At 59.1% G+C, this 57671-nt stretch carries 51 protein-coding genes and 2 pseudogenes (1 of these 53 running past the window's edge); 24 read left to right on the plus strand and 29 right to left on the minus strand.

Translation table 11 applies throughout. From position 1 onward, the window contains the following. Positions 1-519: 519 nt before the first annotated feature. Both PMI01S_RS23605 and PMI01S_RS23610 read left to right on the plus strand, forming a co-directional pair. The gene (locus PMI01S_RS23605) at positions 520-1704 is read left to right on the plus strand and encodes an acetyl-CoA C-acyltransferase family protein (RefSeq protein ID WP_084322555.1); all 1185 of its coding nucleotides are present in this window, start codon (positions 520-522) and stop codon (positions 1702-1704) included. A 114-nt stretch (positions 1705-1818) separates the two neighbouring features. Continuing rightward, a complete protein-coding gene (locus PMI01S_RS23610) occupies positions 1819-4206 on the plus strand; it encodes a DUF3772 domain-containing protein (RefSeq protein ID WP_084322556.1) in 2388 nt (795 codons plus the stop codon). A 1-nt stretch (position 4207) separates the two neighbouring features. Here PMI01S_RS23610 and PMI01S_RS23615 read toward each other — a convergent pair whose 3' ends face one another. Beyond that, positions 4208-5698, minus strand: coding sequence for an aldehyde dehydrogenase family protein (locus PMI01S_RS23615; protein WP_084322557.1), 1491 nt, complete (start codon positions 5696-5698; stop codon positions 4208-4210). Between the two features lie 47 nt (positions 5699-5745). After that, on the minus strand, positions 5746-6135 hold the full coding sequence (locus PMI01S_RS23620) for a c-type cytochrome (RefSeq protein ID WP_084322558.1): 390 nt from the start codon (positions 6133-6135) through the stop codon (positions 5746-5748). 276 nt (positions 6136-6411) lie between these two features. Here PMI01S_RS23620 and PMI01S_RS23625 point away from each other — a divergent pair, with 276 nt between their 5' ends. The 3 genes and pseudogenes from PMI01S_RS23625 to PMI01S_RS32535 all read left to right on the plus strand — a co-directional run bounded on the left by PMI01S_RS23625 (position 6412) and on the right by PMI01S_RS32535 (position 9961). Next, entirely contained in the window at positions 6412-7734 is a 1323-nt protein-coding gene (locus PMI01S_RS23625; RefSeq protein WP_084322559.1) for an alginate export family protein, read from the plus strand. 319 nt (positions 7735-8053) lie between these two features. Further along, a pseudogene (locus tag PMI01S_RS32530) lies at positions 8054-8563 on the plus strand (cache domain-containing protein); the annotation flags it as partial. A gap of 144 nt (positions 8564-8707) precedes the next feature. Next, on the plus strand, positions 8708-9961 hold the full coding sequence (locus PMI01S_RS32535; protein ID WP_371850937.1) for a methyl-accepting chemotaxis protein: 1254 nt from the start codon (positions 8708-8710) through the stop codon (positions 9959-9961). 165 nt (positions 9962-10126) lie between these two features. On the opposite strand, the gene hpaC is transcribed toward PMI01S_RS32535, so the two are convergent. Next, on the minus strand, positions 10127-10639 hold the full coding sequence (gene hpaC / locus PMI01S_RS23635; RefSeq protein ID WP_084322561.1) for a 4-hydroxyphenylacetate 3-monooxygenase, reductase component: 513 nt from the start codon (positions 10637-10639) through the stop codon (positions 10127-10129). Between the two features lie 261 nt (positions 10640-10900). Between hpaC and PMI01S_RS23640 the strand changes: the two genes are divergently transcribed. Then, positions 10901-11530, plus strand: coding sequence for a response regulator transcription factor (locus PMI01S_RS23640; protein WP_084322562.1), 630 nt, complete (start codon positions 10901-10903; stop codon positions 11528-11530). Positions 11531-11645: 115 nt separating this feature from the next. On the opposite strand, the gene feaR is transcribed toward PMI01S_RS23640, so the two are convergent. Beyond that, positions 11646-12566, minus strand: a complete 921-nt coding sequence (gene feaR, locus PMI01S_RS23645) for a transcriptional regulator FeaR (RefSeq protein ID WP_084322563.1) — start codon at positions 12564-12566, stop codon at positions 11646-11648. A gap of 113 nt (positions 12567-12679) precedes the next feature. Continuing rightward, positions 12680-12945 (minus strand): annotated as a pseudogene (locus PMI01S_RS23650) (2Fe-2S iron-sulfur cluster binding domain-containing protein); the annotation flags it as partial. 187 nt (positions 12946-13132) lie between these two features. Between PMI01S_RS23650 and PMI01S_RS23655 the strand changes: the two are divergent. The 7 genes from PMI01S_RS23655 (at position 13133) to PMI01S_RS23690 (ending at position 20282) form a co-directional block, all read left to right on the plus strand. Then, entirely contained in the window at positions 13133-14614 is a 1482-nt protein-coding gene (locus PMI01S_RS23655) for a PAS domain-containing sensor histidine kinase (protein ID WP_084322564.1), read from the plus strand. A 260-nt stretch (positions 14615-14874) separates the two neighbouring features. After that, entirely contained in the window at positions 14875-16023 is a 1149-nt protein-coding gene (locus tag PMI01S_RS23660) for an amine dehydrogenase large subunit (protein WP_084322565.1), read from the plus strand. Between the two features lie 13 nt (positions 16024-16036). Beyond that, positions 16037-16576 carry a MauE/DoxX family redox-associated membrane protein gene (locus tag PMI01S_RS23665; RefSeq protein WP_084322566.1) on the plus strand — a complete coding sequence of 180 codons (540 nt, stop codon included), beginning with the start codon at positions 16037-16039 and terminating at the stop codon, positions 16574-16576. A gap of 3 nt (positions 16577-16579) precedes the next feature. After that, positions 16580-17200: a methylamine dehydrogenase accessory protein MauD gene (gene mauD, locus PMI01S_RS23670; RefSeq protein WP_084322567.1), complete on the plus strand. Its 621-nt coding sequence runs from the start codon at positions 16580-16582 to the stop codon at positions 17198-17200. Positions 17201-17219: 19 nt separating this feature from the next. Further along, positions 17220-17741 (plus strand): methylamine dehydrogenase light chain, encoded by a 522-nt coding sequence (locus tag PMI01S_RS23675; protein ID WP_084322568.1) that lies wholly within the window; start codon positions 17220-17222, stop codon positions 17739-17741. Between the two features lie 180 nt (positions 17742-17921). Beyond that, on the plus strand, positions 17922-18443 hold the full coding sequence (locus PMI01S_RS23685; RefSeq protein ID WP_084322570.1) for a cytochrome C: 522 nt from the start codon (positions 17922-17924) through the stop codon (positions 18441-18443). Between the two features lie 414 nt (positions 18444-18857). Then, positions 18858-20282, plus strand: coding sequence for an undecaprenyl-phosphate glucose phosphotransferase (locus PMI01S_RS23690; protein WP_084322571.1), 1425 nt, complete (start codon positions 18858-18860; stop codon positions 20280-20282). A gap of 138 nt (positions 20283-20420) precedes the next feature. Here the strand turns inward: PMI01S_RS23690 and PMI01S_RS23695 are convergent, their stop codons facing one another. From PMI01S_RS23695 to PMI01S_RS23755, 13 genes are all read right to left on the minus strand, one after another. Beyond that, positions 20421-21557, minus strand: coding sequence for a glycosyltransferase 61 family protein (locus PMI01S_RS23695; protein ID WP_084322572.1), 1137 nt, complete (start codon positions 21555-21557; stop codon positions 20421-20423). A 78-nt stretch (positions 21558-21635) separates the two neighbouring features. Further along, entirely contained in the window at positions 21636-22778 is a 1143-nt protein-coding gene (locus tag PMI01S_RS23700; protein WP_167362925.1) for a hypothetical protein, read from the minus strand. 375 nt (positions 22779-23153) lie between these two features. Beyond that, positions 23154-23888: a WecB/TagA/CpsF family glycosyltransferase gene (locus PMI01S_RS23705; RefSeq protein WP_084322573.1), complete on the minus strand. Its 735-nt coding sequence runs from the start codon at positions 23886-23888 to the stop codon at positions 23154-23156. Next, entirely contained in the window at positions 23888-25075 is a 1188-nt protein-coding gene (locus PMI01S_RS23710; RefSeq protein ID WP_084322574.1) for a glycosyltransferase family 2 protein, read from the minus strand. The genes PMI01S_RS23705 and PMI01S_RS23710 overlap by 1 nt, the downstream gene beginning before the upstream one ends. Further along, the gene (locus PMI01S_RS23715) at positions 25072-26274 is read right to left on the minus strand and encodes a glycosyltransferase (protein WP_084322575.1); all 1203 of its coding nucleotides are present in this window, start codon (positions 26272-26274) and stop codon (positions 25072-25074) included. The genes PMI01S_RS23710 and PMI01S_RS23715 overlap by 4 nt, the downstream gene beginning before the upstream one ends. A 12-nt stretch (positions 26275-26286) precedes the next feature. Continuing rightward, positions 26287-27276, minus strand: coding sequence for a DUF535 family protein (locus tag PMI01S_RS23720; protein ID WP_084322576.1), 990 nt, complete (start codon positions 27274-27276; stop codon positions 26287-26289). Between the two features lie 7 nt (positions 27277-27283). Further along, positions 27284-28261, minus strand: a complete 978-nt coding sequence (locus PMI01S_RS23725; protein WP_084322577.1) for a glycosyltransferase family 2 protein — start codon at positions 28259-28261, stop codon at positions 27284-27286. A gap of 5 nt (positions 28262-28266) precedes the next feature. Next, positions 28267-28818 carry a serine O-acetyltransferase gene (locus PMI01S_RS23730; RefSeq protein WP_084322578.1) on the minus strand — a complete coding sequence of 184 codons (552 nt, stop codon included), beginning with the start codon at positions 28816-28818 and terminating at the stop codon, positions 28267-28269. A gap of 7 nt (positions 28819-28825) precedes the next feature. Further along, entirely contained in the window at positions 28826-29782 is a 957-nt protein-coding gene (locus tag PMI01S_RS23735; protein ID WP_084322579.1) for a glycosyltransferase family 2 protein, read from the minus strand. Further along, positions 29779-30390, minus strand: a complete 612-nt coding sequence (locus tag PMI01S_RS23740; RefSeq protein WP_084322580.1) for an acyltransferase — start codon at positions 30388-30390, stop codon at positions 29779-29781. Before PMI01S_RS23740 ends, PMI01S_RS23735 begins: the two co-directional genes overlap by 4 nt. Positions 30391-30465: 75 nt before the next feature. Then, a complete protein-coding gene (locus PMI01S_RS23745; protein ID WP_084322581.1) occupies positions 30466-31929 on the minus strand; it encodes a GMC oxidoreductase in 1464 nt (487 codons plus the stop codon). After that, complete coding sequence (locus PMI01S_RS23750) at positions 31926-32120, minus strand: hypothetical protein (protein ID WP_084322582.1); 195 nt, start codon at positions 32118-32120, stop codon at positions 31926-31928. The genes PMI01S_RS23745 and PMI01S_RS23750 overlap by 4 nt, the downstream gene beginning before the upstream one ends. A 121-nt stretch (positions 32121-32241) precedes the next feature. After that, positions 32242-33618 carry an oligosaccharide flippase family protein gene (locus PMI01S_RS23755; RefSeq protein WP_084322583.1) on the minus strand — a complete coding sequence of 459 codons (1377 nt, stop codon included), beginning with the start codon at positions 33616-33618 and terminating at the stop codon, positions 32242-32244. Positions 33619-33713: 95 nt separating this feature from the next. Between PMI01S_RS23755 and PMI01S_RS23760 the strand changes: the two genes are divergently transcribed. From PMI01S_RS23760 to galE, 3 genes are read left to right on the plus strand one after another with little or no spacing between them, the layout of a single operon-like run. After that, a complete protein-coding gene (locus PMI01S_RS23760) occupies positions 33714-35240 on the plus strand; it encodes an O-antigen ligase family protein (RefSeq protein ID WP_084322584.1) in 1527 nt (508 codons plus the stop codon). Between the two features lie 5 nt (positions 35241-35245). Continuing rightward, positions 35246-37861, plus strand: coding sequence for a glycoside hydrolase family 5 protein (locus tag PMI01S_RS23765; protein ID WP_174602686.1), 2616 nt, complete (start codon positions 35246-35248; stop codon positions 37859-37861). 45 nt (positions 37862-37906) lie between these two features. Further along, positions 37907-38884: a UDP-glucose 4-epimerase GalE gene (gene galE / locus PMI01S_RS23770; RefSeq protein WP_084322586.1), complete on the plus strand. Its 978-nt coding sequence runs from the start codon at positions 37907-37909 to the stop codon at positions 38882-38884. A 43-nt stretch (positions 38885-38927) separates the two neighbouring features. Here the strand turns inward: galE and PMI01S_RS23775 are convergent, their stop codons facing one another. The 6 genes from PMI01S_RS23775 to PMI01S_RS23800 form a co-directional block, all read right to left on the minus strand. After that, positions 38928-39659 (minus strand): CpsD/CapB family tyrosine-protein kinase, encoded by a 732-nt coding sequence (locus tag PMI01S_RS23775; protein ID WP_235864468.1) that lies wholly within the window; start codon positions 39657-39659, stop codon positions 38928-38930. A gap of 68 nt (positions 39660-39727) precedes the next feature. Further along, the gene (locus tag PMI01S_RS23780; RefSeq protein WP_084322588.1) at positions 39728-41290 is read right to left on the minus strand and encodes a GumC family protein; all 1563 of its coding nucleotides are present in this window, start codon (positions 41288-41290) and stop codon (positions 39728-39730) included. A 21-nt stretch (positions 41291-41311) separates the two neighbouring features. Next, positions 41312-42427: a porin family protein gene (locus PMI01S_RS23785; RefSeq protein ID WP_084322589.1), complete on the minus strand. Its 1116-nt coding sequence runs from the start codon at positions 42425-42427 to the stop codon at positions 41312-41314. Between the two features lie 26 nt (positions 42428-42453). Then, complete coding sequence (locus PMI01S_RS23790) at positions 42454-43011, minus strand: polysaccharide biosynthesis/export family protein (RefSeq protein WP_084322590.1); 558 nt, start codon at positions 43009-43011, stop codon at positions 42454-42456. A 364-nt stretch (positions 43012-43375) separates the two neighbouring features. Beyond that, entirely contained in the window at positions 43376-43873 is a 498-nt protein-coding gene (locus PMI01S_RS23795) for a hypothetical protein (protein WP_084322620.1), read from the minus strand. 282 nt (positions 43874-44155) lie between these two features. Continuing rightward, a complete protein-coding gene (locus PMI01S_RS23800; protein WP_084322591.1) occupies positions 44156-44983 on the minus strand; it encodes an AraC family transcriptional regulator in 828 nt (275 codons plus the stop codon). Between the two features lie 134 nt (positions 44984-45117). Between PMI01S_RS23800 and PMI01S_RS23805 the strand changes: the two genes are divergently transcribed. From PMI01S_RS23805 to PMI01S_RS23820, 4 genes are all read left to right on the plus strand, one after another. Further along, the gene (locus PMI01S_RS23805; RefSeq protein ID WP_084322592.1) at positions 45118-45636 is read left to right on the plus strand and encodes a carboxymuconolactone decarboxylase family protein; all 519 of its coding nucleotides are present in this window, start codon (positions 45118-45120) and stop codon (positions 45634-45636) included. Between the two features lie 29 nt (positions 45637-45665). Beyond that, entirely contained in the window at positions 45666-45917 is a 252-nt protein-coding gene (gene grxC / locus PMI01S_RS23810) for a glutaredoxin 3 (RefSeq protein ID WP_084322593.1), read from the plus strand. A gap of 228 nt (positions 45918-46145) precedes the next feature. Next, a complete protein-coding gene (locus tag PMI01S_RS23815) occupies positions 46146-46547 on the plus strand; it encodes a hypothetical protein (protein ID WP_084322594.1) in 402 nt (133 codons plus the stop codon). A 203-nt stretch (positions 46548-46750) separates the two neighbouring features. Next, on the plus strand, positions 46751-47035 hold the full coding sequence (locus PMI01S_RS23820) for a DUF3303 domain-containing protein (RefSeq protein WP_084322595.1): 285 nt from the start codon (positions 46751-46753) through the stop codon (positions 47033-47035). Between the two features lie 41 nt (positions 47036-47076). On the opposite strand, the gene PMI01S_RS23825 is transcribed toward PMI01S_RS23820, so the two are convergent. From PMI01S_RS23825 to PMI01S_RS23840, 4 genes are all read right to left on the minus strand, one after another. Next, positions 47077-48138: a hypothetical protein gene (locus tag PMI01S_RS23825; protein WP_084322596.1), complete on the minus strand. Its 1062-nt coding sequence runs from the start codon at positions 48136-48138 to the stop codon at positions 47077-47079. A gap of 328 nt (positions 48139-48466) precedes the next feature. Beyond that, the gene (gene ligD / locus PMI01S_RS23830) at positions 48467-51052 is read right to left on the minus strand and encodes a DNA ligase D (protein ID WP_084322597.1); all 2586 of its coding nucleotides are present in this window, start codon (positions 51050-51052) and stop codon (positions 48467-48469) included. A 3-nt stretch (positions 51053-51055) separates the two neighbouring features. After that, on the minus strand, positions 51056-52048 hold the full coding sequence (locus PMI01S_RS23835; protein ID WP_084322598.1) for a methyltransferase: 993 nt from the start codon (positions 52046-52048) through the stop codon (positions 51056-51058). A 9-nt stretch (positions 52049-52057) separates the two neighbouring features. Further along, positions 52058-53440, minus strand: a complete 1383-nt coding sequence (locus tag PMI01S_RS23840; protein ID WP_084322599.1) for an iron-containing redox enzyme family protein — start codon at positions 53438-53440, stop codon at positions 52058-52060. A 195-nt stretch (positions 53441-53635) separates the two neighbouring features. On the opposite strand from PMI01S_RS23840, the gene PMI01S_RS23845 reads away from it, so the two are divergent. Continuing rightward, the gene (locus tag PMI01S_RS23845) at positions 53636-54088 is read left to right on the plus strand and encodes a cupin domain-containing protein (protein ID WP_084322600.1); all 453 of its coding nucleotides are present in this window, start codon (positions 53636-53638) and stop codon (positions 54086-54088) included. An 85-nt stretch (positions 54089-54173) separates the two neighbouring features. Here PMI01S_RS23845 and PMI01S_RS23850 read toward each other — a convergent pair whose 3' ends face one another. Next, on the minus strand, positions 54174-54899 hold the full coding sequence (locus tag PMI01S_RS23850) for a tellurite resistance TerB family protein (protein WP_084322601.1): 726 nt from the start codon (positions 54897-54899) through the stop codon (positions 54174-54176). A gap of 1228 nt (positions 54900-56127) precedes the next feature. Between PMI01S_RS23850 and pcsA the strand changes: the two genes are divergently transcribed. From pcsA to PMI01S_RS23865, 3 genes are all read left to right on the plus strand, one after another. Next, on the plus strand, positions 56128-56850 hold the full coding sequence (pcsA, locus tag PMI01S_RS23855) for a phosphatidylcholine synthase (protein ID WP_084322621.1): 723 nt from the start codon (positions 56128-56130) through the stop codon (positions 56848-56850). Positions 56851-56856: 6 nt separating this feature from the next. Then, the gene (locus PMI01S_RS23860; protein ID WP_084322602.1) at positions 56857-57243 is read left to right on the plus strand and encodes a DUF488 domain-containing protein; all 387 of its coding nucleotides are present in this window, start codon (positions 56857-56859) and stop codon (positions 57241-57243) included. Between the two features lie 307 nt (positions 57244-57550). Then, positions 57551-57671, plus strand: the start of a protein-coding gene (locus PMI01S_RS23865) for a universal stress protein (RefSeq protein ID WP_084322603.1). Its footprint extends 806 nt past the window's final position; 121 of the gene's 927 nt are visible here — the first part of the coding sequence; it begins with the start codon at positions 57551-57553; the stop codon falls past the right edge of the window.

Genomic DNA, 57671 nt, shown 5'->3' on the forward strand with positions numbered 1-57671 from the left:
ATCAAGCCGGCTCCTACAGGGGGATAGGTGTACATATCCGGAATGAGGGAACGCGCGCACCAAGAGCCAGGTCGGCTTTCAGGCCGCCTCGGCGGCTGTGGCGGTGGTCGCCCCCTCGAGAGGCCGAGCGCAGGTTCTGCGCAGTGGGCAACCCGGCATGGATGCCGGGTTAGCCGCCCCCGGCCATGGATGGCCGATGGCGGCGGGCCCACGGAGCAGGACCGGAGCGAGGGCATGGCGAGCATTAGCGAGCCACCGAACGAAAGGGGCAAAAGCGCTTGGTTACTTGGCGCTTCTCCAAGTGACTCGCCGTAAGGGCGAAACCAATAGCCGCCGCGACCGAAGAAACGGATATGCCCCACAACCACTCAGACCGATCTAAAATCCCCCCACCAGAACTGGCAAAAAACACCACCCCCCTTGAGCACTTTCGACATAGGCCAACCACACCACCGCCCCTAGACTCTTTCCCCCAATAAAAGCGCCAAACGCGCACAAGACCGAACCAGGGACCCCCTCATGAACCCATCCGACATTTTCGTTATCAGCGCCGTCCGTTCCGCCATCGGCAGCTTCGGCGGCTCGCTCAAGGATGTACCGCCGATTCAACTGGCCACCGACGTTTGCCGCGCCGCCATCGAGCGCTCCGGCCTGGCGCCTGAGCATATCGGCCATGCGGTGATGGGTCATGTGATCCCGACCGAAGCACGTGACGCTTACATCTCCCGGGCGGTGGCAATGAACGCCGGGTTGCCGAAAGAGACGCCAGCCTTCAACGTCAACCGCCTCTGCGGTTCCGGTCTACAGGCAATCGTCAGTGCCGCCCAAAGCCTGATGCTGGGTGATGCGGGCGCGGCGCTGGCCGGTGGCGTCGAGTCCATGAGCCGTGGCGCGTATCTGTTGCCACAAGCGCGCTGGGGTGCCCGCATGGGCGACATGCAGGCCATCGACTACATGCTGGGCGTGCTGCAAGACCCGTTTGCCGGTTTCCACATGGGCATCACCGCGGAAAACATCGCCGAGCGCTACGGCATCACCCGCCAGGCCCAGGATGAACTGGCCATGATCAGCCAGCAGCGCGCCGCGCGGGCAATCGCCGAGGGCCGCTTCGACGGTCAGATCGTGCCGATCGAAGTGGCGTCGCGCAAAGGTACCGTGACCTTCGCGACCGACGAACACGTACGCGCCGAGGTCAATGCCGAGCAATTGGCCAAGATGAAACCGGCCTTCAAAAAAGACGGCAGCGTCACCGCCGGCAATGCCTCCGGCCTGAATGACGGCGCGGGTGCGTTGATCATGGCCACCGGTGAAATGGTGCGCGCCCAAGGCCTCAAGCCGATGGCCCGACTGGTCGGCTACGCCCACGCCGGGGTTGAGCCTGAATTGATGGGACTCGGTCCGATTCCCGCCACCCGCCTGGTGCTCAAAAAGGCTGGCCTGACCGTGGCCGACCTGGACGTCATCGAATCGAACGAAGCCTTCGCCGCGCAAGCCTGTGCCGTGGCGCAGGAGCTGGGCTTCGACCCGGAGAAGGTCAACCCCAATGGTTCGGGCATCTCGCTGGGCCACCCGGTGGGCGCCACTGGCGCGATTATCGCGACCAAGGCCATTCACGAACTGCACCGTGTTCAGGGCCGTTATGCCTTGGCAACCATGTGCATTGGCGGCGGCCAGGGCATCGCCGTGTTGTTCGAACGCGTCTGACACGCCCACCCTGCCCCCGCTCAGTGGGGGCAGGCGACCAAACTATTCCTCGAAGGTTTACCTGATGACCTAACCTCATAGGCTGAATGACTAACAACAGAGTCGGACACTCCTATGCGTCATACACTGAAAGCCATGATTTTCGTCGCTTTCACGCTTTTCGGGGCGGGGCCCGGAATGCTGTCGGCGGCCGACGCTCCAGACATTGTCGCGCCCAAGGCGGGAACCGCGACCCTTGCCGTTTCCCAGAGCGATCTCCAGGCGCTGCAACTTCGGCTCGACAGCCTCAAACAGCAGATCTCGCTGGTCGACAACTTCAACCAGCTGGAGGGCCCGCAGGATCTGGTCCAGATGTTCATGCTGGATGTCGATCGCCTCACCGCCTCACTGCTTCCGCTACAAACCCAACTCCGCGCACAACTGGCCGTGTTGGGGCCTGCGCCCCTTGATGACGCTGCGGCCGAACAATCCGATATCGCCGCACAGCGAACAGCGCTCACCGAACAAAAAAACAAAGTCGACGCCACTCTGAAAACCCTGGACGTTCTGAAAACGAGCGCCACCGACCTCGTCACCCAGATCGCCGGTATCCGTCGCAACCTGCTGGAAAGCGAACTGACCCTGAGCACCCGAAGCATCCTGAACCCCGACTTCTGGTCACCGGTCCTGGCCCCTTCGATGGACAATCGGCTGCGCGTCAAAATGTTCTTCGATCAGGTCACGGAGGTCGTCAAAGTGGCCTGGCAACCCGGTCAACGCCTCTACACCTGCGTACTGTTGCTGCTGGCCCTGATCTTCTGGACGCTCGGCCGCCGGCTCGCCGAACGCGGGCTGACCTGGCTGTGCATTCACCGGATGCCGGAAGGACGCCTGCGCCGAAGCTCCCTCGCGCTGGCTTCTGTGCTGGCCACCGTATTGACCGTCGGCGTCGCCCTGCAACTGCTGTTTTATACCTTCACGCGCCAGACTCCGCTGACACCGATGCTGACCACCTTTTCCCAGGAGTTCGAAAAAGTCGCCTACACCTGCGTCCTGATCACCTCACTGAGTCGCGCCCTGTTATCCACGCAGCACCCATCGTGGCGGCTACCGCCGCTCGCCGACCTGGTGGCGTTGTCACTGAAACCTTATCCCCGAATTCTGGCGGCCGCGCTGTTGGTTCTGGTGACAATGAACCAGATCATCAACGTAACGGGGATGAGCGCAGGCCTGGTGATCGCCGGGCGAGGCATCGTCGCACTGGTGGTTTCGTTTGTCCTGCTGGACATGTTGGTACGCACCGGCAGAGTCCGAAGAGCCGTCGTCATTGCAGGTGAAGCCCCCGAAGCAGGCCGGACGTTCGCTGGCGTGCTCTACACAATCGCCAGTCTCGCGCTCGTGATATCACTGTTATCGCTGTTGACGGGGTACGTGTCCCTGGCCCGGTTCGTCACGTATGAACTGGTCTGGGGATTCCTCGTGCTCTGCGGTTTCTACCTGCTGATGCAATGCTTCAAGGATGCGTGCGAATACCTGTTCTCGGTCAAAAGTCCCAGCGGCAAGTCGCTGAAACAGTTGCTGGGCATTGAAGACCGGCGCCTGGAGCAGATCTCCACCATTCTCTCGGGGGTGGGCCGGGCGGGTCTGTTGCTGATGGCAATCATCACCCTGTTCGTCGGAGGTGTCGGTACAACCCTGGGGCAGTTGCTCTCCAACGTCTTTTCCATTCTCGGCGGCGCCGGGCTGCGCAAACTGAACATCATCCCCGGTCACTTGCTCAATGCCACACTGGCTCTGTTGATCGGCATTTACCTGATACGAACGCTGGGCCGCTGGCTGGACAAGGAGTTCCTGCCGAAGACCGAGATGGACCCGGGCATGCGTGCTTCGCTGACCACGCTGTTCGCCAATATCGGCTATGCCTTGGTCATCCTGATGACACTGTCATCGTTGGGCGTGCAGTGGACCAACCTGGCCTGGATCGTCAGCGCGTTGTCGGTGGGGATTGGTTTTGGCTTGCAGGAGATCGTCAAGAATTTCGTCTCCGGCCTGATCCTGCTGACCGAGCGCCCGGTGAAAGTCGGCGACCTGATCAGCATCAGCGGGGTCGAAGGCGACATCCGCCGGATCAACGTGCGGGCCACCGAAATCCAGCTCAGTGACCGCTCGATTGTCATCGTCCCGAACTCGCAGCTGATCTCGCAGAACCTGCGCAACGTGACCCTGGGCGGTAGCGCCCAAGGGGTGGCGACGCTCGAACTCACCTTCCCCCTGGACATCGACCCCGAACAGGTGAAAGACCTGCTCTACAACACCTACTGCGAGCACGAAACCATTCTCGAAAAACCGGCGCCGATGGTGCGCTTCAGCAAACTCACGCCTGAAGGCATCACCTTGACCGTCACCGGCTATGTCGGCAGCCCGCGAATTGTCGGCGTGACCAAGAGCGATATGCTGTTCGAGATTCTCAAGCGTCTGGGTGCCGCGGGTATCGAACTGGCGAAGCCGGCACCCGCCGTGTGAATCAGTGGGCGATGCACACTGATTTCAGCTCGGTGTACGCCTCGATCACCGCACGCCCGAACTCGCGGCCCATGCCCGATTGCTTGACGCCACCGAACGGCATCGCCGGGTCGAGCAACACGTGGGCGTTGACCCAGACGGTGCCGGCTTCGATGCGCGGCACCAGGTTCATGGCTTTGCCGAGGTCATTGGTCCACAGGCTGGCGGCCAGGCCGTAGCGATTATCGTTGGCCAGGGCGATCACGGTGTCTTCATCGTCAAACGGCATTACCCCCAGCACTGGGCCGAACACTTCTTCGCGGGCCACCGCCATGTTGTGATCGATGTCCGCCAGAATCGTCGGCTGCACATAAAAGCCCTCGCCTTCCAGCAACTCGCCACCGGACACCACGCGCGCACCTTCCCGGCGAGCCAGTTCGATGTGCTTGAGCACGCTTTGCTGCTGCTTGCGCGAGACCAGCGGGTTGATCGCAGCATCGCCATTCATGCCCGCGCCGATGGGCATCGCCGAGACCGCTGCCGCGAGGCCTTCGACAAATTTGTCATGGATCGAGCGATGCACATAAAAGCGCGAAGCCGCCGCACAGACCTGACCATTGTTCAGCAGGCCGCCGAGGATTGCGCCCTGGACGGCTTTGTCGATATCGGCATCGGCCAGCACAATCATCGGGTTTTTGCCGCCGAGCTCCAGCGAGAAACGCGTCATGTTTTCCATGCACGCCACGCCGACACTTTTGCCGACAGCGGTCGAGCCAGTGAACGACACCTTGCTCACCAGCGGATGCGCCGTCAGCACGCCGCCGACATTAGCGCCACCACCGGTCACAACGTTGAACACGCCCGCCGGAATGCCTGCTTCCAGCGCCAGTTCAGCCAGGCGCATGGCGGTCAGCGGGGTTTCCATCGCCGGTTTGATGATCACCGTGCAACCGGTAGCCAGCGCCGGCATCAGCTTCCAGGCAGCAATCAACAGCGGGAAGTTCCACGGCACAATCCCGACCACCACGCCTACCGGTTCACGCTTGGTGAACGCCGTGAATTTCGCACCCGGCGGCAGCGGAATCGATACGTCAAAGGTCTGCCCTTCGATCTTGGTTGCCCAGCCGGACATGTAGCGCATGAACTCCACGGTGGCGTTCAGATCCAGCGCGCGGGCCATGTTGATCGACTTGCCCTGACTCAGGGTTTCCAGCTGCGCCAACTCTTCGGCATGCGCCTCAACCAGCGCGGTGAAATTCAGCAGAATGCGTTCACGATCCGCCGGACGCAGCCCCGACCACACACCGGACTTGAAGGCTTTACGGGACGACTGCACGGCTTGCTCGACCACTTCCAGCGGCGCGTCCAGGGTTTCGCACAGGGTTTTGCCGGTGGCCGGGTTGACCACGGCAATGCTCGGTCCTTCGGCAAACACCCACTGGCCGTCAATGAAGCAGCCATGGCGGCGGTCAAGAAATGCAGCAACCTGCGGCAGGATTTCAACGTTGCTCATAAATCACCTTTGGTTCAGACGCATTGTTCAGCCGGAGAACGGGCTGATTACTGTTGTTCTTTGAGGAAACACACCACCGCCTGGCGATCGTCCTCCGACGCCAGGCCCATGTAAGGCATGTAGGTCCCCGGCACGAATGCCTGGGGTTGGGCAATGAGTTGCGCAATGTTCTCGGCCTGCCAGTCGATGTCCTTGTTGCGCATGGCCTGGGAATAGTTGAAGCCTTCCAGCGAGCCGGATTTGCGCCCGACCACACCCGCCAGGTTCGGCCCCATCATCCCTGTCATGCCCTTGGTCACCGAATGGCAGACCGCGCACTCATTGGCGAACACCTGGGCGCCACGCCCTCGATCGGGCGCGCATTCAGCGGCCAGCGCGGCTTGCGCCAGGGTGATCGAGAGCAAACCGGTAAGCAGCAAACGCAGCGAGGTGACCATAGAAAAACGACCTTGAAATCTGCGCTCGTCAGAAGAGCGCCAACACGGGAGCGCCGACGCAGCGCAGCATCGGCAGGGTTGAGACGGATTGTCGACGCTCAGTGACGCGCAGGTTTTGCCCTGCGTGCCAGTCGTATTGGCGGGGCTGCCAAACCGAGCATTTTGGCAAGCACAGCCAACTCTTTGGCAACCACACAAAAGGCCGGAAAAGTTCCGCGCCTTAGTATCGAAAAAGACCGCAAACCTGCGCTCAAGAACAAGAACGGATGCCACACCATGCTCAAGTCCCCCTTGCTTCGTCTCTCTACGCTCGCACTGATGATCAGTGCCGGTCATGCCAGCGCGTATGAACTCTACGCCGATGACGACAGTCACCTGAACGCCACGCTGGAAGCGGTCTTCGGCATTTTCCACAGTCAGGAAAACTATGCGCTGTCCGGCCGTCTCGACCAGGGTTCTTCATCGTGGCGCGAAGGCTACGTCAAATATGGCCTGAGCTTCGACAAGGGCCTGGCCGGCGTGGGCACCGCGTACGGCGCGGCGAATATGCTCAGTTCCGGCACCTGGGGCGACGGCGATGCCGCGGGTTTCACCGACGGCTCGGAACGCACCACCAAATTCGAAGACGCCTACCTCGGCTGGCGTTCGGGCAAGCTGTTCGACGTGCTCGGCGAGGATGGCGTCGACCTGTCCTTCGGACGCCAGAACATCGTGGTCGGTGATGGCTTCCTGATTAATGGTGATGCGCTCAACCTGGGCAAAGGCCTGGCCGACGGCGAATTCAACCGTGGAGGCGCCTACTGGCTGGCCGCGCGCAAGGCGTTCGACGAGACTGCCGTGTTGCGCATCGGTGGCAAGGAAGGTTGGCGTGGCGACCTGATGTGGTTGAAATCGGATAACCGCGCTCAGGCCAAAACCGAAATGTACGTCGGCACCCTCGAACACGTCGCCGAAGAAGGCACGGTCGGCCTGACCTACATCGACACCACCGATGTCGACGAAGATTTCGCCTCCCCTGCTCAACTCGAACGCGATGGCATGAAAACCTACAGCCTGCGTGCTACCGGCAACGCCGGGGTCAAGGACCTGTTCCTCTCCGGCGAATACGCCAAACAGGACAAACCTCACACCTCGACCGAAGACGCCTGGTATCTGGAAGCTGGCTGGACCTTCTCCGACGTGACCTGGTCGCCGTATGTCAGCTACCGCTACAGCCGTTTCTCGGAAGGCTATGACACGCTGTTCTACGGATTCAGTCGTGGCTTCGGCACCTGGTTCCAAGGCGAAGTGGCGGGCAACTACGCCGGTCCGTTCAACTCCAACTCGCGCATCCAGAACGTCAAGTTCACTGTCTCGCCACTGGAGAACCTGACCGTCGGCGCCATGTACTTCAACTTCGACACCATCGACCGCAACCTGGGCAATACCGATGGTCACGAGGTTGACCTGTACGCCGAATGGCACGTCAACGAACACCTGAGCGTAATGCCGCTGATCGGTCTGTTCCAGCCGGACAAGAGCGCCGATCAGGGCGGTACGCAGTTGGGCAACAACGACAAGAACCTCTACAGCCAGGTGATTTTCGCTACCACTTTCTAAATTAGAACCCCATACACGTCTCCCCGTAGGAGCAGCCTTCGGCAGCTCCTACGGGATCGCGTTTCGGCGGCATTGCTTTTCAAGGAAAAGGGCCTTTCCAATGCACAAGAAATTCCTGACGATTCAGAGCAAGATCGCCCTGCTCGCCGGCCTTTGCCTGCTGCTGGTGGTGGGTTTGCTGATGGGTTTGTCGCTGTACCAGACCCATCAAAGCAGCCAGCAAGTGGCCCGGGCCAGCAGCGAAATGCTCGCCAATGCCGCCAAGGAACATATGCAGGCGCTGGGCAAGGTGCAGGCGATGCAGGTGCAACGCACCTTCATGCAGACTCACGAATATGGCCAAGGGTTGTCGCGCTATCTGCTTTACCTCAGGCAGTTGCAACACCAGGGCAACCTGACCCGCCCACAACTGCGCCAGGCGCTGAGCACCCAGTTGCATCAGGCCCTGATCGACAAGCCCGACCTGCTCGGGCTTTATGTCATTTTCGAACCCGATGCCCTGGACGGCGCCGACGCCAGCTTCGTCGATCAGGCCGTCATGGGCAGCAACGAAACCGGGCGCTTTTCCCTGTACTGGGTGCAAAGCAAACCCGGCGAACTGCAAGCGGTGATCGGTGACGAAGCGTTGCTCGCCAACACCGCGCCCGGGCCCAGCGGCGCGCCGTACAACGCCTTCTACACCTGCGCCCGCGACAGCCGCAAAGCCTGCGTGCTGGAGCCGTATTTCGACGAGGCGTCCGGCAGCCGCAAACTGGTGACCAGCATTGCGTTTCCGCTGATCGACAATGGCAAAGTCATCGCCGTCGTCGGCCTGGACATCAACCTCGCTGCCCTGCAACAGAACAGCGAAGCCAGCGCGCTTCAGCTGTTCGACCGCAACGGGCAGATCAGCATCGTCAGCCCGCGTGGCGTCATTTCCGCCAACAGCCAGGATGTCAGCCGCCTCGGCCAACCGCTGGACAATGCCGAGGTGATGGACACCTTGCGTCAGGGCCAGCCGAAGGTGTTCGTCGACCGGCAACAGATCAAAGTCCTCGAGCCGCTGGCGCCGATTGCCGGTGCAGTGCCGTGGGGCGTGCTGGTCGGCGTGCCGCAGGACGTGCTGCTGGCGCCAGTGACCGCACTGCAAAGCCAACTCGATGCGCAAGGTGTGCAAAGCACGGCGCTGGAGTTGTTGCTGGGCGGCGGTTCGGCGCTGCTCGGGCTGGTGTTGATCTGGTACGCGGCGTACCGCATCACCCGGCCTTTGCAATTGCTGACGCGGGTCATGGAGGATATCTCCCTGGGCGAAGGCGACCTGACCCGACGCCTGGCCGTGCAATCACGGGATGAAATCGGTCAACTGGCAACCGCGTTCAACCGGTTTGTCGAGCGCATTCATCACTCGATCCGCGAGGTGTCTTCGGCGGCGCTCGGTGTCAATGAAGGTGCCAAACGCGTATTGCTGGCAACCAACTCGTCGATGAACAACTTCGATGAGCAATCGACCCGCACCAACAGCGTGGCGGCGGCCATCAACGAACTGGGCGCCGCCGCCCAGGAAATCGCGACCAACGCCTCCGATGCCTCACAGCAGGCCTCCGCCGCGCGCCAACAAGCCGAAGACGGGCGTCAGGTGGTCGAGCGCACGATTCAGGTGATGAACGAACTGTCCGGCAAAATCAGCGCCTCGTGCGCCAACATCGAAGTGCTGAACAGCAAGACCGTGAACATCGGGCAGATCCTCGAAGTGATCAAGGGCATCTCCCAGCAGACCAACCTGCTGGCGCTCAACGCAGCGATCGAAGCCGCACGGGCCGGTGAAGCGGGCCGTGGCTTTGCGGTGGTTGCCGATGAAGTGCGCAGCCTGGCCGGGCGCACGCAGACGTCGGCCGCAGAAATCCAGCAGATGATTGAAGAACTGCAAGTCGGTGCCCGTGAATCGGTCACCACCATGACCGAGAGCCAGCAGCACAGCGAGGAAAGCGTCAGCATCGCCAACCTCGCCGGCAAACGGCTGGGCAGCGTAACCCAGCGTATTGGTGAGATCGACAATGTAAACCAGTCAGTGGCTGCGGCAACCGAGGAGCAGACGTCGGTGGTCGAGGCATTGAACGTGGACATCACCGAGATCAACACACTGAACCAGCAAGGGGTGGAGAACCTGCAATCGACGTTGCGGGCGTGTACCGAGCTGGAGCGGGAGGCTGGGCGGCTGAATCAGTTGGTGGGGAGTTTTCGGATCTGAGAGTGATGTAGCCTGTTACTCCGCCATCGCGTGCAAAGCCTGCTCCCACAATGACCGCGTCCGTCCAGGCAACTCGGACAAATGTGGGAGCCGGCTTGCTCGCGAAGAGGCCATCACAGGCAACATCGACCTCGCCTGACACTCCACCCTCGATAACGCGATCTTTCAGCACGCCACCACAGCATGCTCAACCCGATGAAATACCCGGTTGAAATACACTAGGCTATCCCCCTCCCCACGCACGCCAACCTTCGACAATTCGACAAACATCACCGAATGCGACCCCACTTCCTTGCACTCGCTGATCCGCCCTTCCAGCTGCACCAGCGCATCACGCAGCACCGGCACGCCGGTGTCGCCACCGTCCCACAGATCCCAGGCGAAACGCTCTTCCATCGACACATTTGTCATGCCGGCGAAGTGCCGGGCCAGCTCTTCCTGCTCGCCGCTCAGCACGTTGACGCACAGCAGGCCGTTGGTACGAAACACATCATGGGTCGCGCTGTTGCGGTTGACGCACACCAGCACGGTCGGCGGCGAGTCCGTCACCGAGCACACGGCGCTGGCGGTGATGCCGCAGCATCCACCGGGGCCATTGGTGGTGATGATATTCACCGCCGCCGGCAACTGCGCCATGGCGTTGCGAAAGTCGATTTGCTGCTGGCTCAGGTCGGCCATGTCGGTGCCCCTTCCTTCAGGAGGGCCGCCCGTTGGCGGCCCGCAGGTGATGGAACAAGACTAAGGCCCGGCGCGGCGCACAACCATTCTGACGATCCCCATGCCGAGGTCGGCTTTCCGCTAGTCGACTAGGTGGTTTCTTTATCGTCAGGGCCCGCCGCAGTGGGTATTCTGCTGATTGGCGTCAACACCGGCGCCGATGTCCGCCGCAGCGTGCACGCGTGCGAAAACAATAATTAGAAATTTTCGTGGCAGTCCCTGATGGAAACCCGCAAACCGATTGTTTATATCGTTGATGACGACAAGGATTTGCGCACTTCGCTGGCCTGGTTGCTGGAGTCGGTCAGTGTGCAGGCGCAATGCTTTGCCGGCGCTGAAGAGTTCCTGAGCCAGTACGACCCCAGGCAACCGGCGTGCCTGGTGCTGGACGTGCGCATGCCGGAGACCAGCGGCTTTCAACTGCAGGAAATCCTCAACCAGCGCGGCAGTACCCTGCCGACCATCTTCGTCTCCGCGCATGGCGACATTCCGATGTCAGTGACGGCGATGAAGAACGGTGCGCTGGATTTCGTCGAGAAGCCGTATAACCCGCAACAAATGATCGACCGCATTCAGGCGGCGCTGAAGACGGCCGTGCATGCCCAGGCCGATCAGGAGCAACGCCAGAACCTGCAAAGCAAACTGGCTTTGTTGACCAGTCGTGAGCGGGAAGTGTTGATGCTGGTGATCGATGGCAAGGCGAGCAAGGTCATCGCCCGGGAGCTGAACATCAGCGTGAAAACCGTTGATGTGCACCGGACCAGGATCAAGGAAAAGATGGGCGTGACCAGCATTGCGATGCTGGTGCGCGAGGTGTTGCACCTGCCGGCGGAAGAGCCGGCGCGGCATTAAGGCTCATGCGCACGCCCCTGTAGGAAACGGCTTGCTGGCGAAGGCATCCTTGCGGGCGATGCAAGACTCAAAGGTGCCATCGCCAGCAAGCCGGCCCCTACAAGGTTGCGTCGGGTCAGTTCTGGCTATAGCGCTTGCGATACGCCCCCGGCGACACACCGAAGCGCGACTTGAACGCCGATGAGAAGTAGCTGGAATCGGAAAAGCCCCAGGCGTAACACAGCGCCGAAAGCTTCTGCTCGACGTGGGAGCGGCGCAGGTTTTCTGCGCAGAAATCCAGGCGCCGATGCTTGATGTATTGCGCCACCACCAGGCCGCGCTTGGAGAACATCCGGTACAACCCCCGCACAGAAACCCCCACCTCCCGGGCGATCAGCTCAGGGCATAGCTCTTCGGCGCTGATGTGTTCGTCGATGTAGGCGATGACCTTGCGAAACTGCCGCTCGTGGGCATCGCCGCCGTTGTCGCGGGCGCTGATCGCCGGCGACAGCAGGCTGACGAGGGCATCGAGCACCGCTTCGCTCTCCTGCATGTCCAGGCCTTCCTGCTGCCGGGTGTCCATGACCAGCTTGTTGGCCATCGCCGCCAGTGGTGTGTTGGCCGCGATTCGGGTGGCGCAGTTGACCCCGTTGAAGTGCGAACCGCGCTCAACCACCTGACGCGGCAGAATCAGCGACAGCTGCCGGGAATCCTCGTTGTACGTCATGTCACTTGGGCGGCAGGCATCGATCAGGGCGATGTCGCCCGCCCCCAGTCGAGCGCGATTTTCACCCTGTTCCAGCTGTGAACTGCCGCGCATCTGGAACACCGCGTAATAGTGGCCGTCGCGGCTGACGCTGACGTCTTTGCTGGTGCGATACAGGTGCACGTGCGCCATGTCGACGACACTGAGGTTGATGGCGCCGCTGCGGTATTCCGCCAGCTCACCGTAAAAATCCGTATCCAGGGCCCTGGCATCGAAACGCCCACAGGCCTGGTTGACCTGGCTCAACCAGCTTTCGAACGCCTCATTGCGAACCGCCGAAGAAGTCATCATCACTGCAAAGCCTCACGCCTGTTTTATTGTTATTTTTCGACCGCTTCGTCGAGCGGTTCGGCAAATATTACGTACCTGGCTGTCTCCTCCCTTGACGGCAGCCGAAGCGCTATTCAACAGGCTCCCGCGCTGGCTTGCCAGCCTTCCTTGCGTTGGATGTCCAATACCGGACAAGCGGAAACAGCGCGAAAAACGCAGGCGCGCATCGCCTTGCCGGACGCCTTTTCCTTGTTCGACGAACCGTTGTCGCGATGCTCAGGCACGCCGTCCCCCGCACCTCGACGATGCGCGGGCCGCAGATGCCTTCGCGGCATTCGGTGTCGATGTCACCGCCGCGGGCCTGCAATACATCAACCAGCCTGGTATTAGCCGGAGCCTGCCCGGCGGAGTGGCGACCGCTGATGGGGTCAGTGTAAATACCGCAGCGGGTCGCCACCATTGGTGCGCGCAGCCACTTGGCTAAAGAAATCCCCTAGACCGCCCCCGGTTACTTCTGAGCGCATCCCCACGCGCAAGACGGTATAAAACGCCATACTTCCCTTTCACCGGTTCCTCTGGGCTGCGCGATGTACCTGCCAAAACCGCACGACTTTTTCACCCTCGTCGAAGCCATGCCGTTGTGCATCATTCTTCACGATGCTCAGAGCAAGGAGATTCTCTGGGCCAACACCGCCGCCCTGGACGCGCTCGGTTTCACCCTGGAAGAACTGACGCCGCTCAAAGCCCCCGACATGACCCGCGATGCCCCCAAATACCGGCGTTCGGTGGGTTTGCGCTGGCTGGAAGGCGCCGCACGCACGGGCCAGCGCGCCATCGAATGGTGTTATCGCTCCAAGCAGGGGGTGGAAATTCTGTCCGAGGCGGTCGCGACCCTGGTGCATCTGGAAGGCCGCGATGTGTTGATGGTGCAGTTCCGCGACATCTCCAGGGAAGACAAGGTCAAGCGCGACCTCAAGCGTTTCGAGAGTCGGCTCAAGGCGTTCATGCAGGACCTGGCCGAGGGGGTCGCGGTGCTCGGCCCTGAGGGTGATATCCGCTTTATCAGCGACTCCGGCGCGCATTTGCTCAACAGCGAAGAACACGCGCTGATCGGCGAAAATTTCCTGTCATGGTGCGACGACGATTCACGCCAGCGTTTGTTGCAACAGCTGGCCAGCGAGACACCGGAGCATGCACCGTTCAGCGTGCACTACCACGTGCAGCGCCGCGACGGTGAGTGGCGTTGGCATGAGGCGACGTGTCGTTTTATCGAAATTGAAGACGATCTGGTGGGCCATCTGCTGCTGTTTCGCGACGTCACCGAGCAAGTGCGCGCCGAAGAAGCGCGGCGTGTCAGCGAGCAAAAACTCGAGTACCTGGCCCGCTACAACGCCATGGGCGAAATGGCCGTGGCAATTGCCCACGAGCTGAGTCAACCGCTGGCCGCCACCCGCAACTTCATCGAAGGTGCGGTGATTCGCCTGAACAAAGCGCAGGCCACTGATCAGGGGGTCGCCTGGGGTTTGCAAAATGCCGTGCGGCAAATCGAGCATGCGTCGCTGATCATCAAGAGCGTGCGCGATTACGTGGTCAAGCTGGAGCAAAGTGAAGAGCGGATCGACCTCAATGAGTTGCTGCGCGAAATCCGCTATTTCATCAGCCTGCGCGCCGACCCGAGTCAGGTCCGCGTCGACATTGTCGCCAGCCCGACGCCGCTGCTGGTGAGCTGCGAAAAAGTGCTGATCGGTCAGGTTATCCTCAACCTGGCGTTCAACGCGATTGAAGAAATGAGCGACCTGCCGGTCGAACGGCGCGTGCTGCGGATTCAGGCCAGCGCCGAAAACCAGGTGGCGCTGGTGCGCATCGAGGACTGCGGTCGCGGCATTCAGGCCCAGGCGCAAGAGAAGCTCTTCGACGGTTTCTTTTCCTCCAAGGTCAGCGGCAACGGCATTGGGCTGGCGCTGTGCAAAAACATCATCGGCCGTCACCGTGGCGATATCTGGGCGCAAAACCTTGAGCCCTGCGGCGCTGTTTTCACCTTCTCCCTTCCCCTCGCAAAGCCTTCCTGACACAAACCGTTTTTCGTAGGAGCAAGCTTGCTGGCGATGGCGTCTTCGACATCGCCAACACCAGCATGCCGGCTCCTACAGGGACGGTTTTCGCCTGAAATTGCGGTGTTTGCAGCCCGGTTTTAAAGACTGGCACAGACACACAAACACTTGGCAGCCACAGCAATTCACCCCCTCGGCCGGCGAGGCAGAATCGAACTGCAAAAATCTGCCAATGCACCCGCGATTTGCGTGAACAATAATTCAGGGAGTTCCCCCTAATGCGAGCCACCAGGATCACCGTACAGTCAGCGCTGAGTCTCAGCCTGCTAGTACTGGGTTTGAACAATGCCAGCGCGGATCTGCCCGCTGACACGATCGGCCAGACCGTTCTGGCATTTCCACCGGAAGTCCATCGCGCGTTCATCGTCGACGTCGAATTCGAAAGCTTCGTGGCGGGCCGCGTCACCGTGGTCGACCCCGACAAAAAACGCATCCTCGGCATGGTACCCACCGGTTTTGCGGCGCCTTCGACACTCAGTCACGATCAGAAAACCCTCTACAGCGCCGACATCTTTTACTCACGCGGCACCCGTGGCACGCGCACGGATGTGTTGACCGCGTGGGACAGTTCGACCCTGTCGCCGGCCTGGGAGCTGTTGATTCCGACCAAGCGCGCCGAATCGTTGACCCAGCGCTACGGTTTGAAGACCAGCGGCGATGACCGCTTCGTCTACGTCTACAACTTCACGCCGTCGACTTCAGTGACCGTGGTCGACACCCAGGCCAAGTCCGTCGCCGCCGAACTGGCGATTCCCGGTTGCGTTCTCAACTACCCGATCGGCAATCGCCGCTTCGCCTCGTTGTGCGGCGATGGCAGCCTGCAGGTGATCACGCTCAACGATCAGGGCCAGGAAACCGCGCGCAGCCGCACGCCGTTCTTCGACCCCAATGCTGAAAAGCTCAATGAGCGCGCGGTGAACATCGGCGACACCTACTACTTCACCACCACGACGGGCACCGTGCGCCCGGTGGACTTCTCTGCCGATGCACCGAAAATCCTGCCGTCGTGGTCGCTGACCAGCGACGAGGAAAAGAAAGCCGGCTGGGCACCCGGTGGCTGGCAACTGATGGCCGTGGCGCCGAAGCTGAACCGCTTGTACGTGCTGATGCACGACGCGCACGAACCGATGAAGTGGGAAGACCCGAGCCCTTTGATCTGGGCATTCGATCTGAAAACCCACAAGAAAGTAGCGACCCTGGAAGCACCGGTGCCGGTGTGGAGCATGCAGGCCACCGGTGACGATAAGCCGTTGTTGCTGGGTACCGACATCGAGGGCGGGTTGCAGATTTTCGATCTGAAGACCAACAAGCTCACTGGCAGCATGCCGAAAGTCGCCAAAACCGCGACTCAGGTCATGAGCTACTAAACGAGGTTCGGCCATGCACATCGATCCGATCTTCATCATTGCCAGCGCGCTCGCCATTGCAGTGTTGCTGGCCAGTGCCGCGACGCACAAGTTGCGCGCTCCGGCACGTTTTGCCAGGCAACTGGCCGACTACCAACTCCTGCCCGACGCGCTCGTGCGCCCTGGCGCCCGAGTCATTCCGGCGATTGAACTGGCGATCGCCTTTGCACTGCTGGTGCCGGCCTGCCGTTCGTGGGCGGCGCTCAGTGCCGCCAGCCTGATCGCGCTGTACGCCGCCGCCATCGCCATCAACCTGTGGCGCGGGCGCCGCGACATCGACTGCGGTTGTGCCGGCCCGGACCAGGCGCAGCCATTGCGTCCGGTGCTGCTGCTGCGCAACAGCGCGCTGGTGGGTCTGGCGCTGCTGGCCAGCGTGTTGCCCGTCGCCCGCGACCTTGGTTTTTTCGACGGCTTCGTCACCGTTGCCGCCAGCGCTGTCGCGCTGCTGATTTACGCCGCAGCCGATGGCTTGCTGGCCAACTCCCCTCTTCTGTTCAAACTGATTGGTAGGTGATCAATGGAAGGCTTAATCGTTTCCAACGTTCTGCTCTGGGTACTGCTGGTGGCCGTGGCGTTTGTCGTCATGGGCCTGGTCCGGCAGATTGGTGTGCTGCACGGGCGCCTGGCGCCGGCCGGTGCGCTGATGGTCGACAAAGGCGTGGCGGTCAACGAAGCCGCGCCGCAAGTCACCGCTTCCGACCGTCACGGCCGCCCGGTCAACTTCGGCTATGCCGGTGAAAAATCCCAACTGCTGTTTTTCCTTTCGCCGACCTGTCCGATCTGCAAATCCCTGCTGCCGGCGATCAAGTCTATTGCCAGGGAACAGGCGAATCGCCTCGACGTGGTGTTCATCAGCGACGGCGACATGGACGCCCAGCAAGCGCTGATCCGCGAACACAAACTGGAGGACGCCACGTATGTCGTCGGGCCGGAAGTCGGCATGACCTATCAGATCGGCAAGCTGCCGTACGCCGCCCTGATCGATAAAACCGGCACCTTGCGCGCCAAAGGCCTGGTCAATTCCCGCGAGCACCTGGACAGCCTGTTCGAAGTCGAGCACCTGAAAAGCGCCACGCTGCAGGAATACCTGAACAGCCAGCCGCCCGCACACGACCACAGCCACGGCCATAGCCACTGATTAAGGCAGGGAGACTCTTATGAAACTGCTGGATCTGTTGTTCGAACGCTCGACCCGTCGAGTGGCCGACACCACCTCGCGTCGCAAACTGCTGGCGCGCATGGGTTCCCTGATGGTCGCGGGCGCCGCGCTCCCCCTGCTGTTGCCGCTGGACCGTACCAGCAAAGCCTTGGCCGCAGACAACCCGAAGGCCGGTGACCCGGGAGATCCGAACAGCTGCGATTACTGGCGCTACTGTTCGATCGACGGCTTTCTGTGCAGCTGTTGTGGAGGGTCGGTGACGTCCTGCCCGCCGGGCACCGAAGCGTCGCAAGTCACCTGGATCGGCACCTGCCGCAACCCGGCCGACGGCAAGGACTACATCATTTCGTACAACGATTGCTGCGGTAAACAGAGCTGCGCCCAGTGCGCCTGCACCCGTAACGACAGTGAAGAACCGGCCTATCGCCCGTTCAACAACAACGATGTGAACTGGTGCCTGGCCGCCAAATCGCACATCTATCACTGCACCGTTTCGGTTATTCGTGGCGTCGCGGTTTAACGCGCAGTGGCCGTCGATTGTTCGCGCAATCGGCGGTTTTTTTTGGCGAACGCTGTTGCAGCGAGCCTGCTCGCGATGAATTCGAATTCAACGCATTTTTCCAGGCACCACGCGTCATCGTTCACGTCCATCGCGAGCAGGCTCGCTTCCACAGGTACAGCTATCTCAGAGGTGTTTGTCATGAGTAGGTTGCTCATCCTCGGTCTTGTCTGCGCCATGACCGCCCCGCTCGTTCATGCCAGAGCCATCCCCGACCCGGCGCAGCGTCATGCGCCAGGTAACGAAGAGTTGCAGAAACCGATAGCCCAGGCCGGCTACAGCGTTGGCGTGAACTACCAATTGCAATGCGCCGGTTGCCACCTGGGCAATGGCATGGGTTCCCCCGCCAATGACACACCGCGGATGGCGGGGTTTGTCGGCAACTTTCTGAAGGTGCCGGGCGGGCGCGAGTTTCTTGTGCGTGTTCCCGGCATGTCGCAGTCCGCGCTGGACAACGCGCAGTTGGCCGACCTGCTGAACTGGCTGATGCGTGCAGACGGCATGGCGGGCAAAAGCACGCCTGCGGACTATCAACCTTACAGTGCGGAAGAAGTGGCGGCCCTGCGCGCAACAACCATGCTGAACCTCCCCGGCACCCGTTCAGAACTGATCAAGCAGATGCGCGCGCAAGGCATCGCCATCGAAGACGGGATGAATAACTGACAACGGTCTGACCAGATCGACACTGTGAAAACGGGGACCCCGGTTCCCGCCCTGCCGCTTGACCCCTGCCCTGCGCGACGTCTGTCTCGCATGGGTTACCTTCCCCAAGACTCCTGATCAAACATGCTCGCACCAGCGCGCTGCGAATGAGTCCCCCCGTGTTTGATCGGCCTCTCCTGCCAGCTTCTTTTTTTGGCTTGAATGTTGTATGAAACCGTAGCGATTCAGTGAATATTTGCACAGTGCTGCTAAAGTGATAGCACCCGTCATCGTCTCACCAGTTTTACACATTGGAGGGTGGATACCTGTCACAAGTATGAGTAACTTGTCAGTGGCGCTTGGGCTCTCAAGCTAGGGCTGTTTGACCTGAATCCTGTCATATCGAGCGCAAGGGAAAGCAAATGAGGTCTGAAAATGATTTTTGAGCCCAACAGCACGCGTTCCGTTCTCCAGCGAAGAAGCAGCACCAGTATTGTCATTCAGGCCGGTCTCGATTGCGTTGCGGTAACCGGTGTCGCGTGGTTTTTGATCAATTATCATATCGGCTTCATTTCCCAGGATTACGTCATCCTGCTCCTGCTCCTGCTTGGGGCATTGGCCGTCGTGTACGACCATTACGCTATTTATCGCAGCAATGTCGGTTTTACCGTCAAAGCTTTCAAGCTTCTGAAGGCGTGGACCGCGACCTTCGGCTTTCTCGTGGCCATGGCTTTCCTGACCAAAACAAGCGAACGGTATTCGCGGCTGTTGGTTGGGGAGTTATTTGTTCTTGGCTACTTTGCCCAGTTGTTTTTGCACCTCGCCACACGTGAAATGCAGAAGAAGTTTCTGACTCACCCGACGCAACTGGAAAATTCGCTGATCATTGGCTCGGGCGAGCTGGCCAGCTACCTCCACAAGAAAATCAGCAACAACCCCTGGCTCGGCGAACGCATCGTCGGCTGTGTATTGATTGGCGCGGACGATGACCGGGGAAAGGAAGGCCTGGAAGGTGCACCACGCCTGGCGATACTGGGCAATGTTTCTGATCTGGATGAATTGGTCGTCAAACACGCCATTCGTACGGTCTATTTTGTGACCCCTGTCGGTGGCTCCGAAGTTATCCAGAAGGTCTATTTAAGTCTGTTCGACAAACACGTCAGGGTTAACTGGGTGCCTGACATTTTCGCCTTGAAGTTGATCAACCACAGCGTTCGCGAGATTGCCGGCATTCCCGTGCTGACCTTGTCCGAAACGCCGCTGATGGGAATGCGACTGTTCCTGAAGAATCTCGAAGACAAGGTCGGGGCTTTTCTCATCCTGCTGTTTGCCGCGCCAGTGCTGGTGCTTGTCGCCCTTGCGATCAAGATCGATAGCCCCGGCCCTGTGTTCTTTCGCCAACAACGCATGGGGTGGAGTGGCGAAGTTTTCCGGATCTGGAAGTTCAGAAGCATGGTGGTCCATCAATCGCCAGACGGCACCGTCAAGCAGGCCCAAAAGAATGATCCACGGGTGACCAGGGTGGGCGCCTTTATTCGCAAAACCAGCCTGGATGAGCTGCCGCAGTTGTTCAACGTGTTGATGGGAGAAATGTCGCTGGTAGGCCCTCGTCCGCACGCGATTCAACACGACGTGCAGTACTCACCCGATGTCTCGGGCTACTTTGCACGTCACAACATTAAACCGGGCATCACCGGCCTGGCTCAGGTACGTGGCCTTCGCGGTGAAACGAAAGATATAGAGCAAATGATTCGGCGGGTTGACTCAGACATCGAGTACATCAACAACTGGTCGCTCTGGCTCGACTTCATCATTCTTTTACGAACGGTATCTGCCTTCTCCGGCAAACAAGCCTACTAGTGCGTCGTGAATGTCTGTCAGGTAATGAAACTGTAGGAGCAAGCTTGCTCACGATGGACGACCGACCACCGCGTTTACCCAGCTTACACGCGATAGCGTTAACGGCCTCACGAGCAATCGAACGTCGACCGACTGCGCCTACACCTCGCCGCACGATGACGGAAAGAGATCCAGCGTGCGCTCGACTTCATCGGGGTCGATGGTGAAACCACTTCCCGACGGCGTACCGACCACAAAACCAAAGTTCTGCCGATCACGATCGGTCAGGTACTTGAAGAAACAGACAAAACGATCAGGCGGCTGCAAAACGAGCAGCGAACCACCCGGGGGAAGTACGTTAACCCCATGGATAAGTTGGCTCCCCTCGATCCCTATCACGGTTTTCGCCCCGGCACAGGCCGCGACGATGGCCGGAACATCGGATGTCGCCGGGTCGAGAATGCGAAAGCCCCTACGGTCACGCAAATGTTCTGCAAGCGCCCTTTCATTGTGCAGCAATCGCAGCTCGCCCTTGCCACCGCGCAGGATGAACACGCCCGGATGAGCGCTGAAGTTAACGTGTGACAGCAGTTTTTCACCCATCGCCCGGAAACGCAGGTGCTTGTGTCGATTCTGGCTCAGATCGTCAAAGATCACGAGTTCACGGAAAAATGCATTGCGCAAACGAACGGGCCTCATGTCCAGCCAGCTTTCGTAACCGGGGGCGTGAAGTATGCCGTTCCTGGCGATGGAGGCATTCGCGGCAAAGGGTGCCGTGGTCACCGGGACACCTTCGTCGCTGGCCAATCGATAGGTCAAACAATCATCCATCAGCCAGGTGCCAAACCATTTGTTGCCGCCCGCCGTGCAATACAACGCGCCGCGATCGATTTCGTTTTCTACGCGAATCCCCGGTAACCGGCCAGAACCAGGGGTCAACCACGATTTGGCATTGCCTTTGTAGAGCGTGCCATCGATCAACCAGACATCCTTCAGCAAGTAACCTCGGGTCGGCATGTGCTCCACACGACCGATACCTTCCATTGTGCGTCGAGGATGCTCGTGAGGATAAAACAGCGCCTCGGCCCACCCTGTCACACGCTCGAGCTGGTCGGGCAGGTAGAAAGCGGGCGGAGCCATCGCAATCTCGCCCGGGGCAATTTCCCAGGTTTTCACCGCCTGGCTCTGCAGGGGCAGCGACGGCGCCCGGGTGACGCGAGTATTGAAAAGGTGCTTATACGCAGCGAGGCTCCACTTCGATTGGCCGTCACTCGTCAATGCATTGAATTGAGACATAGGCACCCCATTCAGATATGGATAAACGGCAACAAGCGGTATTCGTTGTAACTGATTTGTTTAAATGCAACGACGCGTTCAAGTGGAAACGATACTCTCGAGGAAAGGGGGCGACTTCAAATGAGCGTAACGACTGCGCAAAGTATCGAGAAGTTCCTCTCCCGGCACCCTGGCACAATGGATATATACTTTGTAAAGACCACCAAAACCCATTTCGCGATATCGACTGGCAACTTCCTCATCACCTTGACCGTCCGGCAACCCGAGATGTAGTGTCAGGTTTTTCCCCTCTACAGCAAATAGTGGCGCCTCCCAGAGAAACTGCGCTGCGCCCGCCCTGGGCAGTTTAATAAACAAATAGCCGTGATTACCCAGCGTATCAACATCGCCACCGCGTCTTCTTTTCCATTCGAGAAGTCCGTCGTCCGGGCGTGCCAGGCAAGTTCCAATGTCGTAATAGTCAAAGCCGTTTTCAATCGCCCACTCCAGCGCCATGAACGTGGTGATGGAGTTAACTTCGCGCAACCTCTTTGTATCCGAAAACACTACATCCGGGTAACCGAAGCGCACGGTACTCCAATAACGCTTACCTGCCCGGGTGACTACGCAGCCAAGATGGCATGCGACAATCTCGTCTTCCAGCAGCACCAGATCGAGTCGCCCGGCGACTTTTGCCACCCGGTGAACTTCCTGCGCTTCAATTTGCGAGGCAGCCGAACCATGGCGGGCCGCGGCATAGGGCTGAAGCATTTCCCGGTCTGCCGTTTCAATCTCGTCATCGTTCAACGCTTGCTTCATGCGGTAGCGCAGACGATTCTTGCGCAGATTTCGCCGCAGCTCGGAATTGTATTTCGCGGTGATCTCGTCGATTGATCTGCTCAGTGGCACGACAGCACTCAGGTACTGAGGCACATACAATGCCCCCGGGATCGGCATTTCGCTGACCACCACTGTCCGGTCTGACTTGCCCAGCTTCAACCGCCCCTCAACCGTTTGAGATTGAACGCCCAGTAAAACCTTCACAAACTCCCGTTGCGTTTTCCTGCCCACATAGAGAATGTCGTAGAGGCTGTCTTCCCGCAGTTTGAACCTGACAATTTCCCAGCGCCAAAAGCAGGCTCGCCCAAAAATATCCCGCAGCCAGGCGACAGCTTTCCTTAGCTCGAATCGCATCGAAGGAGTTAATAACTGACGCATCAATTCTGCTATGTATTCTTTCATTTTGTTATTAACACAATTCAAGGAAGGGCCATTTGAGTTTCAAATCAATACACCAAAGACTCGAAATAAAAGCACGACAGCTGAGCGCATGGTTCACTGCGTGCGGACATTACAACCTCGATACAATCCGCCGCCCACGTTGAGCCTGCCACCTTCCTTCTTGCGAAAAAAACGCAACTCCCTCCCTGGAATTCAAGATGGCCTGACAGCATTTTGTTGACGCCAATCTTAATGAAGCAAACAGCCCAAAGCACACCCGTCAAGTCGAAACTTCAACCTGAGTAAAGGTGCAACGCCGAAGTTTTGCAAGATATTTCAGTCGCTGTTTTTATGGCGCCGGAAAAGCTTGAGCAGGGTATCAAAAGAGCGCCTGCGTCAGGCTTGCCTGAAGATCAAAGTACGTAACAGAAACAGCGGATTACCCATCACATAACGACGAAAAAGTCGCTTTGGCTCAGCGATGAGTCTGAACACCCATTCACAGCCGAGACGACGCACCCATTGTGGAGCGCGAGTCACCTTGCCGCCGAGAAAGTCCAGAATCGCCCCGCCGCACACGACAAGACAGGGCACGCCGCTGTCGGCCAGCCTTGCAGCAACGGCTTCTTGCTTGGGCATGCCCATCCCCAGCACCACCAGTTCCGGCTGTAACTCCCGCGCGAGGTTGATGTAGGTATCCACCGGCGCGAAGCCGTGGTGAGCCGAGACGACATTGACCGCAAACTGCGCTTCGCTGCGCCGCACTGCCTGGGTGAGAAAAGGCTCTTCAGTGCCCCAGAAAGCCACGCGCCGGCCCTTGTACGCAGCCAGCAATTTGGGGATGAAATCGGTGCCATTCATATTCAGCCCCGGTTCCAGACCGAGACGGCGAAACAGGATGGCCAGGCCGGAGCCATCGCGCAGCAACACGTCCGCTGACAGCAGCGCGTGATGGTAATCGGTATTGGCTGCCACCAGGTTCATGGCATGGGCATTGGCGAATCCGAGCACTGTCGTCGTGTCAGGTCGGGACAACGCCTCAATCAATCGTTGTTCATCATCAAGGTCGCTGATCACCCTGAGCTTGCGGGTAATCGATTGCCAGCGCTGTTGCCAGGACAATGCGTGCATTAATTGTCATCTCTCTTCGAACGCACCCATTCGACTTGTCGCTTGAGCACAAAGCCGATGTACAGGGGGATTTTTTTCAATGCGTAGAACGGCGCATACAACAAGGTTGAAAAAGGGATGATCCCACGACCGAACCGGCTCCAGGCCAGCAGGACAGCCCCGCCCAACAGGACCATCCCGACCGAGGAGATCAACGCGGGCGCCAAGGCTGCGCCCAGCAAAAATGCCAGCCATGACAGGGTAAAAACTACGCTCAGAAGCAACGTCAGCAAGGCCAGCGGTGGCACCAACAAATCCAGCGTCATCGCCAACAGACCTCCGTTACCCCGGCTGATCGCCTCCACCATCAACTTTGGCGCATCACCCAGAATGACTCCCAGATGGCCGTGTTCCCAACGCTTGCGCTGAGTACTCAAGCCTTCATCACTGCGCGGAAAATAACTGCTCACCAGCGCATCGGGGCAAAACAAGGGCGGCTTGCCGCTTCGGCAGAAATCCAGGCCCATCTTCAGATCTTCAACGATATGGCCGCTGGCGAGATCGATCAAAGCCAGGTCCTTCCAGACGAAAGCCATCCCCGAGCCCATTAGTGAACAAGGCAGGCCAAGCCGGGCCCAACCCTGCGATCGCACCCGGTTTTTCACACACCAGGCAAATTCGGCAAGCTGCACTTTCAGCCCGGAACCCGCTGGAGCATGCATTAAATACAGTGCCTGTGCTGGCCGCCCCGAGTGGATGCAGCACATCGCCAAACGCTCTATCGAGCCGTCACTCGCCAGGCAATCTGCATCGACGATGATCATGACCTCCGGCGCATCGCTCGCCAGATGACGCACCCCAAAGTCCAGCGCATAGCCCTTGCCACGCTGCTGCTCATGGCTGCGTTCCACCACCTCGGCACCCGCCGCACGGGCCAGCGCCGCGGTGTCGTCAGAACAGTTGTCCGCCACCACCAACAGGCGATCACCTTCTACCAACTGCGGCAGAATGCTGTGGAGCGTCGCAACGATGAGCGAGGATTCATTGTGCGCCGGCACCAGCACCGCTAACCGGGGGCGCGGCCCTGGTGTCGACGAACGTGACCGCGCAGGTAGACACGCCAGCAGCACCTGGGCAAACAACACCAGCACCGGCAGGATGATGAGCACTAGCAGCGCGCTGAACAGCCAACCCAATAACGTGATCATGCTTGTGCCTTGAATAAATCAGCCAGCCGGGCTGCTTCGGTATCGATGTCGTGTCGTTCCACCACCCGCTGCCGGGCCGCTTCGCCCATCCGCTGCAACACCTCGACAGGTTGCGCGAGGCAGTCCGCCATCGCCGCTGCCAGCTCCTCCACTTCGCCCGCGGGAAACAGCCAGCCGTTCTCACCCTGGCGCACCAGCTCGGGAATGCCCGCCACGTAGGTCGTCAACACCGGTCGGCGCAACGCCATGGCTTCCATGATGACCACCGGCAAACCTTCGGCAAAACTGGGCAATACCAGGGCTCGTGCGGCAAGAATTTCCGTGCGCACCTGGTCGCTGCTGATCCAGCCGGTAATGCGAACCTTCGACTGCAAGCCATACTGTGTAGTCAAGGCTTCGATTTGCTCACGCATTTCCCCGTCGCCGGCCAGTACGATCTCGAACTCCACGTCTTGCGCGGCGAGGATGCGCGCGGCTTCCAGTAACAGCAACTGGCCCTTTTGCTCACACAAGCGACCGACGCAAACCAGACGCGGCACGGAAGGCACGGCCACGGGCGTCACGTCGTGAAAGCTGCGCTCCAGGCCGCAATGCACCACGTTTACTTTTGCCCAGTGCGAATGATCCACCCAGCGAAACAACTGGCTGCGGCCATAAGAACTGATGGCCACGACAAACGCCGCTCGCCGTACTTTCTCGCCCAGATGAATGAACTGCGGTTTGTCGAACTCTTCGGGGCCGTGCACGGTAAAACTGTACGCTGGCCCGCCGAGTGCGTTGGCCAGCATCACCACCTCGGTGGAGTTAGTGCCGAAATGCGCATGCACATGCCTGGCGCCGAACGCCTGCAACCAGGTCAGCAAGCGACAGGCTTCGAGTAAATAAACCACGTGATACGGCCAGGCGCGATCAGCACGCAAACCCATGCGTAGCGCCAGCCACAGTGTCGAAAAGAAGCGTCGTGGCTGGGCGCGCAGTACCTGTAGCGCGGGCCCCAACAGCCCTTTTATTCCATCCTGCAGGACAAACCGGGTTTTATCGCGTTCGGACACGTCCTCGGCATCCACCAACTCGGCATCCCAGCCACGCAGCGCGATACGCTGGACCTCAAAACCCTGACGTTCCACCGCCAGAATCTCGCGACGAATGAAGCTATGGCTGACTTTGGGGTACTGATTGATGAAATAAGCAATGCGCATAGGAACCCAGGCTTAGTGGTCGTTGCGGAGGGTTATTGCTGCCGGTGATTCCACAGTCGCACGGTGATCAGAGGCGTCACGCTGTTTGCTGTAACTGGCTGACAACACGCTGTCTATCCTTCTGAACGTGTCATCCAGAAGCTCGTAGCGCCGGCGGTACATGGCACGTTTTTTTGAAGCGATACTGTCGAGCGGCTTTCTGGACGGCTCCATCGGAATCTCAAAAAAATCTTCGCGCTCCGAAGGCGTCGCGCCGTGCTCCAACCAGATCACGTCGTAATTTGCCGCCAGCTCCTGAGCCTTTTCAGTACCGAAATACGGATGACGATGGTGGCGATAGCCATCCCCCACTGCATAGATTTTTTCAACGCCGAGGTTAATGGCCAGGTATTTGATCACTTCGATCAGAAAGCTTCTTGGCCGCAACCCTTCAAAGTCTTTTGTCAGGTCCCTGTAGATGCTCAACGACAGATCACTCTCCACGCCTTTGTGTATCCCTTGAACGGCGCCGATGAAAATACATAACTCAGTGTCCGTGCGGCACAAGGTGAACGCGATGGATGCGATGCGCAGATCCCCCTGAAACAGATTCAGTACCAGCTCCCCTTCCCGCATGAACCACGTCGGGCGATCCAGCACAAGGAAACAACCCGCGGAGAATGCCGACAAGTCACTCAACACCAGACTTTCACTTCGCCCGAACAGCAATAATTGCGGGCAGCTTTTGGTGATGACCTCGTAATGCGAAGCCAACACACCCAGTCTGTCCTGAGCGTTCCAGTTTTTACTGATGTAGGGCCAATGAACGACACCGACACAATCGCCCCCCAACTTCTCGACACCGGACTTGCCCAGGGCGTTCGACATGCGCCCCAGAAACACATTGAGCCCCGACCAGTTCTGTCCAATCAAAACCAATAACTCAAGCTTGTTTTTCAGGGCTCTTAACGAATAGCCCGCGTGCAGGGAAAACACGTTTTTCAATAGCAGCCAATTATTCATGGACGTCTCACTTGTATTCGATCAACGCGGTTTTGCCGGTGCCGAATCTGTTCAGAAGAAACTTGGCTTGTCCGAGCATTTCGGGAAATTTTCCCAGCACGAGGAATAGAGCCAGCAACCAGTTTTCGCGCGGTGATCTACCGCCCCGGCGAGCCAGGCGCACGACTTGCAAAGGGTAGACCAGCAGCAGAAGCAGCCCTGACCAGCCCAGCATCAACATGGCGATCACCGTCGCCAGCGGCACACCCAAGCCCCAGAACCAGGCACGACGCGACTCCCGTAGCCAATGTTTCTCCGGTGCAGCCCCATGCAAAAAAGCACCTTCGGCGAAGGCATGGCCACCGCGTAATGTACGCCGCCACCACTGGCCGAAGCGGGTCATGGCCGCATCGTGCAAAGTCATTTCCTCAGCCAGACGCCAGACCTTCCATCCATTCGCCCGCAGGCGCACACACAATTCGGGTTCTTCCCCGGCGATCAGGTCCGCTCGAAACCCCGACGCTGCGGCGAAGGCATCCGCCCGCATCAACGCATCGCCACCACAGGCCTTGGCCTCGCCTATCGGCGTGTCCCATTCCAGGTCGCACAACAAGTTGTAAATCGAGCGCTGCGGAAACCGTTCGCGGCGCCGTCCACAGACCACCGCCACCTCAGACCGGGTATCGAGAAAGGCCTGTGCCCGGGACAACCAGCCTTCGACAACCTCGCAATCACCGTCGACAAACTGTACGTAACGCATCGCCGGCAGCAGACGTTGCAGGCGGGCAAACCCTTCATTGCGCGCGCGGGCCGCCGTAAACGGGATCGACATATCCAGCTCGACCACCTCGACCCCGAGCGCCTTGGCCATCTGCACCGAATCGTCCGTCGATCCAGAATCGACATAGACCACCTGCTCCGCCGCGCCGACCAGCGAAGCCAGGCAACGCTCAAGCCGCAGGCCTTCGTTGCGACCGATAACAACGACACCCATGCCGATCGCCATGGGGTTCACTTGGCGTCGCAGTCGGATGTGTCCATGGAGCTTGCTGTTGCTTCTGCCGGCTGCCTTCTCTTGATAATCGCGGGTACACCCACTGCCACCGAGTCATCCGGTACATCGGTCAGCACCACGGCATTGGCACCAATCACGACATTGTTACCAATGCGGATATTGCCCAGCACCTTGGCCCCGGTGCCGATATCAACGTTATTGCCGATCACCGGGGCGATCGGTTCATTCACATTCTTCAGGCCCACGACCACGCCATTGCGGATCCGGCAATCATCGCCGAACTGTGCATACCCACTGATGATGATGCCGCCGAAGTGATCGATGACAAAGTTGCGTCCGACCACGACTTCACAGGGCAGCTCGATACCCGTAAGGATCTGCACCAGTTTGTAGAGCACTTTGTAAATAAGGGAGAGCAGCTTGCGCAACAATGCCGGCCGCACGCCGTAGCGCCAGCGGCCGAAGCGATAAACCAGCATCACCCAGAAACCCTGAGCCCCCCAATCACCCGCGTATGCACGCAAGTCCGCACGTATGTTTTCGAACATGAGGGTTCTACCGTGTTGGTTGGGTAGCGAATTTGGTCTCGCGCAGCAGCGCCCAGGTGGCACGCGCATGTTGCCAGCATGCGCCGACGGCGGCTCGGCCACGACCTTTCAATATTGCCTTGAGCGCCAGAATCAGATCACCCAGGCACACCAGAAACATATGCAACACCAGGCCAGACAGACCGTGGTGCTTGCGGAAATACAACAGCTCGCTTTCGATCTGCATTTTGGGTATCTGTCGACTCACCGCATTGAGCTCGACGACCGTCTTGGCACTTTCTCCGCCGATATGCACCACCGTGGTGTCCGGGTAGAAAACCACCTTCCAGCCGGCCTGCTTGACGCGTTTGCAGTGATCGACCTCCTCGTAATAAAGGAAGTAGCGCGGATCGAACAAGCCCACCTGGTCGATGACTTCACGGCGGATCAGGTAATAGCAGCCAGGGACCCAGTCGCACTCTCGGACCGAGGCGTGATCCCATTCCATGTCGTCGACCCTTTTCACCACCGGAAAAAAACGTTCAAGCCCGGTACGCGAAAGGAAGACGTTCAATGGCGTCGGAAAATAGCGACACGAGGGCTGCAGATCCCCCTCTCGTCCAACCAGTCGAACCCCGAGGACACCGCAATCCGGATGAGCTTCCATGTAATCGAGCGTCTTGTTCAGGGTGTCTGCGGCAACGAAAGCATCGGTGTTGATGAGCAAGGCGTACTTGCCCTGCAGGTGCTCAACCAGTTGATTGTTGGCACGACCAAAACCCACGTTTTTTTCATTGGCCAGCAGCAACGCTTCCGGACAAACGCTTTCCAGGCGCTCCAGGGATTTATCGGCCGAGGCATTGTCCACGACCAGATAGCGCGTGGGCTCCGCACTGTTGGGCTGGCGCAATGCGTCAAACATGGGCTGCAACAGCTTCTCGGTGTTGTAGTTGACCACCAGTACATCAAGGGCGGTATGGCTCATTTTGGTGGCTCGCCAAAAAAGTACTGCACTCGCATTTCCGTAAGCTCCGACTCCAAACCTGGATCATAGGAACCGCTGCGCTCTCTGATCACGTCCATCCACGGATAGTCGTTGCAACGCGACTCGAATTTTTTCATCAGCTCTTCGACGGTACAAAAAACTCTCGCCGGATTGCCCCCGACCACGACACCCGGCGGGACATCCTTCCTGACAACAGCACCTGCGGCGACTATTGAACCCGGCCCTATAGTCACGCACGGCATGATGATCGCACCATGCCCGATAAAACAGTTGTCACGGATGTCGACCGGGCCGACAGAATCAAGTTTTACGTTGTAGAGAGTGGAGAAGAAAACGGCTCCATCGTGACAGAACAGCGTGCAGTCCGATAAAGCGATGTTGTTGCCCAGGCGCACCAGCGAAGGGTCAGCGATATTGCACCCGACATTGATCCACACATTGCTGCCGACAGAATGCAGCGATCCCCAGCGCGCCAGATATCGAGCCCACTCGAACCCGTCAGGATTACAAAATCGTTTAAAGAGCCAGCGTCCCCGCCCCGTTTTGTTGACGTAATAACTTACAGCACGCCTTGCCAGCCCTATCATCCTGTCAGCCTCACAAATCCTGCGATTCTCGTCCGTGCCAGAGCCAGATTCACCCCGGTTTTTTTGATTGTAGTATCAGGAATATCTGCTCGCCGGCCCCCCTTGATGATTAAGGTGATCTGCCAGCCTCAGGGCAAGCTGTATAAGCGGCATGGTCGGATTGCTTGCACCGGCTGTAGCGAAAACGCTGCTGCCCGCGACGTAAAGATTGTCAGTGCCGAATACTTTGCAGTTCTCGTCGACCACGCCGGACTCAGGCGTCGAGGCCATCCGTGTAGTCCCCATATGATGCGCGTGGGGCGCCACTTTCAGTGGCACAGCGGCGTCATACACGTACTCATCCAGCTTGACGAAGCCCAGTCCCGTTTCGGCAAAACACTTGGCCACCTCCAATCCTATGGACTTGATGGTATGCCTGTCTTCGGGGGCCAGCTCCCAATGGATGTTGACCTTGCGCATCCCCAATGCATCGCGCTCCTCAAGCAAAGTGAGGCGGCTGTTGCGGTTGGGAAACTGTTCGATCAGGGTGGTAATCACCCCATCCCCTGGGCAATTGAAGCGGGTAATAAAATCGATCTTGTGCGCCAGGCCGACATCGCAGGCGAGGTTCTCCAAAAAGTCCTTGACGGCCGCCGCTCGCCCATAGGCCTGCACTTGCGCCAGAAGCGCAGCAGACACATTCCCTTTGCCTGACTGAAACTGCGCAACGAACGCATCGCTCGTGAAGTACTGTCGAGGCTCGGTACTCTGCCCCTCTCCCAGGATGAAAGTCCCCAGGTCGAGATTCAGGTGCTCCATGAAACATCTGCCGACGAAACCGTCCTTGCTGACGACACCGGCGGAGGCCAGCGATTCGCTGTTCATCAGCTGCCTGGCATTCTCGATGGCGCCCGTTGCCAGAATGAACTGTTTCGCCGTCACTCGCTCTCGGTGCCTGTCGTAATCCGACACAACGACGGAGGCGATGCGGCCGGTCTTGTCATCAAACTCAAGATCGACACAGTTGCAATTGATGAAGACATCGAGCCCCTCGGTCTCTTGAAGATCCTTGGCGTATTTCTGTGCAAACCGCGTCGGCGGGCTCAGCAAAAAACGATCCGCAACAAAGTCGTTGCCATCCATGGACGCATTGATGGCCTTGAACCCCGAATCCGACGGGAGATCCACGATGGCCATGGCCGCTGGCAGATAACGCTCGATCTCGGAAAACGCTATGGGCCAGCCGGGAATATTGACGGGAGGGGCCACGTCAAAGTCTGACTTCTCGAAAGGACGGCAACGCCCCGCCCAGTGGTTTGAGGTGCCGCCAAGAAAGCGCAGGCGTGTTAGTTCGGCGTAGACATTCATGCCTGTCGAGGTGCAGTTGTAGAGGGTTTGCGAGGGCTGCGAATATTCGTGCCCCCCGCCCTCGATCAACAGCACGCGCCGACCATTCCCGGCCAGGCGCAACGCCAGCGTGATGCCGGCCGGCCCGGCACCGATGATGCAGAAGTCATAGCGCTCGCGGAGTTCTTTCTGCGATTGGTAATCCTTGATCATGTGCGCGTTTGCCGGAAATACTGGGCAGGCAACACCCAGCCGTTGACCACGACAAACCCGTTTTTTTCAGAAGAAGGCGGAGCAAGGAACGAGGACAATCCAAATGTCATCCCCCCAAGACTCAATACTGCAAACGCCTGGAGGAAATCTCTGCGCCCCATCACAGAGGTATTCAAATCAAGTTCACTCATGATTCAAAGCCCCACGACATTAAGATTGCGTTTGTATTTTCAGCTACACATCAAACCCCATCACTCCCCCGAAGGATGATGTTGCGCCAAGGCGTGAAAGCAGCAAGTGACCTCGTTCAAATCAAAGCCATTCGGCAATGCCCAGCACCAACTCCCCGCACAACACCCCGACCAGCAACATCGGCAACACAACAAGCTCGCGTTTGAGATCGAACAGCCCCACACGACAGTTCACATAAACAATTAGCACAAGTGTAGGAAACGTATGCAGCGCAACACCCCAAATCGCATACTTCACGCCGCCCAGGGCCAGCAGCAGCGGCAGCAACACCCATAACGAGACGGCACGAATGATGTTATCCATGGCCTGGTACTTCGTGAGCCCCAAGGCGAGCCACGCCTGATGCGCCACGCCGTAGCGCAAGGTGAAGAAAGACAGCGAAAGGATGGCCATCATGCTGCCGGCCTCGGCATAACGCTCATCGTATAACCAGTGGATGATCAGTGGGCTGATGACCCACAACAGTCCGGTGATAAACAGCAAGGCGATGTCGATAATCAGTTTGAAGCGGTCATACAAAGCGCGGAGCCGCACGGTGTCATTGCTTCTTGCCGCCTCGCCGAAGGCTGGCAACGCCACGGCGCCGACCAGCCTCTGCACACCGAGTGTAATAGCCCCCAGAATCAGCACGGCAATGGAATAGACACCCAGTTCGGCGGCCGACATGCTGCCGCCGAACCAGATGCGATCGCCATTCATGGCCAAAACGCCCACCGCCGACGACAACAATATCCAGCGCCCGAAGACGACCAGCTCCTGGAGCGCGGAACGATCCCACTGCAGACGATTAGGCGGGCCCTGAAACCAGAAATGCCCCAGAAGCGTACTGACCAGAGCGGAGATCAGACCCGCCCCCACCAGCGACCAGATAGACCGGGTGAAGTAACCGATAACCAGCATCACCAGCAGGCCGGCAATCTGCGACGCAAACTCGGCGAGCACGACTTTCTTCTGCTGAAATGCGCGAACGGCCACGTCGACTTTGGTCGACTGAAAACCATAGATGATCGCGGACAAACCGGTCAGGGCCAACACCAGCGGCAACTCGGGTGCAGCATAGGTGGATTCGGGCGACCACAGATGGATGCTCTGCGCAAACCAGGCGAAACCTGCGAGCAGAAGTGTTGCGGCAAACAGGACAAAACCGCGCACAAGCTGCACGGTCCACACGGTATTGAGAAATACCGGGTCGTCACCTCGCGGGCTCTGGATAATGTTTTGGCGCAAGCCGACATCGGAGAGCAAATGGAGGATCACCGAAACGGTGGTGGCGATGATCATGATGCCGAACATCTCCGGCATCAGCAGGCGAGCCATGATCAGGTTGCCGCCCAGGCGCATGGCTTGAGAGGTGACAAGTGCTCCGAGATTCCATGCCCCGGCGAATATCGCTCGCTTGCGCAGGCTCAACGATGGCGATAAATCAATTGAAGGCATAACATCAATCCCGGACGCTGTGGCACGAACGTTACTATAGCCGCAATCAGGCAATCCACTATGCTTCGCTCACCATTCAATAAGTTCATGAATTCATGCCTGAGCATATACGCGCGCTAATCGTCATTCTGGTTCTTGCCGGCACGGTTTTTACCCTTGCCCGCCAACCAGCAAAGGACCTGATCCCGTACAACGGCTTCACACGTCGCCGCAATCTGTGGTTCGTGTTGACCCTGCTGGTGTTTTTCGCAAACAGCTTCTGGGTGTATGCCGCCGTCGCCGCTGTGGTGCTGACCGTCGCACAAAGACGCGAGCGCAATCCCGTGGCGCTGTTCTTCATGTTGCTGTTTCTCATCCCACCGGCGTCGGCGCAGATTCCCGGCTTCGGCGTGATCAACTATTTCTTTGATCTCAACCACATCCGCCTGCTGTCTCTGTGCGTCTTGCTTCCAGCGTTTTTCGTGCTGCGCAGGCAAGCGGACACCTTGCCTTTCGGGCGCACCTGGCCTGACAAATTGCTGGCCGGCGGCCTTGCGCTGACGAGCCTGCTGTTGCTGCGCGAAACCACACTCACCGACACGTTGCGCCAAACGGTCTACATGTTCTTCGATGCTTTTCTGCCTTACTACGTTGCCAGCCGGGCCCTGAAAAACCTCAGCGACTTCAAGGACGCCCTGTTGGCCTTTGTCCTCGCCGCCATGGTGTTGTCCATTATCGGGCTTTTCGAGTTTGCCCGGAGCTGGCTGCTCTACAGTGCGCTGACGGACGCCCTGGGCATGCAATGGGAAATGTCCAGCTACTTGAGCCGCGGCGGTTCGTTGCGCGCCAGCGCCACCACCGGCCAGGCCATTGCGCTGGGGTTTGTCGTCAGCGTGGCTCTCGGCCTGTACCTGTTTTTGCAGGAAGGTGTGCGCAGCAAGCTCCAGCGACGTCTTGGCGCTATCCTGCTGGCTGGCGGACTGTTCGCGCCGCTGTCACGTGGCCCCTGGATCGGGGCCGTCGTCATGATCATAGCGTTCATCGCCACGGGGCGACGCGCTGCCAAACGCTTGATACTGCTGGCGCTCGCCGGCGTGCTCGCCCTTCCATTGCTGGCCATCGTGCCTGGCGGGCAGAAAATCCTGGACCTGCTACCGTTTATCGGCACGCTCGAAGTAGAGAACATCACGTACCGGCAACGCTTGTTCGATAACGCAATGATCGTTATCCAGCGCAATCCCCTGTTCGGCGCTTTCGACTTCCGCAACACGCCGGAAATGCAGTCCATGATTCAGGGCCAGGGCATCATCGATATCGTGAACACCTACATCAACGTGGCGCTGCAGGTCGGGTTGATCGGGTTGGCTCTGTTCGTGGCTTTTTTCGTCACTGTCCTGCGGGGCATCCGCAAGGCGATGCGTTCGTTTCCCGACAAGGACGATGAGACGCGCCGGCTCGGACGCGCGCTCCTGGCGACACTGCTCGGGATCATGGTGACTATCGTGACGGTCAGCAGCATCACGTTTATCCCCGTGGTGTATTGGTCGGTGGCCGGGCTAGGTGTTGCCTATGCCCAGATGGCTCGCAAGCTCAAGCAAACCTCGACCGCAGTCACTGCGAGTGCCCACCTCCAACTCCGGTAATGCCAATGACCACTTTGTTTCGCCGCACTTCGATGCTGCTCCCGGTTTTGCTGTGCGTTGCGATCTGGCCATTCACGACCCGGGCGGCGGACTGGGTCGCCAGCGTGGATGAACTCACCGGGTTGCCCATGCTGGTATACGGTGGCAATCCTGTCGTTGCCTCAAAGTTCGAGTTCTGGGAGAGCAACTGGGGCTGGACGAATTCTGTCAGCCGGTTCGAGGTCAACTCCCCCTACAAATACACCCTGACCGGCCAGAACAAAACGCTGGACTTCGACCTGACGGCGCAGATTCAGAAGGAAGGCGAACAGACGCTGACCTGGGACTTTGACCTGGATGCACACAGTGTGAAGTCGGGGGTAATGGGTGGGGGCATCACCTTCAATTTCGACCCTGCGCTTTTCGACGGAGAGATGGGCAAGCCGGATTTGCTGCCCGGTAACCGTGGCTGGTCGTGGGGCAATGCACAAGGTCGACGCATCGAGATGCGTTTTGAACCGGCACTGGCGAGTGTGTACTTTGAGCCCGGCAGTCAATCCGAGGTGCGGGCCTTTTTCTACAAGAATTCAATCAAGCCCGGTCGCCAGAATGTCAAAGCCACCTTGAGCATTTCCGGTGACATGACGCTTGGCCCCACCTCGACAGAACGCTTTGGCCTCACGGACCCGAAGAGCTGGCCGGATGACAAGGTCGACATCAAAACCTCCCCGGTCGATCTGTCCTTTCTCAACGCAAACGAAAAACCTGCCGGCAAGCGCGGCTTCGTCAAAGCGTCCGGCGAACAATTGATGTTCGCGGACAACACCCCGGCGCGCTTCTGGGGCACCAACATCACGTCCTATGCGTTGTTCCGAACGTCCGACGATGCAATCAAGCAACAAGCCAAACGCCTGTCGGCGCTGGGCTTCAATCTTGTGCGACTGCACCACCATGATTCGCCTTGGGTCAGCCCGAACATTTTTGGCGACCGCGACCAGACGCATGACACTCAACGACTCAGCGCAGAATCGCTGAAAAAAATCGACTGGTGGATCAAGTGCCTGAAAGACGAAGGCATTTATGTATGGCTCGACATGCACGTCGAGCGAGCCCTTACGGCGAAAGACAACATTTTCGGCTTCGAAGAACTGCCGAAAAACGAGCAGAACAACGCCAGCCTCAAGGGCTACGCGTATGTAAACATCACCATCCAGCAGGCAATGAAGCGCTTCACCGAAGCCTACATAACCCATGTAAATCCCTTTACCGGCCTCGCCTATAAAGATGATCCGGCAATCGCCGCCGTGCTGATCACCAACGAAAACGACGTCACTCAACACTTTGGTAACGCCCTGTTGCGAGACAAGGGAGTCCCCAAGCACTGGGAGCTCTACAAGAACCGGGCCGATGCCTTTGCCAGCCAGCACAACCTATCGGCGGGGCTCACCTGGCGTTCGTGGGAGCATGGCCCCGCCAAGCTGTTCCTCAACGATCTGGAACAGAGTTTCAACACAGACATGATTCAGCATCTGCGCGCATCGGGTGTGAAGGTACCGATTGCCACCACCAGCAGTTGGGGAGGCGACGGCCTGAGTTCCTTGCCGGCCCTGACGGCCGGCGACGTCATCGACGTGCACAGCTACGGTGGCGGTGGGCAGCTGGAAAAGAATCCGCTCACCAGCGAAGGCATCGTGGACTGGATTGCCGCCGGCCAGGTCACCGGCAAACCGCTGACCGTCACCGAGTGGAACAACGAACCGTTCCCGACACCTGACCGCCACTCGTTGCCACTCTATATCGCCGGCACCGCCAGTCACCAGGGCTGGGACGCGCTGATGCAATATGCCTATAGCCAGCAGCCGCTCGACGGCGGCTGGGTGACGGCCGACAACTGGCATGCCTACAACGATCCCGCAATGTTGGCCACCCTGCCCGCCGCCGCCCTGCTCTATCGCCGCGCCGACGTCAGCGAAGCCAACACGACTTACGTCTTCGCACCGACGCCCGACACCCTGTTCAACAAACCCGTCTCACCGGCCAACTCGGCTTTGCTGCGTACCGCCATGGAGAAAGGCAAGCTGCAAATCGCCATGCCACAAACGCCGGAACTGCCCTGGTTGCAGCCGGGCATTATCCCGAGCAATGCGCAGGTGTTTCATGACCCTGACCAATCGTTGCTGGACGCCAATGCCAGCGAATCCACGACCGATACGGGTGAACTGAAGCGCAACTGGAAACAAGGCATCTACACCATCAATACGCCACGCACCCAGGCTGTCACCGGCTGGATCGGCGGCGAGTCGATCAGCCTCGGCAACATCCGGGTTCAAGTGAAGACCGCCAATGCCAGCGTGGTGGTGCAAAGCCTGGACGCCGCGCCTGTCGCTCGGTCGCAGGACCTGCTGATTTCTCTGGGCACCCGCGCCATCCCCAAAGACGATGACAAAACACCTTTTTATGTCGAGCCGCTCGAAGGCACGCTCAGCATTCAGGGACCGCCAGGTTTGACGCTGTACACACCAGGCACGCTGGCGCAAATGAAGAAGTTGCCCGCGACCTACGTTGACGGACGCTACACGATCAAGTTCGACGGCGTGCAGGCCTTCAATTGGTTGTTTTTGAGAAAAAGCGCTGCTCACTGACGGTACAATCCGCGTTTGCTCAGCAACAGTTTCCAGGAGGACAGGATGAATTTTTTGGTGGTCGGCGGCGCAGGTTATATCGGCTCGCACATGGTCAAGCATCTGCTGCGTGCAGGTCACGAACTGGTGGTGGCCGACAATTTTTCCACGGGGTATCGCGACGCCTTGACCGGCGGAAAACTGGTTGAACTGGACATTGCCGACGCGCAAGCCCTGGACACCTTGTTTGCCGCACACCGCTTCGACGCCGTGTTCCACTTCGCCTCGTTCATCCAGGTCGGCGAATCCGTCACTGAACCGGCCAAGTATTACCAGAACAACCTGGCCGCTACCCTGACACTGCTACAAGCCATGGTTCGCGCGAACGTCAAGCACTTCATCTTTTCCTCGACCGCCGCTGTCTACGGCGACCCGGTGTATGTGCCGATCGACGAAGAACATCCCAAGGCGGCGATCAATCCTTATGGTCGCAGCAAATGGATGGTGGAACAGATGCTTGAAGATTTCGATCGCGCGTACGGGCTGAAGTCGGTTTGCCTGCGCTACTTCAACGCCGCCGGAGCAGACCCTGAAGGGCAGCTGGGTGAACGCCATGAACCGGAAACCCACCTGCTGCCATTGATCCTGCAAGCCGCCTCCGGCCGGCGAGCGAGCATCACCGTCTATGGCCGCGATTACGACACGCCAGACGGCACGTGCATTCGCGACTACGTCCACGTTACCGATCTGGCCGCCGCTCACGCACTGGCCGTGGATTACCTGTTGGCCGGTGGCGCAAGCACGGCATTCAACCTCGGTAACGGCCAAGGGTTCTCGGTACAGGAAGTGATAGACACTGCGCGCCGCGTGACCGGTCAGGACATCTCTGTCAGCGATGCGCCGCGCCGTGCGGGTGATCCACCACGCCTTGTGGCCGATCCCCAAAGAGCCTGCTCGCTACTTGGCTGGCAACCGCAATTTGCCTCGCTGGAACAGATCGTGACGCACGCCTGGAGCTGGGAAAAGAAACACCCCTGGCACTGAAGTCGGCGCTCGCCAATGGCGCCGACCGCTTGAGGATAATGCGCTAGTAGTACGAGCGGTTTTGCGGCTCTGCTTTGTTCAGCACGGTGCCGATCAGATTGGCTGTCCCCAGATGATGAAGGCTTTCCTCGATCTCTTTCCGGTTGTTCATGCCGTTGGCGACCACGAGCAGGACGCAGTCGAATTTAGGCAGGACGGTAATGACATCGTCCGAACTCAAGATGGGCGGCAAATCGAAAATCACGATTCGTGAGTTGTAGCGTTCGCGTAGGTCACTGATCAAGTGGCTCACTTTGGGCGATGACAGCACCTCGGTGGAAAGAGGGATCGCCTTGCGGGTCGGCAGAACTACAAAGCGCGGCAAGGTCGGGTTGACCAGAACCTCTTGCAGCTCCGCTTCATCGACCAGGTATTCATTGAGCGACTTCTCCATCGACAGCCCCAGGCAGGCACCCACGGTCGGACGGCGCAAGTCGAAATCCACCAGCAATGCCGTTTTGGTGGTGTGATGAGCGATGCTCATGGCCAGGTTGATCGCCAGTACCGTCTTGCCGGCCTCCGGTGTCGGAGAGGTGATGGCGAGCGTGCGCCAGCCATTTTCCTCCATGACTTTGAGAACTTGCGTACGCAGCAGATCGAAAGCCCCGCCCATATTCGAGTTCTTGTTGTACGCCACAATGCGGTTGCGCTCGAGGTGATCCGGCCGCAAAGGAACAACTTTGGTTTGCACATAACTGAGCGCATTCAGACTTGAAGATTGCGCGGTGGCTGTCATGGCTTTTGACGAGTTCTTGGGCTCGGTGTTTTCGGTATCGGGCTTGATAATTTCCATGTCTGTATTCCTTACGCAAACCGACCCAGCGTTTTGAACGCCAGCTGATCCAGAGGCATGTAGAGGAAGTGCACGAGCACCAGAAGGATCACGAACAGCAAAACGGCGCACACGATCAGGCGCGTTCGCCACTTCTTGCGGAGTTCCAGCTCGGCCATGGTGTGAATGTAGGGAATGGAAACCAGTACGCGTTTGCCCAGCACACTGGCCAGGGCTTCAGCCCCGCGCACGCGCGAACTCAACATTTCGAGAAGCATCACCAGCGCGCCAGCGCCCACCGGGGCAAGCACGAAGCCCATGGCGACCACTTTCTTACGGTTGGGCCGGATCGGCTTTTCAGGCATCAGCGGCGATTCCAGGAGAACAAAACGCTCGGCCTTGTTTTCCTGTTCCAGGGCTTCGGAAATTCTTGCGTTGATCTCTTTGGCGCGCATCTCCTCATATTTCTTTTTCGCGTTGTCATGGTCGCGCATCAGCGTGATCAGGCCGCGTTCGACTTGAGGTATTTCAATGATCCGCGCCTCGTATTCAGCTATTTTCTGCTGCGTCTGCTGCTTCTGATCGGCCAGTGACCTGATACGAGTCTCAGTGGCGGCGATCCGTGCCTGAGCCTTCGCTACATCCATATTGACGGGCACTGCCCCACTCCCCGCCCCCGACTTGTTCGCCTCAAGTGCCGCAATCTTGCGTTTCACTGCACGCACATCGGGGTGGGCTTCGGTATACAGCGTCTGCAAACGGGCGTACTCCGCCTTGAGGCTGCCCAGATCCTGCGGTTTGTCAGCGGCTACACCCAGCGTTCCAGGCTTCGTCGCCCCGCCGGTATTGGCAGCGATAAGCTCCAACTCGTTAAAACGCAATTCCTCACGGGCCGCCTTGTAGTCACGGTCGACGTCTTTGAGGTCGTTTTCGGCGCGCGTCAACATGTTCGTGAGCAATTCCCGATTCTCGGGCAGCGCGTCGCTGTGCTCCTCCTTGAATTTCGCCACGCGACTGTCCTGGGCATTCAGGGCAACCTCGAGCTTGTCTGCCTCCTGCTTGGCGAACTCTGTGTTTTCATTGGCACGCTCGGTGCGCTGCCTGATGTTTTCATTCAGGAACAGCGTCACCAGTTCGTTGGCCACCTGGGTGGCAATCTCGGGCTGGCGGTGCTCAAAGGAAAGGCGAAACGCAATCGTCACTTCCCCGCGCCCCTTGACCGCGGCGCTGACCAGGGTGACGCCAATCGCATTGCGCATTTCGTCGATTTTCTCGGAAGCGCTCAAATTCCGGCCAGTAGAAAACAAATTGTATTTGTCGATGATCGCTTTCAGGTTCTCTCGGGTCATCACACGCTGGCGAATGACTTCGATGCGCTCATCGGCAAAGGTGCCGTTGTTGGCCGCGACCAGCTCAGGCGAGATTTGCTGCGACTCGATCAGAATCGTGCCGGAAGATTCAAAGGTGGGAGGGAGTGACATCGCGACCGCAATGCTGATGCCAAGTATCGCCGCGCAACTGACGATCAGCAGCACCGCATGGTGCTTGATGATTGCAATGTAGTCGTTGACCGACATTTCGTATTCAGTAGTCATAGATCATCACAAAGCTGAATTTCAGAGACCGGGGTAACTATAAGTCAAGGTCAACCCGACGACATTTGCGCTGGCATCCGGCAAGCTGTCCTGCTTGCGTTCTTTGTAAGTGAAGAATAGGCGGGCATTCCAAAAAGGCGAGAGTTCCTGACTGACCCAGGCGCTGTAATTGACCAGGGTATTGGGCGTCTGCCCCTTGGTGTCTTGCCAGGAAGCATCAAAACCGGTGCGTCGGGTTTCATCGATGAGGTAACTGACGGAGCCTTTCAGGCTATCGGCCTCGACGAATCCACCGTCCCCGCTGGCGACGGTGCTGCGGCTGGCGTCGAAGCTGGTTTCAAAGCGCTCACCGGTATACTGCAAGTTTACCCCGCCCTCCCCTGTGGGACCGTCCCCCGTGCCGGAGACTTGATTGACGCCCGCGTACACCGACCCCTTCAATGCCTCGGAGACCTGGAAATTCAGGCCAACCGTGGGGGTGTAGCTATTCGAGGACGACGCTGCGGTCCCCTCATCCGGCTCATAACGCCTCACGCCAACACGGGTGAACAGCTCGACCCGCTCGCTCCATGCATAGGTCAAAGTGAAACGGCTTGCCAACTCGTCATAGTTGATCAGGGTAGGAATGTCGTAAGTGACATGAGTGTAGTCAGTTTCGTTGAGCAGGGTGGTTCGCTCGCTGAGCGCACTACGCCAGTTGCCACCCACGGTATAAAGCTTTTGCGTGCCGTCGGAAGCCACCACGCCGGTTTCCTGAACCTCGGTGGAAAGCGTTGAGCTCTCTTCATAGCGGGCCGTGAGTCCATAACCACCGGTTTCAGTCTCGCGGTGCCACCCGAATTTAAGCCGGGGGTCTTCACGGTCTGACACGATGTCGGTATCGGACGAACGCACGACATACACCCCGAGACCGAACTGGAACTCATCCCGTCCGGAAGTGCCGACAAGGCTGAGATCGGGGGCGATGATGGTGCGGGTCACGCCCTTTTCATCACTCGTCAGCAACAAGGGGTTGCTGTCGTACTCGACAGTCGAAGGCACCGCGATTGCTGTTTGCCAGGTAGCCGCATAGGCCATACCCGAGCACGGAAGGATGAGGATTGCCGTGGCAATTCCGGTAGTTCGAAGCGCAAGCAAAGTAATCCCTAGTGCATCGCGCAAGGCTAAGGCACGACCAGCGTATCGCCGGCTTTAAGTAGAAAGTTGGTGGACATGTCATCCCCGGACATCAACTTGCTGTAGTTGACGCGCAGGATCTCTTGCTTGGTCCCGTTGAGTCGCACGACCTTGATGTCATCCTTGGCGGCGAATTTGTCGAGACCGCCCGACTGGCTCAATGCCTGCAGCACTGACGTTTGACCGGACATGTGCACAGGGCCGGGTTTCACGACCTTACCCTGCACGTACACGAGATTGCCTTCGGTGCTCGTAACAACGACGCTCACCTGCGGATCGGGTATGAACTTTACAAGCTTGGCGGCTATTTTCTCTTCGACTGCGGTGGTATCGAGTCCCGCAACATCGACCTGCCCTGCCAGCGGGAAGGTGATGCTTCCATTGGGAAGAACGATCACATCCTGTTTGAGCTTGTCTTCGCCCCAAACAGACACATTGAGCTTGTCGCCCGGACTCAACAGGTATGCCGCGTCGTTTGCAACGGCACTGGAAATGCTGGGCAGGACAGCCAGCGCGCAGACTACAGGTAACCAGAAACGTAACATCGGGATCCCTCCGCCTAAGTAGCCTTGCCAAGAGTTTCACACAAAAACGGGGGCAAATCACGCTCGCAGATTTTTTCGCCCAGGCCCCATTCAACGAGCATTTTTTTGCGGCTGGCGGGGGGCATTTTTCGTCGACCCGACGTATCAATTAGCTGCAGGACGGACTGTAGTGAGGGAAGTTTTTTAATTAACAGTAACTTGTCGTTAAACATGTTGCCCCCGATGTTTGTACGCCAAATTAATAGCACTCTGTTCAATAGAGTCCGTCATTCAGCCACTACATCGCCCGCCACTGACACATCAAACTGACATCAATCACTAGTATCAATGCGCCACTTAATCGTCAGTAAAAACAATCTGCTAGCTACACCTTCCGGCGGTTGGCGACCATAACGAAACCGAACAATGCGGACGAAAACAACCAGGCAGCAGCAGACAGCGGAACTGCATTGGGTTGATGGGTGAAAGCATCAGCTCCCCCACTCAACACTTTAGTCTGAGTTTCTAAATCTGCCGCGAAATTGTCAGTATTTAGTTGCGCCATTAATCCGTCACAGGAAGAACTATTGACGGTTACGCCCGCCTTGGCGACAGTGTTGATTAGACTGTCGAGTTGATCTTTTGCAGTATCAACCGAGGAAATATCGCTGACCGGAACCGGCGCGCCATGGCCGGTTGCAACAGGAGAAGGGGCACCGGCCTGCACTTCGACGACCTTGCCCGTTTTTGGACCAGCCCCTGCGCAGGAATCGGCTATGCGGTTAATTTCATGGGCCAAATTGGTCACGTGAGCGTTGGCAATGGCCGCACCACTAAAGAGCACACAGAACAAAACGGATTTGATAACCAGTGATGAACGCATGATGACCGCCTCCCTGCACACAGGGTTTTCCTGTTATCGAATGAAGGATTCGTTACCCAGTTACTTGGAGCCTATAAGCACATCGCCATTACGTCAATGGTCTGTCACCACAATAAATAAAAATAAAACCCTATGGAGAATGGCGTCAAAATAACGCCAATAAATGCCTTTCAATCCAGCTCTCTCTATTCATGTGAAAGGGCTCAAGCGTGGGCATGAGTGCCCTGTCTGAGGCATTAAAAACCGGACTCTGCACCTCGCCGAATGGCCGACGACAAAAAACTACCGTTCCTTCCCGTTGCGCATCCATTCACGCGGACTGACGCCGGTCTTGCGCCGAAACGCCCGAGCCAGTGCCGAAGGACTTTCATAGCCCACCTCATCGGCAATCAGTGCGATGGACTTGCCCTCACGCAAACGCTTCTGCGCCAGACTGATGCGCCAGCTCACCAGATAATCAACCGGGGTCTGCCCCACCACCTGACGAAAGTATTCGGCGAAGCTGGCCCGGGACATGTTGGCCGCCGCTGACAACTCAGCCACGGTCCAGGCGTTGCCGGGGGTGTCATGCATCAGGCTCAACGAGCGCGCCAGGCGCGGGTCTGCAAGACCGGCCATCATGCCGGTTTTTTGCTGATGGTTAGCCAACAGGTGCCGCAGCAACTGGATGACCAGCACTTCGAACAGACGGTCCATCATCGCTTCGCGACCGCAAGTACCGCCGAAGGCTTCGTTGAAAAGCCAGTCCAGCGTACCGGTCATGCTCGGTATTTCATCGAGGCCCAGCACCAGGTAATCGGGCAAGGCTGCTGCCAGCGCATTGCCCGCTCCGCCATCGAAGGTCAGAGAAGCGCACACCAGTTGTGTGTCAGACGTTTCAGCGGCAAACAAGCGATGACGGAAAGGCCGAGGAAAAAAAATCAGGGTCGGTTCGTTGAGCTGGATGTCGCGCTCATCGGCCAGTTTGAGAGTCAGTTCACCGGCCTTAAGCAAATGTAGGTGCCCATATGCCTGCTCACCGTCAAAACCCGTGGTGCCGCAGAATGTGCCGCTGTGGAAGGTTCCGGCACTGACGCCGAAATGGCTGAGCAACGTGGACAAGCGATCCATTGGCAGGCTCCCGAGTGCAAATTTGGACGATCTGTCGCATATCCTCGACGATTTGCACCCAATAGACCAGTCCTCGTGAATAACATGGACTCCGTACCCAGCGCACACCGCGCAGTCATCTACGGAGATCCACCATGAGCCGCATCAATACCCTGAGCCTTGAACACGCCACCGACACCACCCGCCCGCTGCTTGAAGGCGTGCAGAAAAAAATCGGCTTTCTGCCCAATGTCTTCAAGACGCTGGCCCATGCACCTGCGGTGCTTGCCTCTTATCTGCAACAGTCGGCGACCCTCGGTAAAACGTCGCTGAGTGCCGTCGAGAAAGAAGCGATCTCCCTCGCCACCTCTCAGGTGAATGGTTGCGACTATTGCCTGGCGGCCCACACCGTGTTTGCCGGCAAGGCCGGGTTGTCTGCACAAGACATCCTCAGCGCCCGTGACGGCCAGCTCAATGCGTTCGCCACCCTCGCCCGACAAATCACCGAAAGCCGTGGCCACTTGAGCAGCGAGCAGATCGAAGCGGCGCGGGCGGCTGGCATCGACGACAGCAAGATTGTCGAAGTGATCGGCCATGTGGCGTCGCAGACCCTGACTAATTACCTCAATAACGTTGCCCTGACCGAGATCGATTTTCCGGCGATCGCTGTTTGATCAGGGCTTTCAATTCAGGAGGAACGCATATGAACACTGTGACGCTCTACACCACCGACAATTGCCCTTATTGCCGCAACGCCAAAACACTGCTTGCCAGTCGGGGCATTGCGGTTCGGGAAATTAACGTTCAATCGGAACCGGGGAGGTTCCAGGAGATGCTCAGCCGAAGCGGACGACGCAGCGTGCCGCAGATTTTTATTGGTGACACGCATGTTGGTGGTTTTGATGACCTCGCCAAACTTGATCGTCAGGGAGGGTTGTTGTCGATGCTGGCCTGAGTCGGAGTTGGCGGGCTTTTTGATGGGGTATATATCCGTTGCTGCGTTACGGCGGCGATGGAGGTAGTCACCGGTTGACGGACAGGCTCGGTGCGTGACGGGGCAGATCAAAAGCCAAAGCGAGGCGGCCTGAAAGCCGCCTCGCGATGCTGTGGCGAGAGTCGCCCCCTCGAGCACACCGGCGATCCCTATGGGCAAACCAGCACACCGCGCTCTATGATTGCCCCCATGACGACCTCGCTGCCGATCCGCCAACCCTGCCCGCCCGGTGCCTGCATCTGCGAGCGCGAACCGCTGCTGGAAACACCCGGCGCGGACTTGCGCATCCTGTTTCTGACCCGCGCCGAGGAAAAGCGCCTGATCGAACGCCTGGAAAATCTCCAGAGCCTGAGCGACCTCGAACGGCTGCAGCAACGGATGTACGAGCAACTGGGCATCCGGGTAGAAGTCGCCCCCGGTTTCAACGAGGTCCGCACCATGCGTGGCATCGCCATCACCATCGCCGAGCTGCCCGGCCTGTGCCGCAAAACCCGCCAGGCCATCCCCACCGCCATTCGCCGCGGCCTGGAGAAACGTCCGGAAATCGCCTACGAACTGCTCAACGCCAACGACCTGTTGCGCGATGCCTGACGATCAGGCGCCGCGATCAATTCCAGACGCAATAAAAGAGGATCAGCGGTCATACGCGAACCGCCGCGCGCTGCTATGCCTTCTCAAGGGAGCAATCGTTTCAGACCCGACAGGATGACGCGGGAAACAGGCGTGGCCGTGGTCCCGGCGCCAGCCAGGCGCGCGAAGAGCAACAGGTGCCAGTCCGTAGCAGGAGGTGGCAAATGTTATTCATGGTCAGTTGGTCCATCAGTCCGCAAAACCGTAACACCGTGATCAAGCGTTTCATCGAGACCAGAGGAGCTCCGCCCTCAGGCGTCAAGATGCTGGGGCGCTGGCATGCCGTTGGGGGTTCGAGGGGCTTTGGCATCGCAGAAACCGATGATGTCGTACAGATTCAAAAGTGGGTGCTGCAATGGAGTGACGTAATGAGCATGGAAGTTCATGCGGCGCTGACCGATGAGCAAGCTGCGCCGCTGCTGGCGGCGGCAGTCAGCGGCCAGCAATAGTCGTTCGGGGCGGCGAGTGCTACTCGCCGCCCGACACCCTGTCAGCGCTTCCAGCACTCTGAATATCGTGCACATACCCCGTACTGCCGATCCATTTGCGCCATCCGGTCGAGGTGGTGGTTGATGGTTTCGAGCAGCAGGTTCTGGCTGGTCTGGACGTAAAACTTCGTCATCGTCTTGCGCTCCTCGGACGCCACAAAGTGCGTGGGCCTGGACGCCTTGTCCTCAGGGTGTGCCCATTGTTCCAGTTGCTGATCCGTCAGACGTTGCAGGCGCAGACGGTATTTGTCGCTGTAACGCTTGAACGTTTCCGCCTTGTTTCCCGCCGCTTCTTCATCAAAGGCAATGAGGTTCTGGCGGTACAGGGCCCAGTAATCGTCCGGCAGGGTAAAACCCAACTTCGCCTTGCGTTCGGCAATCAGTTTGTCGAGCTTTTCCGGCGTGAAGCGCGCACTGCTGTCCTTGGCCGGGTCCGGCTTCATCTGCGCGATGGTCGCACTGTCGAAGATCTGGTCGATCAACATCACCCGATGGGGCGTGTCGGGCAGCACGGGCGGAAGTATCGGGAATGACGTGCCGCGACCGACACAGGCAGGCAGGCCCTTGTCCATGACCGGCATCGGCAACCGCACGTCTCTTCCATCGATCCGCTTCAACTGATTCAACAGCACGCCGCAACGGCCGTCGCGCAGATTCAGCGTCACCTCGTATTCGGCATTGCGCTCGGGGGCCAGGCTCAAACTGGTGACACACACCCAGTTGCTGCCACTCGTGCCCAGGTGCAGGTAATTATCCTGATCGGGTTTGACCTTGATCTCCAGAAAGCCCTTGGCATCGGCCGGTGGCGCGACACTCATGCCCACCCTGCGCTCGGTATCACGCGCGTACAGGTTGTTGAGTTCACCGGTGACTCGCCCCTCACAATGCTCCGGATCGTAGTAGTAGAGCTTCGCATTGCTGGTGTTGGCAATGAAGCGCACCTTGGCGGCATCGGGCTCGGTGGCATCGGTGTACGTGTCTTTGACGGCGCAGCCGCTGAGCACAGCGGACAAAAGCGCCGCGACAGCAATGGCGCATGTGGAGCGATTGGAGGAAACCGGCATTGGATCGTCCCTGACGCGAAGGCTATGGAAAGCGCGCGATGCTACTAAAGGGCCACTACCGTGTCCATCGCGCCAATCTGCGCCTACCCGTGGGGCCGGAACCGGCACCGGAGCATTCGTTGACGCAGGGTTTGAACTATCGGTTCTAAAAGCCGGACCGGGGCAGGCGCAAACCTCGCGGGCATCGCAAATCAAATGTGGGAGCGGCGGTGCGGCGATCCGACTTGCTCGCGAAGGCGGTGTACCAGAGACATGGATGTCGACTGACACTTCCTCTTCGCGAGCAAGCCCGCTCCCACATTTGGACAGCGTCAGGACTCAGATCCTGCTACTTTTTCATCCCAACACGCCGCCGCATCTCGGCGGTGATCGCCTGTTTTGTTTTCTTCAGGTCGGCCCACGGCTCGTCGCCCACCTCGGCCAGGCGTTCATGCACATTGTGCACGTTCCACTGATTGCCGCCCTTGAGCCCGGCCACCTCCTCGCGAAAGATCGGCACCGACACCGGCAGCCCTTCTCGGGTGCGCGCGGCGTAAGCACAAATGGTGGTTGCTCCGAGGCCGTTGCGCAGGTAATCGATGAAGATCCGCCCCACCCGGTTTTTCGGCCCCGAAACTGCGGAAAACCGTTCCGGCAACAGCTTGGCCATGTGGCTGACGATGGCGTGACTGAAGTCCTTCACTTCATCCCAACCGAGCTTGCGGGTCAGCGGAACCACGAGGTGAATGCCTTTGCCGCCGCTGGTCTTGAGGAAAGCCCTGAGTCCCAGTTCATCCAGCACCGACAACGTCAGTTGAGTGGCCTCGACCATGCTTTTCCATGGCAGCGCCGGGTCCGGATCGAGGTCGAGAACGAAGCGGTCTGGCTTGTCGAGGTTGTCCGACGTGGCGTTCCAGGTGTGCAGCTCGACGGCGCTCATCTGCACGGCGCCAATCAGCGCTTCGGCGCTGTTGATGATCATGATCGGCTGGCCGGTGAGTTCCTTGTCGAGGGTGGTGATCCCCGGTATCGCCAGGCGCTCGGCGTTTTTCTGGAAAAACAATTCACCGGCAATACCGTCCGGCGCGCGAACCAGCGCCACGGGCCGGTCTTTCAATTCGGGCAGAATCCATTCGGCGACGCCGGCGTAATACTCCGCCAATTGCACCTTGGTGGTACCGCTGCTGGCGTCGATGATCCGGTCCGGGTGAGTGATCCGCACCTTGCCCTCGCCCAGGCCAAGTTGTGACGGCGCCGGCGCGGCTTTTTCCGAAGCGTTCCTTTGGCGGGTGACAGGTTTTTCTGCCGTGCTTTTCTTCACCACTTTCGGTCGTTCCTCGGTGATGTCTTCGGCCGGTTTGTCGTCACGCAGGCCATGGAACACGGCGTGACGAACCGAGCCTTCCTTGGTCATTTCGGCGAAGGCAATTTCAGCCAGCAGAACGGGTTTGAGCCAGTGCACGCCTTTGGCGTCAAATCCGGACGGTGGATTGACGACTGAAGGCTTCTTCGTCTGCAACGGTTTCAGTTGTTCGTAGATGCTTTCAAGCGTTGTCTCGTTGAAGCCAGTACCGACCTTGCCAGCATAACGCAGCTCACCGCTGTCACGATCGTGCAACCCCAGCAGCAACGCGCCAAACGCATTGCGCGCCCCTTTTGGATCGGTGTAGCCGACCACCACAAACTCTTGTCGATGTTTGCACTTGAGCTTGATCCAGTCACTGCTGCGACGCGACACGTAAGGCGAGCCCAGGCGTTTGCCGATCAACCCTTCCATCTGCATCTGGCAGGCACTGTTGAGCAAGGCGTCGGGTTCTTCGGCGAACGCGTCGGAGAACCGCAGCAACGGGTTTTCATTGGGCTTGAGCACCGTCGCCAGCGCGACCCGCCGCTCTTCGACCGGCACCTCGCGCAGGTCCACGCCATTGAGGTAAGGCATGTCGAACAGGTAGTAAAGAATGTTGCCGCTGCGCCCGGTGTCGAAGGCGTTTTGCAGCGCTTGAAAGTCCGGCACGCCTTGCTCGTTGGCCACCACCATCTCACCGTCGAGCCAGGCGGATTCCAGTTGCAGCGATGCCAGCGCCTCGGCTTGTTTCGGCAGTTTTTGGGTCCAGTCGTGACCGTTGCGGGTGAACAGCTTGACCTCGCCATGATCGATGCGAGCCATGATCCGGTAACCGTCGAACTTGATCTCATAGCTCCACTCGCCGTCCGGGGCTTTTTCCACCAGCGTCGCCAGTTCGGGTTTGATCAGGTCCGGCAATGCCGCTTTGTGCGCACCGGTCAGTTGCGCCGACAGTTTTTTTTCCGCAACTTTGCGCGCCGGTTTCTTGATAGGTTTGGGCTTGTCCGCCGCTTTCGATTTTTTTGCAACGATGGTCCGGTCACTGAGGACGCTGTCCGGCTCGGCGGCGACCACGTCGTAATCGCTTTCGGGTTTGGCCGCGCTGTCCTGATGTTTGATCAGGAACCACTGCTCCTGCTTGCCCGGCATGTGCGTGCGCACCAGGTTCCACAAGCCACCGAGCTTCTCGCCTTGCAGCTCGAACTTGAGCTTGCCCTTGGCGTAGGCCTTGGCCGGGTCTTCCTGCGGAATCCACACGCCACGGTCCCAGACAATCACGTCACCGGCACCGTAATGCCCTTCGGGAATGCTGCCCTCGAACGTGGCGTAATCAATCGGGTGGTCTTCGACATGCACCGCCAGGCGCTTGACCTTGGGGTCCAGCGAGGGGCCTTTCGGCACCGCCCAGCTCTTGAGCACGCCATCGAGTTCCAGGCGAAAGTCGTAGTGCAGGCGCGAGGCGTCGTGCTTCTGGATACAGAACTGCAAGGCGTGATCTTTCGCGGCTTTCTTGCCCGAACGTTTGGCGGCCGGTTCGGAGGTCGCCGAGAAGTCACGCATGCGGTTGTAGTCATCCAGATTCTTGTTCATGGCTCACTCACCCGTGGCTGATTCAACGCTTCCTCCGATGCCCGGATCAAGCCGCGTGACGATCAGCGCGACCACCGCGATTCGCTCCACCCGTTGGTAGCCCGGCATCAACAGCTCTTCGCCGAACACGTCGGGATCGATCTCGCGATAGGTCCAGCCGAACCGTGCCGAATCCAGGTACGGCGCCAGCGCGGCGAGAAACGGATCACAGCCGTCGACCATCGCCACTCCCGTGTACAACACCAGCGAACCGCCTGTGGTCAGCCGGTTCAGCGCCTGCTCGACAATACGCACCGACAACTGCGCGCCAAGCGCCCCACCGCCGTGGCGATAGGCACGCTCGGCGGGGTCGGCCATGTAGGGCGGATTGGCGACGATCAGGTCGAATGTGCCGTCGACATCCTGCAGCACATCACTGGCTTCGATGCTGACGTTGGCCACTTCGGCGAGCGCTGCGTTCACAGCCGTCAGGCGTAGCGCCGCCGGGTTGATGTCAACCGCCAGCACCTCGGCCTCACGCCGTGCGCGAGCAATCACGATAGCGCCGACGCCAGCGCCGCAGCCGATGTCGACGGCACGTCTGACCGGCGCAAAGCTCTGTTGCAGATGGGCGTGAATCAACTGGGCAAAACGGTAGGTATCCGGGCCAAAGAACACCGCGTCGGCCGCGTCCGTGGGGAATCCGGAATGCACGAACAACAGGTCATCGAGGCTGGACCAGCGTACGTGGCTTTTCAGCCGGCCATTGCTCTCTTCGAGAACGCCCGCCTGTTGCAATTGACGCTGTTCGTCCGTGGACAACAGCCCCGGTTCGAACGGCCGCGACCACCCGAACACTTCGCGCAGGGTCCGGGCACTTTGGCCGAACGCGCGGTCATTGACCCGCTGATGGGTCAGCGGCGTGGGCGTGATAAAGCGGTAACCGTCCGCCTGCAAGCGGCGCCCCAATTGCAGCAAGGCCAGATCCGCAGCACCCAATTGTTCTTCCTGATTCATGCCGTGCTCCTATCGAAGGCTGGATTTGAGTTCGATGAATCGCCGCGTGGCCATCAGGCCGGCTGGATGGGCGTGTCGATGGGCGGACAGCCACGGAATCAACACCGGCATCTGCTCGGCGGCGGACAAGCCTTCCAGCGCGGTTAGCAAGGTCTGGATGTCCGGGTCGCTGGCGGGCAACGCCGGTTCGACCGCGCCACTGCTGACGCGGCGCGGCGCAGGTGTTGAACGCTCCGCTGCCCAGTCACCGGAGATCCAGTCGTGCAACAGTTGCTTTTCATAAGGGCTGAACACACCGAACATGGCCGCGCCGTCACCCTCGATCAATTGCCAGAAGCGGCTTTCCTGGGGATCCTGATGACGTTTGATCCAGCCCTTTTTTTCCATGGCGGCGAGAAATCCTGGCAACTGCTCCGGCGATGACAGCCATTGATTGACGGTCTTGCCCTCGAACCGGCAGTAGTCGGAATGCATGTGCTGGCCGAACGGGCGTTTGCGTTCCAGCATATTCAACACCTCAGCGTAAAGGTCGAACGACTCGATAATCGCCCGACTGCCCTGCCCCAGGTCATTGAGCCGATATCCCAGCGCGACCCTGCGCAAAAAGTCCTCGCGATCGCCTTCGATCGGTAGCAGTTGCAGCACCGATTGCACGGCTTTTTGCGCATGGCCGGTACTGGCGTTGTCGATGGTCACGTGCAGGGTGAAGTAATACGGATCGATGCCCAGTTCGCTGAGCTCGTAGGCACTGATCAGCAGGTGCAGCGGCAGCTGCTCGTAGCCGAGGTTGTAGCCGATCACCTCTGGCAGAAAGTCGTCGGCACATTCGCCCAGCGCCAGTTGAATCGCGCCTTGCAGGTAATGTTCGTCGGCAATGACGCCGGTGTCCACGCCCAGTTCGGCCAGCAGTTTGCGGTAGATCACCACATGATTCTGCGCCGGATTGCCATCGCCCAGCTCTTCCAGATAGGTGCAGATCAGCCCTTCGAAACGCGGGTCGCGCCAGTGCTGCAGCAGGCCGTACAACCAGGCACCGTCCACCCGTTTGGTCGGGCTGACAGCTTGCAGGAAGAACAGCGCGTGCGCCTTGTTGCTGAAAAACTGCCGTGGTCCGCCCTCCTTGCGGGCGCTCAGATAATCAGCGTATTGGCGCGCCACTTCAGTGCTGTGCTGTTCAACGAAAGTTTGCAGGGCCGACAGATCTTCCGGCATCTCTTCGGGCAGGTCTGCGGCTCGTTGCAGTTGCGCTTGCAGGAACATTTTGCCGATTGCGTGGCGTTGCTCGGCATCGTCGCCCAGCAGCAGCTGCTCATAGCACTGTTTCAGGCTGCCGGCAGTGGGGATGGCGTGCTCGTGGGCAGGTCGGGATTCGAGTCGTGTCAGGGCAGTCATGGGCGCATCTCTCGGTCTGTGGCCAGTGGCAGGACGCTGAATCAACACGTCTCTATTTCAGCAGAGCGATTTGCCCGGAGAAAAATTCAATCCGGGTTGAAATTGCCCTGACAGACGGCCCTGTGCCGCTGCACCCGGCGCGGGCTCGAATGAATATACTCAACCGGGTGTGGACTCATCCTCGGGAGAGCAATCATGCGAACGGTTCACGTCATCGAGTCTGGAAAAACCCCCAGACCGGTCAATGTCGTGGGTGAGGCGATCACGATTCTCGCGGGCGGTGATCTGAGCAAACCCTTTGAAGTGCACATCCAGGAAGGCGTGCAGGGAGGCGGCCCGCCCCCGCACTTTCATCCTTGGGATGAGGCGTTCTACGTAATTGACGGGCAGGTGCAAGTGACGGTCGAGGGCGCCTCCACTACCGTCTCGGCCGGCGGTTACGTGCATATACCCGCTGGGTCCATCCATGCCTACAAGAACATCAGCGCCACGGCGAAGATGATCGGCGTGGTGTCTGATCCACGGGGCGGCCAGTTCTTTGCGGCAGTGGACCGGCTCAGGGTGCCGGAGGATTTGCCGCAAATACTGGAGATTGCCCAAGCGTATGGGGTGACGTTTTTGCTGCCGAAATTACCGCAACCCGTGTAGACGCCAGGCTTGCCGGCGAAGGCGTACAGACAAGCGCTTTCGCCGGCGAGCCTGGCGCCTACGAACAAGCCTCCAAATAACCAGGTCAGGCGGCGCCGCCCTTGGCCTGCTGTTCCAGATGCACCTGCAAATCCGGATCGATCTGCAACGCTGCCGCCAGTTCATCGAGGTAGCTGCGTTCGGCGTCCTGCTGGTCGTCCACCAGCATGACGCTGGCGAGGTACATTTCCGCGGCTATCGCCGGGTCCGTTGCCGACTGCGCCACATCGGCGGCATCGAGCGGGCGGGCGACTTCATCGTCCAGCCATTGCTGCAGTTCCGGGTCATCGGTGTGGCGGCCGATTTCGGTGCTGATCATGTGCTTTTCGGCGTCATCGATCCGGCCATCGGCCTTCGCCGCGGCTATTAATGCTCGAAGGACGGCGTGGCTGTGATCCTCGACTTCCGGGCCGGATAACAGGTCCACGGTGCGGGGTGCCTGTTGCGGCGCGGCCGCCTGGCTGCGTTGCCAGGCTTGATACGCTTGAAAAGCCATCATGCCGAGGGAGGCCAGCGCCGCGTAGTGGGTGCCGCCACCGGAGCGTCGCTGGGGCGAACCGCCCATGGCTGAGCCGCCGCCGAGCAAACCTCCCAGCAACCCGCCCAATCCGCTGTTTGCACCGGCACCGCCGCCCAGCAGGCCGCCGAGCAATCCGCCAAGACCGCCGCCCATGCTGCCCATGTCGCCCTGGGAAGGTACGCCGCCACTTTGCTGCGTCATTGAGCCCTGGCCGGCTCGCAAGAGTTGTTCGAGCAAATCGCTGGTGTTCATGACGACGTCCTCATTGGTTGGAGTTTTCCAGTCAGGCAACGATAGTCCTCGCAGGCTATTGCGCCAGCACCGTTTGGCTGACGTTGCGGTCGCCCTCCTTTAATACGTGATGGTGTTTGCTTGGGGTTAGTGTTCAGGTGATTGGGGGTATATCCGTTGCTGCGGTAACGGCCGCTATGGGTTCCGCCCTTACGGCGGGTTACTTGGAAAAGCGCCAAGTAACCAAGCGCTTTTGCCCCTTTCGTTCGGTGGCTCGCTAATGCTCGCCATGCCCTCGTTCCGGTCCTGCTCCGTGGGCCCGCCGCCATCGGCCATCCATGGCCGGGGGCGGCTAACCCGGCATCCATGCCGGGTTGCCCACTGCGCAGAACCTCCACTCGGCCTCACGAGGGGGCGATCACCGCCACAGCACCGCGAGGCGGCCTGCGGGCCGACCTGGGCTTCAAGCGGGCGCGCTTCGCTCATTTGTCGTTTACATCCCTCTTGAGCAACTCCCACAGGGGATTTTTTGGTGGACATGAGATTCGTGTTCACCGCCGATGACCTTGATGCACATCAGGTCGGCTATCAGGCCGCCTCGCTTTGTTTTTGATCTTGATCTGCCCCGTCGGAAGGCCGAGCGCAGGTTCTGCGCAGTGGGCACCGCGGCAAGGATGCCGCGGCAAGGATGCCGCGGTAGCCGCCCCCGGCCATGGATGGCCGATGGCGGCGGGCCCACGGAGCAGGACCGGAGCGAGGGCATGGCGAGCCTTAGCGAGCCACCGTACGTCAGGGGCGCAGGCGCTTGGTTACTTGGCGCTTTTCCAAGTAACCCGCCGTAAGGGCGGAACCCATAGCGGCCGTTACCGCAGGAATGGATATGTACACCATCAAAACCTACGGCGCCTGACGCTCAGCCATCGCTAGCAAGCCAGCTCCTACAGGGGGTCCGGGTACATCCGTGGGAACAGAGGTCGTCTGTCCGGCCGCCTTCGCGCGCAGGCTCAATCCCACGGGGGTTCCGGGGACATTCCCCATCGCCAGGAATGTCAGCCCCACTCAAGGATTTCCTTACGTGAACAGCCTCTAGATTAATCCGAAGTATTTTTTGGCGTCCCAGCTAAGATTTACGGACGGTGAACCTTATTCCCGGATTTCCGGTCGATACCTGCAACCCGACCCGGTTTGCCGCCGCCCTCGATAAACGAGGGTGATGACTGGCTTGCTTCACTTTTTGGAGAACGCCCCCGTGATTTCGACTCTACACATCGCCAGGCTCAAAGCATGGGGCGCCCATGGTTTTACCGCCACAGGCGTGGTCACTGCCTTCCTCGCGACCCTCGCCCTGCTGGAAAACCAGCCCACCGACTGCCTGCTCTGGCTGGGGGTCGCCCTGATCGTCGACGGGCTGGATGGTGCATTGGCGCGCAAGGTCAATGTCCAGTCGGTGCTGCCGAGTTTCGATGGTTCGATCCTCGATCTGGTGATCGATTACCTGACGTATGTGTTCATCCCGGCGCTGTTCATCTACCGCTACATCCCATTGCCGGACTACACGCTGCTGCTGACCGTGTCACTGATCCTGGTCTCGTCACTGTTTTGCTTTTGCAACATCAACATGAAAAGCAAAGACAACTACTTCCAGGGCTTCCCCGCCGCCTGGAACGTGGTTGCGCTGTGCCTGTACATCATTGCCCCGTCGCCGTGGATCACCCTGCTGACCGTCATCGGCCTGGCGCTGCTGACCGTGACCCGAATGAAGTTCCTGCACCCGTTCCGCGTACGCAAGTTCATGCCGATCAACATTGCCGTGACCGCCATCTGGTTGTTGTGCAGCTTGTCGCTGGTGATCAACCACCCGGTGATCAACCCGATGGTCATGGGGCTTTGGCTGCTGATGTCGGCTTACTTCCTGGGGATCTGCATCTGGCGTACGGCGCTGGAGTGGTTTGACGGGTCGCGCCACCGGTAAGTCGCCATGCCCATTCATATCGTACGACTCGGTTCACCCCGCCTGCCCGATGAAGGCCTGCGGTTAGGCACGGTGCGCCGCCCGCCTCGCGGCGTGCCGAAAGCCGAGTTTGCCCGCCGCGATTTTTATGACGTGTGGCAACCGCTGCTGTCGCCCAGTGTGGAGCTGGTTGCAGAGGCAAAAGCCGCGGAGGATGAGAAAGCCTGGGAGGCTTTTCGGCGCAAGTTCAAGGCTGAGATGAATCATCCTGCCGCCAGCCAGTTGCTCGATTTGTTGGCGGCCCTCTCCCATCAAACCTCGATGGCCGTCGGGTGCTATTGCGAGGTTGAAGCGCACTGCCATCGCTCTGTATTGCGCGAGTTGCTGCAGGCACGCGGCGCCAAAGTTGTATAGGTGGCGCTGACACCAAAGATCCCCTTGTGGGAGCGGGCTTGCTCGCGATAGCGGTGTGTCAGTCGATGTAGATGGCGACTGACACTCCGCTATCGCGAGCAAGCCCGCTCCCACATTTAATCGATGTTACCCAGCAGTTTTGCGCTCGGCACGAACGTCAGCTTCCGCCCACCTGACGGACGGGACGATGATCATGGTCAATACTTGAATAATTGAATGCCTGTCGAATGACCGTGCATCGGGCGGCAATGTCCAGGCTGTTGCAAAGGGACCGTCACCTGCTCGTTCACCCCACGGGAGGTTTGTCATGTCTGAGCAATCACGTTTCATGCTGGTCGCCTCGCCCCTGATGGAGCACAGCCCCGCCTTCGACCGGGCCGCGGCGCTGGCCAAGGCCGAAGACGCGGCGCTGCACATTGTGGCGTTCG

This window comes from Pseudomonas migulae NBRC 103157, from assembly GCF_002091715.1.
Lineage (GTDB): Bacteria > Pseudomonadota > Gammaproteobacteria > Pseudomonadales > Pseudomonadaceae > Aquipseudomonas > Aquipseudomonas migulae_A.

What these genes read in the sequence shown, in the direction of transcription:
- PMI01S_RS23605 (WP_084322555.1), top strand. Translation starts at nt 520, where the DNA reads ATGAACCCATCCGACATTTTCGTTATCAGCGCCGTCCGTTCCGCCATC.
- PMI01S_RS23610 (WP_084322556.1), top strand. Translation starts at nt 1,819, where the DNA reads ATGCGTCATACACTGAAAGCCATGATTTTCGTCGCTTTCACGCTTTTC.
- PMI01S_RS23615 (WP_084322557.1), bottom strand. Translation starts at nt 5,698, where the DNA reads ATGAGCAACGTTGAAATCCTGCCGCAGGTTGCTGCATTTCTTGACCGC.
- PMI01S_RS23620 (WP_084322558.1), bottom strand. Translation starts at nt 6,135, where the DNA reads ATGGTCACCTCGCTGCGTTTGCTGCTTACCGGTTTGCTCTCGATCACC.
- PMI01S_RS23625 (WP_084322559.1), top strand. Translation starts at nt 6,412, where the DNA reads ATGCTCAAGTCCCCCTTGCTTCGTCTCTCTACGCTCGCACTGATGATC.
- PMI01S_RS32535 (WP_371850937.1), top strand. Translation starts at nt 8,708, where the DNA reads ATGGACACCTTGCGTCAGGGCCAGCCGAAGGTGTTCGTCGACCGGCAA.
- hpaC (WP_084322561.1), bottom strand. Translation starts at nt 10,639, where the DNA reads ATGGCCGACCTGAGCCAGCAGCAAATCGACTTTCGCAACGCCATGGCG.
- PMI01S_RS23640 (WP_084322562.1), top strand. Translation starts at nt 10,901, where the DNA reads ATGGAAACCCGCAAACCGATTGTTTATATCGTTGATGACGACAAGGAT.
- feaR (WP_084322563.1), bottom strand. Translation starts at nt 12,566, where the DNA reads ATGATGACTTCTTCGGCGGTTCGCAATGAGGCGTTCGAAAGCTGGTTG.
- PMI01S_RS23655 (WP_084322564.1), top strand. Translation starts at nt 13,133, where the DNA reads ATGTACCTGCCAAAACCGCACGACTTTTTCACCCTCGTCGAAGCCATG.
- PMI01S_RS23660 (WP_084322565.1), top strand. Translation starts at nt 14,875, where the DNA reads ATGCGAGCCACCAGGATCACCGTACAGTCAGCGCTGAGTCTCAGCCTG.
- PMI01S_RS23665 (WP_084322566.1), top strand. Translation starts at nt 16,037, where the DNA reads ATGCACATCGATCCGATCTTCATCATTGCCAGCGCGCTCGCCATTGCA.
- mauD (WP_084322567.1), top strand. Translation starts at nt 16,580, where the DNA reads ATGGAAGGCTTAATCGTTTCCAACGTTCTGCTCTGGGTACTGCTGGTG.
- PMI01S_RS23675 (WP_084322568.1), top strand. Translation starts at nt 17,220, where the DNA reads ATGAAACTGCTGGATCTGTTGTTCGAACGCTCGACCCGTCGAGTGGCC.
- PMI01S_RS23685 (WP_084322570.1), top strand. Translation starts at nt 17,922, where the DNA reads ATGAGTAGGTTGCTCATCCTCGGTCTTGTCTGCGCCATGACCGCCCCG.
- PMI01S_RS23690 (WP_084322571.1), top strand. Translation starts at nt 18,858, where the DNA reads ATGATTTTTGAGCCCAACAGCACGCGTTCCGTTCTCCAGCGAAGAAGC.
- PMI01S_RS23695 (WP_084322572.1), bottom strand. Translation starts at nt 21,557, where the DNA reads ATGTCTCAATTCAATGCATTGACGAGTGACGGCCAATCGAAGTGGAGC.
- PMI01S_RS23700 (WP_167362925.1), bottom strand. Translation starts at nt 22,778, where the DNA reads ATGAAAGAATACATAGCAGAATTGATGCGTCAGTTATTAACTCCTTCG.
- PMI01S_RS23705 (WP_084322573.1), bottom strand. Translation starts at nt 23,888, where the DNA reads ATGCACGCATTGTCCTGGCAACAGCGCTGGCAATCGATTACCCGCAAG.
- PMI01S_RS23710 (WP_084322574.1), bottom strand. Translation starts at nt 25,075, where the DNA reads ATGATCACGTTATTGGGTTGGCTGTTCAGCGCGCTGCTAGTGCTCATC.
- PMI01S_RS23715 (WP_084322575.1), bottom strand. Translation starts at nt 26,274, where the DNA reads ATGCGCATTGCTTATTTCATCAATCAGTACCCCAAAGTCAGCCATAGC.
- PMI01S_RS23720 (WP_084322576.1), bottom strand. Translation starts at nt 27,276, where the DNA reads ATGAATAATTGGCTGCTATTGAAAAACGTGTTTTCCCTGCACGCGGGC.
- PMI01S_RS23725 (WP_084322577.1), bottom strand. Translation starts at nt 28,261, where the DNA reads ATGGCGATCGGCATGGGTGTCGTTGTTATCGGTCGCAACGAAGGCCTG.
- PMI01S_RS23730 (WP_084322578.1), bottom strand. Translation starts at nt 28,818, where the DNA reads ATGTTCGAAAACATACGTGCGGACTTGCGTGCATACGCGGGTGATTGG.
- PMI01S_RS23735 (WP_084322579.1), bottom strand. Translation starts at nt 29,782, where the DNA reads ATGAGCCATACCGCCCTTGATGTACTGGTGGTCAACTACAACACCGAG.
- PMI01S_RS23740 (WP_084322580.1), bottom strand. Translation starts at nt 30,390, where the DNA reads ATGATAGGGCTGGCAAGGCGTGCTGTAAGTTATTACGTCAACAAAACG.
- PMI01S_RS23745 (WP_084322581.1), bottom strand. Translation starts at nt 31,929, where the DNA reads ATGATCAAGGATTACCAATCGCAGAAAGAACTCCGCGAGCGCTATGAC.
- PMI01S_RS23750 (WP_084322582.1), bottom strand. Translation starts at nt 32,120, where the DNA reads ATGAGTGAACTTGATTTGAATACCTCTGTGATGGGGCGCAGAGATTTC.
- PMI01S_RS23755 (WP_084322583.1), bottom strand. Translation starts at nt 33,618, where the DNA reads ATGCCTTCAATTGATTTATCGCCATCGTTGAGCCTGCGCAAGCGAGCG.
- PMI01S_RS23760 (WP_084322584.1), top strand. Translation starts at nt 33,714, where the DNA reads ATGCCTGAGCATATACGCGCGCTAATCGTCATTCTGGTTCTTGCCGGC.
- PMI01S_RS23765 (WP_174602686.1), top strand. Translation starts at nt 35,246, where the DNA reads ATGACCACTTTGTTTCGCCGCACTTCGATGCTGCTCCCGGTTTTGCTG.
- galE (WP_084322586.1), top strand. Translation starts at nt 37,907, where the DNA reads ATGAATTTTTTGGTGGTCGGCGGCGCAGGTTATATCGGCTCGCACATG.
- PMI01S_RS23775 (WP_235864468.1), bottom strand. Translation starts at nt 39,659, where the DNA reads ATGACAGCCACCGCGCAATCTTCAAGTCTGAATGCGCTCAGTTATGTG.
- PMI01S_RS23780 (WP_084322588.1), bottom strand. Translation starts at nt 41,290, where the DNA reads ATGACTACTGAATACGAAATGTCGGTCAACGACTACATTGCAATCATC.
- PMI01S_RS23790 (WP_084322590.1), bottom strand. Translation starts at nt 43,011, where the DNA reads ATGTTACGTTTCTGGTTACCTGTAGTCTGCGCGCTGGCTGTCCTGCCC.
- PMI01S_RS23795 (WP_084322620.1), bottom strand. Translation starts at nt 43,873, where the DNA reads ATGCGTTCATCACTGGTTATCAAATCCGTTTTGTTCTGTGTGCTCTTT.
- PMI01S_RS23800 (WP_084322591.1), bottom strand. Translation starts at nt 44,983, where the DNA reads ATGGATCGCTTGTCCACGTTGCTCAGCCATTTCGGCGTCAGTGCCGGA.
- PMI01S_RS23805 (WP_084322592.1), top strand. Translation starts at nt 45,118, where the DNA reads ATGAGCCGCATCAATACCCTGAGCCTTGAACACGCCACCGACACCACC.
- grxC (WP_084322593.1), top strand. Translation starts at nt 45,666, where the DNA reads ATGAACACTGTGACGCTCTACACCACCGACAATTGCCCTTATTGCCGC.
- PMI01S_RS23815 (WP_084322594.1), top strand. Translation starts at nt 46,146, where the DNA reads ATGACGACCTCGCTGCCGATCCGCCAACCCTGCCCGCCCGGTGCCTGC.
- PMI01S_RS23820 (WP_084322595.1), top strand. Translation starts at nt 46,751, where the DNA reads ATGTTATTCATGGTCAGTTGGTCCATCAGTCCGCAAAACCGTAACACC.
- PMI01S_RS23825 (WP_084322596.1), bottom strand. Translation starts at nt 48,138, where the DNA reads ATGCCGGTTTCCTCCAATCGCTCCACATGCGCCATTGCTGTCGCGGCG.
- ligD (WP_084322597.1), bottom strand. Translation starts at nt 51,052, where the DNA reads ATGAACAAGAATCTGGATGACTACAACCGCATGCGTGACTTCTCGGCG.
- PMI01S_RS23835 (WP_084322598.1), bottom strand. Translation starts at nt 52,048, where the DNA reads ATGAATCAGGAAGAACAATTGGGTGCTGCGGATCTGGCCTTGCTGCAA.
- PMI01S_RS23840 (WP_084322599.1), bottom strand. Translation starts at nt 53,440, where the DNA reads ATGACTGCCCTGACACGACTCGAATCCCGACCTGCCCACGAGCACGCC.
- PMI01S_RS23845 (WP_084322600.1), top strand. Translation starts at nt 53,636, where the DNA reads ATGCGAACGGTTCACGTCATCGAGTCTGGAAAAACCCCCAGACCGGTC.
- PMI01S_RS23850 (WP_084322601.1), bottom strand. Translation starts at nt 54,899, where the DNA reads ATGAACACCAGCGATTTGCTCGAACAACTCTTGCGAGCCGGCCAGGGC.
- PMI01S_RS23860 (WP_084322602.1), top strand. Translation starts at nt 56,857, where the DNA reads ATGCCCATTCATATCGTACGACTCGGTTCACCCCGCCTGCCCGATGAA.